This window comes from Treponema bryantii NK4A124, assembly GCF_000421345.1.
GTDB lineage: Bacteria > Spirochaetota > Spirochaetia > Treponematales > Treponemataceae > Treponema_D > Treponema_D bryantii_B.
The window spans coordinates 1-56,625 of sequence record NZ_ATWV01000012.1; the positions used below are offsets into that span (position 1 = coordinate 1).

59 protein-coding genes (1 of these 59 only partly in view) are annotated in these 56,625 nt (G+C 39.3%); 27 read left to right on the forward strand and 32 right to left on the reverse strand.

Annotated elements, in window-relative coordinates:
• Window positions 1-325, forward strand: a 325-nt coding sequence (locus G626_RS0111805; RefSeq protein WP_022932991.1) for an IS3 family transposase, incomplete at its 5' end; no start/stop codon positions are given.
• 140 nt (window positions 326-465) lie between these two features.
• Here G626_RS0111805 and G626_RS0111810 read toward each other — a convergent pair.
• From G626_RS0111810 to G626_RS0111820, 3 genes are all read right to left on the reverse strand, one after another.
• Window positions 466-1,392, reverse strand: a complete 927-nt coding sequence (locus G626_RS0111810; RefSeq protein WP_022932992.1) for an ATP-binding protein — start codon at window positions 1,390-1,392, stop codon at window positions 466-468.
• 144 nt (window positions 1,393-1,536) lie between these two features.
• Complete coding sequence (locus G626_RS0111815; RefSeq protein WP_022932993.1) at window positions 1,537-2,028, reverse strand: type III toxin-antitoxin system ToxN/AbiQ family toxin; 492 nt, start codon at window positions 2,026-2,028, stop codon at window positions 1,537-1,539.
• Window positions 2,029-2,171: 143 nt separating this feature from the next.
• Window positions 2,172-3,197, reverse strand: a complete 1,026-nt coding sequence (locus tag G626_RS0111820; RefSeq protein ID WP_022932994.1) for a helix-turn-helix transcriptional regulator — start codon at window positions 3,195-3,197, stop codon at window positions 2,172-2,174.
• Between the two features lie 106 nt (window positions 3,198-3,303).
• Here G626_RS0111820 and G626_RS0111825 point away from each other — a divergent pair, with 106 nt between their 5' ends.
• From G626_RS0111825 to G626_RS0111850, 6 genes are all read left to right on the forward strand, one after another.
• Complete coding sequence (locus G626_RS0111825; RefSeq protein WP_022932995.1) at window positions 3,304-4,125, forward strand: hypothetical protein; 822 nt, start codon at window positions 3,304-3,306, stop codon at window positions 4,123-4,125.
• A 98-nt stretch (window positions 4,126-4,223) separates the two neighbouring features.
• A complete protein-coding gene (locus G626_RS0111830; protein WP_022932996.1) occupies window positions 4,224-4,634 on the forward strand; it encodes a hypothetical protein in 411 nt (136 codons plus the stop codon).
• 60 nt (window positions 4,635-4,694) lie between these two features.
• The gene (locus G626_RS0111835; protein WP_022932997.1) at window positions 4,695-5,471 is read left to right on the forward strand and encodes a hypothetical protein; all 777 of its coding nucleotides are present in this window, start codon (window positions 4,695-4,697) and stop codon (window positions 5,469-5,471) included.
• Complete coding sequence (locus tag G626_RS0111840; RefSeq protein ID WP_081647543.1) at window positions 5,446-6,081, forward strand: AAA family ATPase; 636 nt, start codon at window positions 5,446-5,448, stop codon at window positions 6,079-6,081. Before G626_RS0111835 ends, G626_RS0111840 begins: the two co-directional genes overlap by 26 nt.
• A 76-nt stretch (window positions 6,082-6,157) precedes the next feature.
• The gene (locus tag G626_RS0111845) at window positions 6,158-6,571 is read left to right on the forward strand and encodes a hypothetical protein (RefSeq protein WP_156003323.1); all 414 of its coding nucleotides are present in this window, start codon (window positions 6,158-6,160) and stop codon (window positions 6,569-6,571) included.
• A gap of 58 nt (window positions 6,572-6,629) precedes the next feature.
• Window positions 6,630-7,151, forward strand: coding sequence for a hypothetical protein (locus G626_RS0111850; RefSeq protein WP_022933000.1), 522 nt, complete (start codon window positions 6,630-6,632; stop codon window positions 7,149-7,151).
• A gap of 149 nt (window positions 7,152-7,300) precedes the next feature.
• Here the strand turns inward: G626_RS0111850 and carB (G626_RS16520) are convergent, their stop codons facing one another.
• The 5 genes from carB (G626_RS16520) to G626_RS0111875 all read right to left on the reverse strand — a co-directional run bounded on the left by carB (G626_RS16520) (window position 7,301) and on the right by G626_RS0111875 (window position 12,465).
• Window positions 7,301-8,890, reverse strand: a complete 1,590-nt coding sequence (gene carB / locus G626_RS16520; RefSeq protein ID WP_022933001.1) for a carbamoyl-phosphate synthase large subunit — start codon at window positions 8,888-8,890, stop codon at window positions 7,301-7,303.
• 166 nt (window positions 8,891-9,056) lie between these two features.
• Window positions 9,057-10,127, reverse strand: coding sequence for a hypothetical protein (locus tag G626_RS0111860; protein ID WP_022933002.1), 1,071 nt, complete (start codon window positions 10,125-10,127; stop codon window positions 9,057-9,059).
• Between the two features lie 29 nt (window positions 10,128-10,156).
• Window positions 10,157-10,561, reverse strand: a complete 405-nt coding sequence (gene vapC, locus G626_RS0111865) for a type II toxin-antitoxin system tRNA(fMet)-specific endonuclease VapC (protein WP_022933003.1) — start codon at window positions 10,559-10,561, stop codon at window positions 10,157-10,159.
• Window positions 10,558-10,779 (reverse strand): hypothetical protein, encoded by a 222-nt coding sequence (locus G626_RS0111870; RefSeq protein ID WP_022933004.1) that lies wholly within the window; start codon window positions 10,777-10,779, stop codon window positions 10,558-10,560. The genes vapC and G626_RS0111870 overlap by 4 nt, the downstream gene beginning before the upstream one ends.
• Before the next feature lie 150 nt (window positions 10,780-10,929).
• Window positions 10,930-12,465, reverse strand: a complete 1,536-nt coding sequence (locus G626_RS0111875; RefSeq protein WP_022933005.1) for a leucine-rich repeat protein — start codon at window positions 12,463-12,465, stop codon at window positions 10,930-10,932.
• Between the two features lie 110 nt (window positions 12,466-12,575).
• On the opposite strand from G626_RS0111875, the gene G626_RS16525 reads away from it, so the two are divergent.
• The gene (locus G626_RS16525) at window positions 12,576-12,899 is read left to right on the forward strand and encodes a helix-turn-helix domain-containing protein (protein WP_022933006.1); all 324 of its coding nucleotides are present in this window, start codon (window positions 12,576-12,578) and stop codon (window positions 12,897-12,899) included.
• 43 nt (window positions 12,900-12,942) lie between these two features.
• Here the strand turns inward: G626_RS16525 and G626_RS0111885 are convergent, their stop codons facing one another.
• The 5 genes from G626_RS0111885 to G626_RS0111905 form a co-directional block, all read right to left on the reverse strand.
• Entirely contained in the window at window positions 12,943-13,503 is a 561-nt protein-coding gene (locus G626_RS0111885) for a hypothetical protein (RefSeq protein WP_022933007.1), read from the reverse strand.
• An 8-nt stretch (window positions 13,504-13,511) separates the two neighbouring features.
• Window positions 13,512-13,796 (reverse strand): hypothetical protein, encoded by a 285-nt coding sequence (locus tag G626_RS0111890; RefSeq protein WP_022933008.1) that lies wholly within the window; start codon window positions 13,794-13,796, stop codon window positions 13,512-13,514.
• Window positions 13,797-13,805: 9 nt separating this feature from the next.
• The gene (locus G626_RS0111895) at window positions 13,806-14,549 is read right to left on the reverse strand and encodes a TIGR04255 family protein (RefSeq protein WP_022933009.1); all 744 of its coding nucleotides are present in this window, start codon (window positions 14,547-14,549) and stop codon (window positions 13,806-13,808) included.
• Between the two features lie 95 nt (window positions 14,550-14,644).
• Entirely contained in the window at window positions 14,645-17,896 is a 3,252-nt protein-coding gene (carB, locus tag G626_RS0111900; RefSeq protein ID WP_022933010.1) for a carbamoyl-phosphate synthase large subunit, read from the reverse strand.
• Between the two features lie 239 nt (window positions 17,897-18,135).
• Window positions 18,136-18,726: a hypothetical protein gene (locus G626_RS0111905; protein ID WP_022933011.1), complete on the reverse strand. Its 591-nt coding sequence runs from the start codon at window positions 18,724-18,726 to the stop codon at window positions 18,136-18,138.
• Window positions 18,727-19,140: 414 nt separating this feature from the next.
• Between G626_RS0111905 and G626_RS17660 the strand changes: the two genes are divergently transcribed.
• Window positions 19,141-20,178 carry a hypothetical protein gene (locus G626_RS17660; protein ID WP_022933012.1) on the forward strand — a complete coding sequence of 346 codons (1,038 nt, stop codon included), beginning with the start codon at window positions 19,141-19,143 and terminating at the stop codon, window positions 20,176-20,178.
• Window positions 20,179-20,181: 3 nt separating this feature from the next.
• On the opposite strand, the gene G626_RS0111915 is transcribed toward G626_RS17660, so the two are convergent.
• Window positions 20,182-20,655, reverse strand: a complete 474-nt coding sequence (locus tag G626_RS0111915; protein ID WP_022933013.1) for a glutathione peroxidase — start codon at window positions 20,653-20,655, stop codon at window positions 20,182-20,184.
• 153 nt (window positions 20,656-20,808) lie between these two features.
• Here G626_RS0111915 and G626_RS0111920 point away from each other — a divergent pair, with 153 nt between their 5' ends.
• The 4 genes from G626_RS0111920 (at window position 20,809) to G626_RS16535 (ending at window position 24,730) form a co-directional block, all read left to right on the forward strand.
• Window positions 20,809-21,270: a MarR family winged helix-turn-helix transcriptional regulator gene (locus tag G626_RS0111920; protein ID WP_022933014.1), complete on the forward strand. Its 462-nt coding sequence runs from the start codon at window positions 20,809-20,811 to the stop codon at window positions 21,268-21,270.
• A gap of 73 nt (window positions 21,271-21,343) precedes the next feature.
• Window positions 21,344-22,756 (forward strand): GGDEF domain-containing protein, encoded by a 1,413-nt coding sequence (locus G626_RS0111925; RefSeq protein WP_022933015.1) that lies wholly within the window; start codon window positions 21,344-21,346, stop codon window positions 22,754-22,756.
• Window positions 22,753-23,148, forward strand: coding sequence for a hypothetical protein (locus G626_RS0111930; protein ID WP_022933016.1), 396 nt, complete (start codon window positions 22,753-22,755; stop codon window positions 23,146-23,148). The genes G626_RS0111925 and G626_RS0111930 overlap by 4 nt, the downstream gene beginning before the upstream one ends.
• A gap of 7 nt (window positions 23,149-23,155) precedes the next feature.
• Entirely contained in the window at window positions 23,156-24,730 is a 1,575-nt protein-coding gene (locus G626_RS16535) for an HAL/PAL/TAL family ammonia-lyase (protein WP_022933017.1), read from the forward strand.
• Here G626_RS16535 and G626_RS0111940 read toward each other — a convergent pair whose 3' ends face one another.
• The 6 genes from G626_RS0111940 to G626_RS0111965 form a co-directional block, all read right to left on the reverse strand.
• Window positions 24,731-26,626 carry an EAL domain-containing protein gene (locus tag G626_RS0111940; RefSeq protein WP_022933018.1) on the reverse strand — a complete coding sequence of 632 codons (1,896 nt, stop codon included), beginning with the start codon at window positions 26,624-26,626 and terminating at the stop codon, window positions 24,731-24,733. It lies immediately after the preceding gene.
• Between the two features lie 91 nt (window positions 26,627-26,717).
• On the reverse strand, window positions 26,718-28,199 hold the full coding sequence (locus tag G626_RS16540; protein WP_051142235.1) for a family 16 glycosylhydrolase: 1,482 nt from the start codon (window positions 28,197-28,199) through the stop codon (window positions 26,718-26,720).
• 48 nt (window positions 28,200-28,247) lie between these two features.
• Window positions 28,248-29,732 carry a glycoside hydrolase family 30 protein gene (locus G626_RS16545; RefSeq protein ID WP_022933019.1) on the reverse strand — a complete coding sequence of 495 codons (1,485 nt, stop codon included), beginning with the start codon at window positions 29,730-29,732 and terminating at the stop codon, window positions 28,248-28,250.
• A gap of 74 nt (window positions 29,733-29,806) precedes the next feature.
• Window positions 29,807-30,601, reverse strand: a complete 795-nt coding sequence (proB, locus tag G626_RS0111955; protein ID WP_022933020.1) for a glutamate 5-kinase — start codon at window positions 30,599-30,601, stop codon at window positions 29,807-29,809.
• Window positions 30,598-31,887, reverse strand: a complete 1,290-nt coding sequence (locus tag G626_RS0111960; RefSeq protein ID WP_022933021.1) for a glutamate-5-semialdehyde dehydrogenase — start codon at window positions 31,885-31,887, stop codon at window positions 30,598-30,600. Before G626_RS0111960 ends, proB begins: the two co-directional genes overlap by 4 nt.
• A 56-nt stretch (window positions 31,888-31,943) precedes the next feature.
• Complete coding sequence (locus G626_RS0111965; protein ID WP_033421848.1) at window positions 31,944-32,465, reverse strand: hypothetical protein; 522 nt, start codon at window positions 32,463-32,465, stop codon at window positions 31,944-31,946.
• Between the two features lie 233 nt (window positions 32,466-32,698).
• Here G626_RS0111965 and G626_RS0111970 point away from each other — a divergent pair, with 233 nt between their 5' ends.
• From G626_RS0111970 to G626_RS0111990, 5 genes are all read left to right on the forward strand, one after another.
• Window positions 32,699-32,908, forward strand: a complete 210-nt coding sequence (locus G626_RS0111970; RefSeq protein ID WP_022933023.1) for a FeoA family protein — start codon at window positions 32,699-32,701, stop codon at window positions 32,906-32,908.
• Window positions 32,909-33,010: 102 nt separating this feature from the next.
• Window positions 33,011-33,229 (forward strand): FeoA family protein, encoded by a 219-nt coding sequence (locus tag G626_RS0111975; protein ID WP_022933024.1) that lies wholly within the window; start codon window positions 33,011-33,013, stop codon window positions 33,227-33,229.
• On the forward strand, window positions 33,229-35,580 hold the full coding sequence (gene feoB, locus G626_RS0111980; RefSeq protein ID WP_022933025.1) for a ferrous iron transporter B: 2,352 nt from the start codon (window positions 33,229-33,231) through the stop codon (window positions 35,578-35,580). The genes G626_RS0111975 and feoB overlap by 1 nt, the downstream gene beginning before the upstream one ends.
• A 102-nt stretch (window positions 35,581-35,682) precedes the next feature.
• Window positions 35,683-35,886: a FeoB-associated Cys-rich membrane protein gene (locus G626_RS17970; RefSeq protein WP_022933026.1), complete on the forward strand. Its 204-nt coding sequence runs from the start codon at window positions 35,683-35,685 to the stop codon at window positions 35,884-35,886.
• Between the two features lie 95 nt (window positions 35,887-35,981).
• On the forward strand, window positions 35,982-36,356 hold the full coding sequence (locus G626_RS0111990; protein ID WP_022933027.1) for a metal-dependent transcriptional regulator: 375 nt from the start codon (window positions 35,982-35,984) through the stop codon (window positions 36,354-36,356).
• Between the two features lie 58 nt (window positions 36,357-36,414).
• Here G626_RS0111990 and G626_RS18135 read toward each other — a convergent pair whose 3' ends face one another.
• Window positions 36,415-37,380: an SGNH/GDSL hydrolase family protein gene (locus G626_RS18135; RefSeq protein ID WP_022933028.1), complete on the reverse strand. Its 966-nt coding sequence runs from the start codon at window positions 37,378-37,380 to the stop codon at window positions 36,415-36,417.
• Between the two features lie 240 nt (window positions 37,381-37,620).
• On the opposite strand from G626_RS18135, the gene G626_RS18230 reads away from it, so the two are divergent.
• Complete coding sequence (locus G626_RS18230; protein WP_022933029.1) at window positions 37,621-38,748, forward strand: hypothetical protein; 1,128 nt, start codon at window positions 37,621-37,623, stop codon at window positions 38,746-38,748.
• A gap of 55 nt (window positions 38,749-38,803) precedes the next feature.
• On the forward strand, window positions 38,804-39,169 hold the full coding sequence (locus G626_RS0112005; RefSeq protein WP_022933030.1) for a hypothetical protein: 366 nt from the start codon (window positions 38,804-38,806) through the stop codon (window positions 39,167-39,169).
• 304 nt (window positions 39,170-39,473) lie between these two features.
• Here G626_RS0112005 and G626_RS0112010 read toward each other — a convergent pair whose 3' ends face one another.
• Both G626_RS0112010 and G626_RS0112015 read right to left on the reverse strand, forming a co-directional pair.
• Window positions 39,474-39,698 (reverse strand): hypothetical protein, encoded by a 225-nt coding sequence (locus G626_RS0112010; protein WP_022933031.1) that lies wholly within the window; start codon window positions 39,696-39,698, stop codon window positions 39,474-39,476.
• Between the two features lie 103 nt (window positions 39,699-39,801).
• On the reverse strand, window positions 39,802-40,428 hold the full coding sequence (locus tag G626_RS0112015; protein ID WP_022933032.1) for an MMPL family transporter: 627 nt from the start codon (window positions 40,426-40,428) through the stop codon (window positions 39,802-39,804).
• Between the two features lie 90 nt (window positions 40,429-40,518).
• Between G626_RS0112015 and G626_RS0112020 the strand changes: the two genes are divergently transcribed.
• From G626_RS0112020 to G626_RS16570, 7 genes are all read left to right on the forward strand, one after another.
• Window positions 40,519-40,722, forward strand: coding sequence for a hypothetical protein (locus G626_RS0112020; RefSeq protein WP_022933033.1), 204 nt, complete (start codon window positions 40,519-40,521; stop codon window positions 40,720-40,722).
• Between the two features lie 47 nt (window positions 40,723-40,769).
• The gene (locus G626_RS0112025) at window positions 40,770-42,899 is read left to right on the forward strand and encodes a heavy metal translocating P-type ATPase (protein ID WP_022933034.1); all 2,130 of its coding nucleotides are present in this window, start codon (window positions 40,770-40,772) and stop codon (window positions 42,897-42,899) included.
• A 22-nt stretch (window positions 42,900-42,921) separates the two neighbouring features.
• Window positions 42,922-43,233 (forward strand): hypothetical protein, encoded by a 312-nt coding sequence (locus tag G626_RS0112030; protein ID WP_022933035.1) that lies wholly within the window; start codon window positions 42,922-42,924, stop codon window positions 43,231-43,233.
• A 17-nt stretch (window positions 43,234-43,250) separates the two neighbouring features.
• Window positions 43,251-43,853 (forward strand): class I SAM-dependent methyltransferase, encoded by a 603-nt coding sequence (locus tag G626_RS0112035; protein ID WP_022933036.1) that lies wholly within the window; start codon window positions 43,251-43,253, stop codon window positions 43,851-43,853.
• A 3-nt stretch (window positions 43,854-43,856) separates the two neighbouring features.
• The gene (locus G626_RS0112040) at window positions 43,857-44,468 is read left to right on the forward strand and encodes an L-2-amino-thiazoline-4-carboxylic acid hydrolase (RefSeq protein WP_022933037.1); all 612 of its coding nucleotides are present in this window, start codon (window positions 43,857-43,859) and stop codon (window positions 44,466-44,468) included.
• A gap of 117 nt (window positions 44,469-44,585) precedes the next feature.
• Window positions 44,586-45,908 (forward strand): xylose isomerase, encoded by a 1,323-nt coding sequence (xylA, locus tag G626_RS0112045; protein ID WP_022933038.1) that lies wholly within the window; start codon window positions 44,586-44,588, stop codon window positions 45,906-45,908.
• 28 nt (window positions 45,909-45,936) lie between these two features.
• Entirely contained in the window at window positions 45,937-46,560 is a 624-nt protein-coding gene (locus G626_RS16570) for an exonuclease domain-containing protein (protein WP_022933039.1), read from the forward strand.
• A gap of 178 nt (window positions 46,561-46,738) precedes the next feature.
• On the opposite strand, the gene G626_RS0112055 is transcribed toward G626_RS16570, so the two are convergent.
• The 9 genes from G626_RS0112055 to G626_RS0112095 all read right to left on the reverse strand — a co-directional run.
• Window positions 46,739-47,371, reverse strand: a complete 633-nt coding sequence (locus G626_RS0112055; protein WP_022933040.1) for a TetR/AcrR family transcriptional regulator — start codon at window positions 47,369-47,371, stop codon at window positions 46,739-46,741.
• Window positions 47,372-47,476: 105 nt separating this feature from the next.
• A complete protein-coding gene (locus G626_RS0112060; RefSeq protein WP_022933041.1) occupies window positions 47,477-49,195 on the reverse strand; it encodes an ABC transporter ATP-binding protein in 1,719 nt (572 codons plus the stop codon).
• The gene (locus tag G626_RS0112065) at window positions 49,188-50,984 is read right to left on the reverse strand and encodes an ABC transporter ATP-binding protein (protein WP_022933042.1); all 1,797 of its coding nucleotides are present in this window, start codon (window positions 50,982-50,984) and stop codon (window positions 49,188-49,190) included. The genes G626_RS0112060 and G626_RS0112065 overlap by 8 nt, the downstream gene beginning before the upstream one ends.
• Before the next feature lie 132 nt (window positions 50,985-51,116).
• A complete protein-coding gene (locus G626_RS16575) occupies window positions 51,117-51,722 on the reverse strand; it encodes an MptD family putative ECF transporter S component (RefSeq protein ID WP_022933043.1) in 606 nt (201 codons plus the stop codon).
• Complete coding sequence (locus G626_RS16580; RefSeq protein WP_022933044.1) at window positions 51,715-53,175, reverse strand: ABC transporter ATP-binding protein; 1,461 nt, start codon at window positions 53,173-53,175, stop codon at window positions 51,715-51,717. The genes G626_RS16575 and G626_RS16580 overlap by 8 nt, the downstream gene beginning before the upstream one ends.
• A complete protein-coding gene (locus G626_RS0112080) occupies window positions 53,160-53,837 on the reverse strand; it encodes an energy-coupling factor transporter transmembrane component T (protein WP_022933045.1) in 678 nt (225 codons plus the stop codon). The genes G626_RS16580 and G626_RS0112080 overlap by 16 nt, the downstream gene beginning before the upstream one ends.
• A gap of 10 nt (window positions 53,838-53,847) precedes the next feature.
• Complete coding sequence (locus G626_RS16585) at window positions 53,848-55,308, reverse strand: ABC transporter ATP-binding protein (RefSeq protein WP_022933046.1); 1,461 nt, start codon at window positions 55,306-55,308, stop codon at window positions 53,848-53,850.
• Complete coding sequence (locus tag G626_RS0112090; RefSeq protein WP_022933047.1) at window positions 55,301-56,359, reverse strand: DMT family transporter; 1,059 nt, start codon at window positions 56,357-56,359, stop codon at window positions 55,301-55,303. Before G626_RS0112090 ends, G626_RS16585 begins: the two co-directional genes overlap by 8 nt.
• Window positions 56,359-56,625: the 3' end of an energy-coupling factor transporter transmembrane component T gene (locus tag G626_RS0112095; RefSeq protein WP_022933048.1), read on the reverse strand. It continues 459 nt past the right edge of the window; 267 of the gene's 726 nt are visible here — the last part of the coding sequence; the start codon falls outside the window, past its right edge; it ends in the stop codon at window positions 56,359-56,361. The genes G626_RS0112090 and G626_RS0112095 overlap by 1 nt, the downstream gene beginning before the upstream one ends.

Here is a 56,625-nt window from a genome sequence, read left to right on the forward strand (position 1 = left end):
AAAGATACCAGACGGTACAAATTTGATTTTACATTCAGATCAAGGATGGCAGTACCAGATGTACAATTACAGGGAACGTTTGAAAAAGAAAGGAATAAGACAAAGTATGTCCAGAAAAGGAAACTGTCTTGATAATTCTGTAATGGAAAATTTCTTTGGACTATTAAAATCAGAACTTTTATATTTGCAGGAGTTTGAATCTGTAGAGCATTTCAAGAAAGAACTAATAGAGTATCTTACTTGGTACAACGAAAAAAGAATTAAGGTTAAATTCAAAGGACTGACCCCTTTACAATTTAGGAATCAGTCCTTAAAATCAGCCTAGTTAAAGTGTCCAATTTCTTGGGTGCACTTCATTAGTAAAGGATGGTCTTTCTTTTTATTATGGTTTCGATATGCCCTAAGGGTTACTCAACCACCAGACATCACGGAAACGGCGTTAGCCGTTTCGAATCCGTGTGCAAACTATTTAATTAACGAGTGATATTCCTGAAGGCTCTTAACTCCACCCTCACCACCATTACCGTTCTTTACAGCTTCAATTCCCTTAACCGCAGCAAGCGCCCCGGCAATAGTCGTAATGTAAGATACCTTATACTTCAAACAAGCCTTGCGTATCGTCTTCCTGTCCTCAGCATAGTTGCGTTTTGCCTTAGGCGTATTGATTACCAAACAAACTTCCTTGTTCATAATCATGTCGACTACGTCTGGGCGGCCGGCTCCGATTTTGTTTACAACGTCGCACTTGATTCCGTTTGCGTTGTAGAAGTCTGCGGTGCCCTGAGTTCCAACCAGTGTGAAGCCTAGGTTCTTCAAAGTTTTTCCAATCTCAAGAACTTGATCTTTCTGGCTTTCCTTGTTGCTGAGGGAAATAAGAACCTTCTTGTTTTCCCAGGCAGCCGGTGCGTGTGGAAGTTCTGAACCGGCAGCTTCCTGTGACTTGTAGAATGCCAGAGGGAAGTTTTCAGCAAGACCAAGAACTTCACCAGTAGAACGCATTTCAGGTCCGAGGATTGGGTCTACTCCAGGGAAGCGTGCCCATGGCAATACTGCTTCTTTTGCTCCGTAGTAAGGAATCTTCTTGTCTTTGAGGCCGAGTGATTCAAGTGATTCACCAAGCATCATGCGGGTAGCAAGGCGAGCCATCTGAGTGTCACAAACCTTTGATACAAGAGGAACTGTGCGCGAAGCACGTGGGTTAGCTTCGATTACATAAACCTTTCCGTTTTCAATTGCGTACTGCATGTTCATCAATCCGCAAACGTGCAGGCTTTCTGCAATCTTCTTTGTATATTCTTTGATTGTTGCAAGGTTATCAGCCGGAATAGATACCGGAGGAATTACACAAGCCGAGTCACCAGAGTGAATACCCGCAAGCTCAACGTGCTCCATAACAGCAGGAATGTAAACGTGATTTTTTTTTAATGAAGGAGGGGAAAGCTTTCCCCTCGCTCCAACCGCCAGTGGCGTTTTCCGCTACCCCTTCTCCTAGGGCTCCGCCCTAAAACCCGCATGGTAAATTGCTGTCGCAATTTGCTATTTACTTTTGTACTCTCTACACTTTTCTTCAAGCAATTTAAAATTATTGCACCGCTGGCTTAGCTTTGATTTTCCGTCATTTATAAGCTTATGGTCATAAACTATTCTTGCATTACTTACAATTTGTTCAGATTTCTGTTTAATGATACGGTATTCGGCTCTTATAAGGTTTTTATAATGCTCATTCTTTATGTCAGAAATAAGAACAGGTTTACAGATATTTAAAGGAGCAGGAAACATATTATTCAAATTGATAACGGCATAGACACCAATCTTTATAAAATCATCAGTTTCGCAAAGCCGTTTGTGTTTGGGTTTAAAAGATGAAAGGGGCGCAAAATATTTGAATCCTTCGATTTCGAGTATAATTCCAATATATTTTCGAGAGAAGTCTTGAGTTACCTTTTTGTTTCTGAAAAGATGCTCTTCAAATGCAGAAAGATATTCAATATAAGCTGAATCGATTTCGTAGATTTCTAAATCTGCCATATAAAAAAAAGCGCCGAAGCAATAAAAACTGCCTCGGCCGTATAAATTTCGCAGTCAAAGGTGCGATATCCTTATGGTTAGAATATAATGCAGAACCAGAGAGAAGTCAAGTGAAGGTTTGAAGTTTGATGTTATTAACATTCTCAATCAAAAATCCCATTAACTCGTTTCATCATAGCTTCTACCGTCAATTTCCAATTATCAACAAACCAATCTGGAGAAATAGGAATAGCATGAGAGCCTTGTGATAGAATCCATTCCATCACTCTGAGAGTTTGAGTTGAAGAAAACTCTACACGAGTTCTCTCTTCTTCTTCAAAATTCGTGACTTTCTGATTATCTGCTAAAATCCTTTCTTTGACGATTTCTCTGGCATCGTTATATAAATCAATTACAAAATCTACAGCTTTATCGCTCATAAAGATTCCGAACTTACCGCCACCACAACGAGATGAAAAATCAAAATTTTCCGGTAAATCAAAGTGTTCTGAAGTAACTTCAAGATTTTTGATTCTGCTTAAAGAAAAAATCCGCTCTGCATTTCGTTCATAAGAATATCCAAAAATGAAGCATGAACCGTCATCAAAAAGAAATTGATAAGGAGCAAGTTTTCTATGAGATGTTTCAGTATTCCAGCGACCGTTATAATCAAACTCAACTACATAGTCATTGCGGATTGCTTCAAGAAATTTTTTCCAGACTATTTCATCAATATTTACTTTGGGAACTGGTGCAACAGCAATTCGTTTTAAAAGTGAACTTTTTCCAACTCCCTGTGTATCTGTTACGAAGTTAATAGCATCAGAAATCGAGTTGTAAATCGGGCTTCCCTCAAAACTTGAAAGAAGCGTCTTGGCGGCAGAAAGATAAAACACATCTTCCGTGGAAATATTATTCAGGGCAAAATCCCATTTTTCATCAAAATAATAATACCCGCCTTTCTCCCTGTCAAACTCGAGTGGCGCATGAAAATATGTTCGGAGCAAATCAATATCACGGTAAATTGTTGCTTCTCCAACCTTACTATAACCTGTCTGCTCGCAGTAAAGTTTCTGCAATTTTGGAACATCCGGGTACATTCCAGCTTTGATTGCGTTGTGAATGATTATGAGTCGTTCAAGCATCTTTTTGTTAAGAGTACGTTCTGGGGGATTTAACTTCTGCTTCATGATTAGATTATACCACGATTTACTATCATTTAGTGATAGTAAAGTTAAAAATTTTTATATTATTGAATTTTATATAGAAAAATGTGTGATATAATGTAAGTGCAATATGGATTATAAATTTGATTTCTCAGTTTATGAGCAAAAGAAAAATGATGAACTAGAAGTTCTTATGAAAAATTGGATTTCACAAGTTTCAACTAAGAATAAAAATACAATTGATAATGGAAATAAGACAAAACGGTCTCCTAAGCGGTGCTTTGCAAAAGATGGATTTTTTCCAGGGTATTTTGATGAAAAGAATCTGCGGATACTCTTTGTAGGACGCGAGCCCAGAAAAATAGGCGGTTATGATTTCAGAGATACAACTAAAGAATGTTTTGATGAAACATGCATAGGTAAGAATAATTGGTGGAGAAGAATCTTTTACATCGTCTATGGAATAAGGAATAAAGGACATTTTTCTTTTGAAGATATCCCAACAGCACAAGAAATATTAAATAAAATGTATGAAAAAAATGATTATGGTTTTGCTTGCATAAATATTTCAAAATACAGTAATGACCATCCTAAAAACTGGCAAGCAAATACAAAATTAGTTTCTCAATTTTTTGAAGATTCTGAATTGGAAAAAACGAATTTTTTCAAAAAGGAATTGGAATTCTTAAATCCAGATGTAATGATAACTGCAAATTTGTGGGATTGGGAAATTGATGAACATTTTATAGATTTATGTCTTCCAAATGAAAATTTCTCAAAAACATCTTCAGTTACACATAATAGAGAAAAAGTTGCAGAATATGGTAAATATAATCTTAACGGACATGAAATAGATTTTATAGACTTATTCCATTTTTCTGCACCAGATAAAAAAGATAAATATCACTATTATAATCCTGTAATGAAAGTTTTATTTCCGAAGATAAAATAATTAAAAAAATCCTCCACTATCGCGAAATGATAGCAGCCTGTGTTATAAGTGAACTAACATTGAAACATTGCTGCTAAAAAGTAGCGATAGGAGGAATTATGAAAAAATTTATTTCTTTTTTGGGTCTGTTGTTTATTGCAACAGCAGTATTTGCTCAGTCTTTTAGTCTCAAGACTGCTGACAAGACTCCATGCACAGTTACACTCAATGGTGATTTTATTGTAATTGAAGAGACTTTACTGGGCGGATACATAACCCGCATTACAATTCCAAAATCAAAATTCACTTCCACTGGTACAAAAGTCACTTCTGAGGAAGGTGGTAAATCCGTAATAAACAATAAGCCGTTTATGGAAAGTGGTGATGTTATTTACATAATTGAAGATCAGAAAAATACTTCTATCGTTGGTTTTCTCTCCGGTAGAGCTTATTATCAGCAGAATCCAGTAATGGGTATTTGGCTTTACAAAAAAGACATTCAAGCTATAGCAAAGAAACTGAAATTGTAGTTTATAACTCAAAGTATTTTGAAATAAAATGCTTTGAGTATTACTGTCTTGGAGGCAAATATGAATAAGAAACTGATTATTGAAAATACGCTGGTCTTTTTGTTTGTTTTGCTATTATTGCCATTTCCGAAGCTCATGGAAGAAATATTGATAGGAAGTATATTTGCAGTTTGCTTTATTTTCTGCTTTTTAAATTCGAGAAAATGTGTCAAACATGTCTGTGAGATTTTTTCGTATAATATTCCATACCTGACGATAGTGATTTTAATTTTGCAAATCCATTCTGTCCGTTTCTCTTTGTTAGCAAACAATATTCAGGAACAGCTTTTTTGTGTTCAACTCTACAAATGGCTTACAGACCGATTGCCTAACAGAGAAGCCTTCCTTATTGGATTCCTTATCTATTTTTGGCTTTTGTTGTACATCTTAATTCTTTTTCTGGAAAATGGAGTAAAAAGAAAAATTGAAGTAAGTAATAAATTCAATCAAGATACGTTAAATGTACAGAAGCAGGATATAGCATACAAAGAATATGCTGGAATTATTTCTGATAAGCAAGCCGTTATTGAAAATGATAATTTGGCTGCAACAGTCGAATTAAACAAAGACATTGCTTTTGAAATCAAAAAAATAAGAAATTATCTAGTTGGTAGTCTTGTTGTATGTTTATGTCATTTCGGAAGCGGAATGGTAAAAGATATGATGTTTGAAAAATTATGCTTTGAAGAATCGTTTTTCAATAACGCAGTAATTGCAGTCGGAAACACCATTCCTTTTGTATGCATTTATCTAATGATGACAAGATTTCTTTATGGAAAGAGCAATGGAAATGAATAAGATTTTTCTGAAATATATGGATATTGAAGGCTATAAGAATTTCTACAACCGGGTACATGTGGATTTTTCACCTCACTTGAATATTGTAGCCGGCCCGCCAAAATTTGGAAAATCAAATCTTCTTAATGCTATAAATTGGACTTTGCTTGATACTGATGGTACGGACAACACTCCTGAAACAATCATTTTTCACGGTAATAAAACAAGAAAACCGTATGATTTTGCAGAAGTCACTCTCTGTTACGGCAAAGAAAATAATGAAGGATCAATCATTATTAAGCATCGGCTTGAGAAAAGTGGGAATAATTTCTGGCAGATAGACACAAAGCAATACTATTCATTTGAAAGTTTTAAGAGTCACCTGCAGGAATTCAAATTTCCAGAGTTGCGCTTGATTAAAGATTTTAATAAATCAAATAGAAATGTTTCAAATCATTTTGAAGGATTGTTAAAACAGGTGGACGAAAAACAATGCATTGTAGAAATATGTAAAGAGATTAATTGGCATAAGATTTCTAACAAGAAGATTCCAAACTGTCTTATCGGAATTTACCCAAGTGAGAATGATGTTATAAAAGTCATAGCACTAATTGATAGAATGGGTGACTAATTTGCAAGACAGGCAGTCGAAGATGAGTAGGCGGAAGAAAAAGAAAAAAGCACAAAACACTTGTATGTATTTGTGCATGAACGCTTATCTTGTTTCGTTTGGTAATATAGATTTTTGCGGCTTTAAAGTACCACAACTAATCAGCGGATATGTAAAAAAGATGCCGATGTTTTCCAATTTATCAATAAGAAACATTGAAAAGCAGTTCAAGAAAGGACTTTTGATTTTTTATTGTAAGAATAGGAAAAGATGCATTATATGGGAACATAAGTTGCAGCTGTTAAAAGCTGAAGATCTGACAGAAGATTTAATCAATCTCGTTGTTGAAATGTATAAACTGCGATTGACTGTTTTAAAAGATTTTGTGGAAGAGTCATTCAGTTTTGAAGATACTGGATATATAGAAGTAATGAGCCATGACTTGGGACTGTCTGAAAATGAAATTGATAATGTGATAAAAAGAATTAACTCAGACCTTAATCTCAAATAATCGACTATCGTTAAATGATAATAAGAGATACTAGAATTAAAAGCATCTGGAGAAAATTATGAATAAAGAAAAATTCTTGAAAAGCCGAACTGAATGGAAAAACTTTCACAGTGCGATTTTGTTTTCAATGTTGAATCCAAATCACGAAACAAGTTCGCCCGATGTTTTGAAAGATTTTTTGGATTTTGTAAAAATGTCTGAAAAGGCCCGTGATTCATTTCTGGCGGATTTTGATTTTCTTGAATTTTCAACCAACATAAAGCAGACAATTTTTTTAATCAAAAATAAAAAATATGGCATTTTAATAGAAAGCAACCTTGATTGTAAAAAAAATGACAAAGAATTAAAGCGATGTTTTGATAAATGTCTTACTGAATGTTATATAAAGCCGCCGATGATTGTAAGCATTAACTGGAGAACTCCAGATGAACGAAAAATTCCTCAAGGCATAAAAGAATTTGTTCACAATATCACCGCAAAAGAATTAGCCAACTTTTTTAACAAATGGTGTGAAAAACAATCGGAAGAATCTTTGACTAAAGGGATTCTGTCTCAGTATGCAAAGAAATTAGCTAATTAAAAAAACGCCAGCCTTGCCACAAAAAGCAAGACTGGCACTATAGATAGCCGAATTGAGAGATTGCCGTGTCGAGCACGGCAATGACACAAAAAACTGTCATTGCCCGGCTTGACAAGCAATGTCATTTTCGCACTTGATGCGGGAATCTCTTACTTTATCAAGCTATGATATTCCTGTAGAGACTTAACTCCACCCTCACCACCGTTACCGTTCTTAACACTCTCAATTCCCTTTACAGCGGCAACGCCACCAGCGAGAGTTGTGATGTAAGGAACCTTGTACTTCAAACAAGCTTTGCGAATTGTTTTGCGGTCTTCGGCGTAGTTGCGTTTTGCTTTTGGTGTGTTGATTACCAGGCAAACTTCCTTGTTCATAATCATATCTACTACGTCTGGGCGGCCGGCGCCAATCTTGTTTACAACGTCGCACTTAATTCCGTTTGCGTTGTAGAAGTCTGCTGTGCCCTGTGTTCCAACCAGTGTAAAGCCGAGGTTCTTCAAAGTCTTTCCGATTTCGAGAACCTGATCCTTCTGGCCTTCCTTGTTGCTGAGGGAAATAAGAACCTTCTTGTTTTCCCAGGCAGCCGGTGCGTGTGGAAGTTCACTTCCGGCAGCTTCCTGTGACTTGTAGAATGCCAGTGGGAAATTTTCAGCAAGACCAAGAACTTCACCAGTAGAACGCATTTCAGGTCCGAGGATTGGGTCAACTCCAGGGAAGCGTGCCCATGGTAATACAGCCTCTTTTGCTCCGTAGTAAGGAATCTTCTTGTCTTTGAGGCCGAGTGATTCAAGTGATTCACCAAGCATCATACGTGTTGCAAGGCGAGCCATCTGAGTGTCACAAACTTTTGATACGAGAGGAACTGTTCGAGATGCACGAGGATTTGCTTCGATTACATAAACCTTTCCGTTTTCAATTGCGTACTGCATGTTCATCAAACCGCAAACGTGCAATGACTCAGCAATCTTCTTTGTATATTCTTTGATTGTAGCAAGGTTATCAGCAGGGATGCTTACAGGAGGAATTACACAAGCCGAGTCACCTGAGTGAATACCTGCAAGCTCAACGTGCTCCATAACAGCAGGGATGTAAACGTGTGTGCTGTCTGCAAGAGCGTCGGCTTCACATTCAAGCGCGTTCTTCAAGAAGCGGTCAATCAAAAGTGGACGGTCAGGAGTTACACCAACAGCTTTTTCAACATATTCCTTCAAAGTTGCTTCATCATAAATTACTTCCATTCCGCGTCCGCCAAGAACGAAAGAAGGACGAATCATAATCGGGTAGCCGATCTTATCTGCACAGGCCTTGGCTTCATTAAAGTCAATTGCCATTCCACTTTCTGGCATTGGGATTTCCAATTTCTCCATCATGTGGCGGAAGAGGTCGCGGTCTTCAGCTATGTCGATTGAGTCAATGCTTGTTCCCAGGATGTTTACACCGTTTTCCTGAAGTTCACGGGCAATGTTAAGTGGAGTCTGTCCACCAAACTGTACGATAACTCCGAATGGCTTTTCTTTTTCGTAAATCTGAAGAACGTCTTCAGTTGTAACTGGCTCAAAGTAAAGTTTATCAGAAGTATCATAGTCTGTAGAAACAGTTTCAGGGTTACAGTTTACGATGATTGTTTCGTAGCCCATTTCTTTAAGCTGCATTGCGGCATGACAACAGCAGTAGTCAAACTCAATACCCTGACCAATTCTGTTAGGACCACCGCCCAAAATCATAATCTTTTGATTCATAAAGATGATGGGGGGGGGAGGCCTTCCCCCTGGGTTCAGCCGCGAGTCGCTCCACAAGTGTCAAAGTAAACTTTGCCACTTGTTCCGCTTTGTCGCGTCTTCACCACACCCCTTTCTCCTAGGGCTCCGCCCTAAGACCCGCATGGTAAATTGCTGTCGCAATTTGCTATAAATATTCAAAAAAATTTAACTCATTAGAAAGATCATATTCTCTATCTATTATTGTCTTATAAAAATGATGCTGTAATTTTTTTCGATCATCTGATGGTATCTTTCTCCAAAAATCTTCAGAAATATAAAAGTTATCACAGTTTCTGATAATACAATCTGTTATAAAACATTCAAGTTCATAATCTTTTGATTCAAACCTCCGAAGAAAAGCCTTTAATTCATTTGTTTGTTCTTTCAGAACTGAATAAAAAATTTTTGTATGACCATCATTTGGAATTATAGTCATAGCACAGTATAACGGCATTTCTTTTGTTATATCCTTTTTATATATAATATCTTCTGTTGCTCCTTGTACTGCAAAAAAACTTTCTGCAAATAAAGATAATTGTTTTTGAATTTCTATATATCTATAATCAAATAATTGTTCATACTTTTTATGTTGTAATAATTCGTCGCATTTAACCTTCAAACATTCTAACCAATGTAATTCACAATATCCTTGATATGCTTCCAGTATTGCAAAGAATTGGGCATAATCATTTAATTCTTCGTGATTATTTATTTGTGATAAAAACTTTTTTATTGTATTAGAAGATTCCTTTGCTTTTACATACTCTCTGCAAATAGCTCTATAGGTTAATAAAAACATTTGTTCATTATCTGTAGATAACAATGGCCGTAAATTATTTTCTATTGGATAGAAAATCTCAGAATCATGTTTATTACAAAATCCAAGAAATGTACTTGCTTCAGATGTCGGTATGGGTTTTACAATTTTTTTAAATTCCATTTTACTAATATCAAATCCAAAATGCAGAATTTCTTTATTCGGATTAGAAATTGTATTTAATAAAGCGTGTTGAATAGAATGTGAAGCTATCGCTTCTTCTATGCATTTGGGGTAAATACATTTAGAGTGTTTTGAAGGTTTTATTGACGTAAAGAAAGCTCCTGTAAGCTTGTTACGAATTTCCTTTGGCTGCAGGTATTTTTCAGGTATATTATTTAAAACATCTGGATTAGTTTTAATTGTTTGAACAACTCTATTTAATTCTTCAATATTCATATTTCTCCTTTGAAATTCTGAAAAAGGCTTTACTCCACCACCCAGTCTTCTATCTTCAATCCTTTAACTCTAGAAAATTCGTCAATATTATGTGTCACAAGAATTGCATTTTCACTTAATGCTGTAGCGGCTATTAGTAAGTCATTTGCACCTATTGTTTGTCCGGTCTTTTCTAAATCCCCTCTGATTTCTGCATACTCATAAGTCATTTTATCTGAAAAATCGACAACATCAAAAGGCCTAAGAAATTTCTCGACTTTATTTGTTGTTTGTTCACGTGTTTGACTTTTAAATGCCCCCAATAACAATTCACCTTTTACTATAGCTGAAATCTTTATATTCTTGGGAGAAATGGAAAGAAATTTTTCCCTTACCGATGAGAATTTTCCATTCATAAAGTAAATACATGTATTTGAATCTACAAAATAAATCATAAAGACTCCCTTGTTTCAAGAGTTGGCTGAACAGGACGTTCAAAAGAAGTATCTGAAACGGATCCAAATAATTCCGCCCAGTCTTCTGGATAACGAGGTTCTATTCTATTCATTAATTGTGAAACAACCCATTTTGAAAGAGACATTTTTTCAGCATGAGCCTCTCTTTCTATTTTTTGAAACTGCTCTTGTGTTACATATAGAGATAACTGTGGCATACTTGCACCTCCTGTTTATATATAATAATAGAATATAAATATTTTTAATACAAGTATATTTGCAAGTATATTTAATTATAATATAGGTAATATAAAAAAGACTGCTTTCTCAAAAAGCAGTCTTTGAAATCTTTTAATTAAATAATTTTTCTAAAATGCATTTTCAGGTAGTCCCATTTTCAATAAAGTTCGTTTTACTTTCAGTCCAACTGGGCAATTACCAAATGCTTTTACGGCAGACCAAGGATCCGTTACCAATCTTGTATAAGACTGTAATGCCGCTCCTAAACCAAGAAGATCTTCATCTGGATCAATTTGTAATTTTGCCTTTTTATATAAATCTTCAAGTGTATCTACATCTGCAATTGGAATTCCCGCAAACGAAATGTCCGATAATGATGTGCAGTCATTAAATGCATATGCACCAAATTTTCTCATCGTAGAAGGAATACTTAATTTTTTGAGATTATGACATTCTGCAAAACATTTTGGAGCAATATAAGTACAGCCTTCTTCAAAAATAACTTCTTCTAATAAATCTGATTTCAAGAAAGCATTATCTTCCTGTGTAATGCAATATTCCAAACTAAACTTGTTGTAAGGGGTATGATACTGGAATCCCCAGTCCTTATAAACAGAAATCTTTTTAATCTTATTATCAGAAAATGCGTCAAAGCAAATCGTAAGTTCCTTTCTAGGAAGATTTAATTCATGTATTTCATTATATCTAAATGCGTTTACGCCAATTCTAGAAAGTTTTGAATCTTTTCCGAAGTTTAATTTTTCAATTCCTAATCCAACACAGGCATTATCAGATATAGTTGTTACAGATTTAGGTATCGTAACATTCTTGAATTTTGCATTATTTAGTGACTGCAATGAATATATTGTTCCCACAGGAATTCCTTCTATCTTTTCTGGAACAACAAGAGTGTCAACTGATTCTCCTAGATAACAAATAATTGCCAAATCTCCGCTCTTATCCATATAGTAGGCATATAAATCAGTTTTATATACATCACTATATCCAAGATATTCATTTATCTTATCAGCACTTAATTTTAAATCATCAATTTTTTTCTGATAAGCTCTTCTTTCTTCCTCTGCCTTACGTTCAGCAGCAAGTCTCTCTTCTTCAGCTTTTCGTTCAGCTGCTAATCTTTCTTGTTCTGCTTTTTCTTCAGCTTCAATTCTCTCTTTTTCAGTAGTTAATTGTATAACTCGTTTATTTAATTCCAAAGTTTCATCCTTCTGAAAATCAGAAAGTATTAGATTAAGATTTTTTCCATCACTTATTGCCTTGTAATTTAAAAATTTTCCATCTTTGGAAACAACAAGAATACTGTCATAATTAGCCAATGGTCCATACTTTTGAGTTTTTTTATTTAGAGTGGCATTAGAGAAAGTTTCTCCTTCCAAAACTAAAAACTTTATCAAAGCATTGTTGTACACAATTTCATGAGCGAGTGATTCTAATTGAAATTTATCAGACTTATTTTTAAAAATTATATATACCTCGTTAGTGTAATCAAAGTTTAAATCTCCTTTGCAAATCCGTTTCCCCTTTGAATCGAAATTCGAAATTTCTAATCCGAAATCCGTTTCCGTTATTTGCAAAGGTATTTCCTTTGCAAAACAAGACAAAACCATCATTAATGAGATAATGATACTTAAATTTTTTTTCATAAATTCCTCCTGTGCTATACGCTATTAGCGATATATGTATAACTCTAATAAAGTTTTGTCAAATAGTCAATCTATTGGTGTAATAAACTATACACTAATGGAGTAGTATCATGGAAGAAATAGAAGTACGAAAAGTTTTTGCAGAAAATCTAAAAAAATTAAGAAAACAAAAAGGCTTGTCTCAACTTAAACTCTCAAATGAATTACAAATGGCATTTACATTTATCAATGATATTGAAAATTGCAAGAAATGGGTTTCCCCTGAGACAATTGCACGATTTGCAACATTCTTTGATGTTCCTATTTCTACATTTTTTCAACTTGATTTAGAAGAAAAAAATAGTAAAAATGAAAAAATTGATTTTTTTGTAAAAACGATTGCTGAAGAAATATCAAAAACGATTGAAGATGTAGGAGAAAGATTTAAATCATAAAAAAATACAACGAATTTTTAATTAAAAGAAAAATAATAATAAACTATTTTCCGTACTTTTTTATTTCTTCACTAGATATATTTGATGGAAGTCCAACACGCATAAAGTATCTTGCAAAACTTTGAGCTAAATGTTCCTTATAAGGTGATAATAACCTGTATCTTGCTTTATCCTTTACTATAGCTTTTAAATAATTTTTTGGAACTGAAAAAATATGATGAAAACTTACACAATAAAAATCTTCCTCAGAATTATTATCCAATTGTAATTTGTTTAACAAATGATATGAAGGCTGATTGCCCTGTCTTAATTGTTCCCTAGCATTTGAACTATTAAAAAAAGGATTTTGTGCAATCAAGTCTTTTAGTGTACATATAGGACATAAAATAACAAAATCTATCTTTTCATTTTCTAAATCGCATGACTGAGAAAGAATAATACAATTTGTTTCAATATAATCCATTTGAATTGAAGTATCATTATCATCCAGCAGTGCTAAATAATGCGTCTCCTGAGGTAATAATATTTTACAATTCTCAATAATATCACCTTGTTCAAGAGAAAGCTCATTATTTATAATTTGATACCAATTAGAAATTTCCATTTAAGCAATTAAAACCATGCGAGAGTTCGCTTTCTTGCTCCATTTAATATTACATTTTTTTTACCTTGAATTGGTAAAGAAATTACATTTTCTGAATTCAGATTATTTTGATTGAGCAAAGATGCATCCACAATAATTATATTATTATAAGTCTGTGGATTATTTATAATAGAAACATAGTTATTTGGCTTAGCATAATTATTCCTATTATTTTCTATATGCTGCAAAGTGCCGGTAGAAAATGCAACAGAAAGAGCCAGTGTTCCAATCGTTAAAAATTTTTCATTATTCATAAAGAACTCCTAATATATTGGTTTAAGAGATTCCATGAACTGTTTGTTTAATAAATCAAAAAATGCCTTTTTCTCATTTTTATGCAACAACTCCAGATAGTTACTATAATTTTTAGAGAATTCTTCCTTTGATAAAGTTTTTTGATAAACAGAATCAATATCTATCATCGAAGCAGATTTTGGTTGTTCTCCATTTATACTGACCTGAACATTATTATTTAATTGGTAAATTAACGACATTCCATCTTCTAGTTGCTTTTCAATATGAGATGTATTTACATCCATTTTTGAAATTATTGTATCCCCCAGATTTATTTTCATTAAGGTCGCATCAAACAGAGATTCGGAGATAACATTTATATATCTTATTCCTATTCGCTGTACAGAAGTAATTGCATCTGTGTTTAAAATTGAATCCATGGCAGACTGCACAAATTCCTTAAATGCAGTCCATCCTTTATAATCTTTTGTATTTGAAAAAATTATTGATTTTGGACTTATTCCTATACTTAAATTATTATTTTCAAGTCTATAAAGAGGTTGAAACATAATATTTGGATCAGATTTTCTTATTTCTAAAGGAATCTGTAAAATTGGCTGTGGCTTTGGAACAAAAGATGCGTAATCTTTCTGTATACTATTATATATAACTCCAAAGATGGCTTCATCTAATAAAGATGAATTAAATCGAATTTCTAATACAGTTTCAATAAGAGGACATTTTTCTAATTTTTTTGGGAAAACATCTGCCATTAATTTCCTTCTCTAATTATACAACAATTATAAATTAAAGATGTAACAATATCTAGTATAATATCGGATATTGCCACATCTAAAATAAACATGAATTATTTAATTAAGCTGTGGTACTCCTGCAGAGACTTAACTCCACCCTCACCACCGTTACCGTTCTTAACTGACTCAATACCCTTAACAGCAGCAAGTGCACCGGCGAGTGTTGTGATGTAAGAAACCTTGTATTTCAAACATGCCTTGCGGATTGTCTTGCGGTCTTCGGCGTAGTTGCGCTTGGCTTTTGGAGTGTTGATTACCAGGCATACGTCCTTGTTCATAATCATGTCGACTACGTCAGGGCGGCCGGCACCGATTTTGTTTACAACGTCGCACTTGATTCCGTTGGCATTGTAGAAGTCGGCAGTGCCTTGAGTTCCAACCAGAGTAAAGCCGAGGTCTTTCAAAGTCTTACCGATAAAGAGAACCTGATCCTTCTGGCCTTCCTTGTTGCTGAGGGAGATAAGTACCTTCTTGTTTTCCCAGGCAGCAGGTGCGTGTGGGAGTTCTGAACCGGCGGCTTCCTCGGCTTTGTAGAAAGCGAGTGGGAAGGTTTCGGCAAGACCAAGTACTTCACCTGTTGAACGCATTTCCGGTCCAAGGATTGGGTCTACGCCAGGGAAGCGGCTCCATGGAAGAACGGCTTCCTTTGCACCGTAGTAAGGAATCTTCTTGTCTTTCAAACCGAGAGATTCAAGAGATTCTCCCAACATCATGCGGGTTGCCAATCTTGCCATCTGTGTATCACAAACCTTTGATACAAGAGGAACTGTACGGCTGGCACGAGGGTTAGCTTCAATTACATAAACCTTTCCGTCTTCGATTGCGTACTGCATGTTCATCAAACCGCAGACATGGAGGTTTTCTGCAATCTTCTTTGTATATTCTTTGATTGTGTCCAGGTTGTTCTGTGGAATAGAAACTGGAGGAATTACACAGGCAGAGTCACCTGAGTGAATACCAGCAAGCTCAACGTGCTCCATTACGGCAGGAATGTAAACGTGAGTTGAGTCAGCCAAAGCATCAGCTTCGCACTCAAGCGCATTCTTAAGGAAGCGGTCGATCAAAAGCGGGCGGTCTGGAGTTACACCAACAGCCTTTTCAACATATTCCTTCAAAGTTGCTTCATCATAAATTACTTCCATTCCGCGTCCGCCCAAAACGAAACTTGGACGAATCATAATCGGGTAACCAATCTTATCAGCACAAGCCTTAGCTTCATTAAAGTCAATTGCCATTCCGCTTTCCGGCATCGGGATTTCCAGTTTTTCCATCATGTGGCGGAAGAGGTCGCGGTCTTCGGCGATGTCGATAGAGTCGATGCTTGTACCCAGGATGTTTACGCCATTTTCCTGAAGTTCGCGTGCAATGTTAAGTGGAGTCTGTCCACCAAACTGTACGATAACTCCAAATGGCTTTTCCTTTTCATAAATCTGAAGAACGTCTTCTGTAGTAACTGGTTCAAAGTAGAGCTTGTCAGAAGTATCATAGTCAGTAGAAACAGTCTCAGGGTTGCAGTTTACGATGATTGTCTCATAGCCGAGTTCCTTGAGCTGCATAGCCGCATGACAGCAGCAGTAGTCAAACTCAATACCCTGACCAATTCTGTTTGGACCACCACCCAAAATCATAATCTTCTTCTTGTTGTCTGTTGCAACAGAAGTGTCTTTTTCTGCATTGTAAGTTGAGTAATAGTAGCAGGCGTTTTCAACACCGCTTACAGGAACGCGGAGCCATGCTTCTTTAATACCAAGCTCGTTGCGGCGTTTGCGGATATCTTTTTCTGCAACCTTAAGGATTTTTGAAAGGTACTTGTCGCTGAAACCGTCTTTCTTAGCCTGAATCAAAAGCTTATCTTCCGGAACGCGTCCAGGGTTCTTAAGCATTTCCTCTTCCAAATCAACAAGCTCTTTCATCTGCTGGAGGAAGAACTCTTTAACGTATGTGATTTCAGAAAGCTTAGAAAGTGGAACACCCTTACGGATTGCTTCGTAAAGCTGGAAGTAGCGCTCGCTCGAAGCAGTCTTAAGCATTTCGCAAAGTTCATCAGCGCTCTTCTTATTAAAGTCTTTTGCAAAACCAAGACCGCTGCGGCCGTTTTCCAAACCACGGATAGCCTTCTGGAAAGTTTCTTTAAAGTTTTTACCAATGGCCATAACTTCACCAACGGCCTTCATAGAAGTTCCAAGTTCATCTTTTGTTCCGCGGAACTTTTCAAAAGCCCAGCGGGCAAACTTAAGAACAACGTAGTCTCCATCAGGAGCGCCGCCCAAAGTGTATTTTTCAAGAGTGCCGTCACGCCAGTAAGGAATCTCGTCGAGTGTGAGTCCAGAAGCCAGTTTTGCAGAAACAAGAGCGATTGGGAAACCAGTTGCCTTAGAAGCCAAAGCAGAAGAACGAGATGTACGTGGGTTAATCTCAATGATAACAACGCGGCCAGTCTTAGGATTGTGAGCAAACTGAACGTTAGTACCACCGATAACACCGATGTTCTCAACAATCTTAAATGCCATTTCCTGGAGCTTCTTTTCCAGGTCCTTATCAATTGTCATGAAAGGAGCGGCACAGAAAGAGTCACCAGTATGAACGCCAACTGCATCAATATTTTCAATAGTACAGATTGCAACCATCTGATTCTTAGAGTCGCGTACAACTTCAACTTCAAGCTCTTCCCAACCAAGAATAGACTCTTCAATCAAACACTGGTGAGTCATAGAAAGATCCAGACCATTAGCAACAATAGTGCGCAGCTCTTCAACATTGTAGCAGAAACCGCCACCCTGACCGCCCATAGTGTAAGCCGGTCTAACAACCAGAGGGAAGCCAATTTCTTCAGCAATCTTTTCAGCACCTTCAACAGTGTGACAGATTCCCGAGCGAGGAGTGTCGATTCCAAGCGACTTCATAGTCTCCTTGAAAATCTCACGGTCCTCACCGCGCTCAATAGCATCAAGGTTTACACCAATAACTTTTACACCGTATTTATCAAGAACGCCGGCCTTGTTCAATTCCATAGCCATGTTCAAACCAGTCTGACCACCAAGGTTTGGCAAAAGTGCATCAGGACGTTCCTTTTCAATAATCTGAGAAAGACGTTCAACGTTCAGCGGCTCAATGTAAGTAGCGTCCGCCATAACCGGGTCAGTCATAATAGTAGCCGGGTTAGAGTTTACAAGTACAATCTTGTAGCCAAGTTCGCGCAAAGCCTTACAAGCCTGAGTTCCCGAATAGTCAAACTCACAAGCCTGACCAATAACAATCGGGCCCGAACCAATAATCAAAACCTTTTTGATGTCTTCTCGTTTCATATATTTACTCCTATAAAATGCAATGTAAATCTGTTTTGAGCGAAAAAAAAAGGCGGAATTCAAAAGAATTCCGCCTTAGAAATCACCAAATAAAAATAGTATGAACTGTGTTTTTCATCTTGAGAATCACAATATCTAAACAACATTCAGTTTTCATACTGAGACTAGAATATATCAGAAAACCGAGATTTATTCTAGTACCTGCGTTATTTTCTATTGTTTTCCTACCAGATTAATTTTTATTCTTCAATCTCGTCTGAATCAGCTTCTGCTTCTACATCAGCTGGAGCTTCTGATTCAGTAACCTCAGGAGCTTCCGGTTCAACATTAACTGGACGAGGCTTAATAGAATATCCGCTGTCTGCCTTAACCTTAACAGCAAGAGCAGAAACTACAGTAGTTACAGTAGTGCGGTTGTGTTCAGAAGAAATTGTAGTTTCAGACTTAAAGCAGGCAAGAGCATCAGCTTCGTTGAACTTTGCATCCTGAATCAATTCATATTCAGCAAGAGCCGCAGAACGTTCAAAAACATTCATCTTGATATTTACAGGCTTTCCAACAAAACCGTAGGTTGCAGTGTCGTTACCAAACTTAACTGAAATATTCTGTGGATCATAAGCAAATTCATTTTTAATCAGCTTAGAATATTCTTCATTGGACATAGTAATAGAGTTAGAAGCAGAAACTTCGCCCATAACAATGTAGCGGCCAGAAGACAAATCACCAGAATTGATTAGAGGGAATTCACAAAGGCTTCCAAAAGAATTAGAAGCACAGGAAACAAAAAGTAAACTTAAAAGTCCTGCAATAATAGGAAGAATTTTTTTCATAGCAATCTCCAAAATTTTTGTTAAAGTTATAATAGTGTTTAAAAAGTTATTAAGCAAGCATGGTTAAAAAATGCAGAAGTAAGTGTTGGTGTAAAAATACAAAAAGGATAAAAAAATACCCGAAGCCATGAAGGTTCGGGTATAAAAATAAAAACTGAAACATAAAGGAGGTTTCTAAAAACTTTTATAAATAACTCTCTCTCCGATTTCCGCAACTTTATTTAATACCAGCGCTTTGCTGGGAGAAATCTTCCGAAATCTTATTTACATCAATATTCTACAAAACAGACCGTACAGAATCAGCACACAAAAATAAAAAATTAAGCACAAAATCAGCACAAATTTCATAAAAAATGCACTTTTTTTAGTAACCTTGGTTATTTTTTATGATAAAATAAAAAAAGGCAGGTAAAAATGATTTTTAAAAATTTAGTTGAAAAGTACAAAAGCCGTTATACCATTCCCTATCTGGACTTAGCAGATGCCGGTGAATCAAACAGACTTATAGTTCACATTGCGAGCATTGCACTTTTAGCATTTTCTGTTTTCTGTCTTGTCTTTTTTGCAATTACTCTTTATCCGGATTATGGAAATTATATTCCAAGATTTACTTATTACACTGTTTTTTTGATTTTCAGCATCTATGCTTTTTTTGCAAGCAGACAGGGAAAAGACGTTGACCGAAAAAAGGCCTACATAAAAAAGACAATTCCTTTTTATGTACTTTGCACAGTAATACTTGCAGATGCAGTTTTTACTGTTAAAGTGGGCGCGGTCTTTAATGGATTTATAATCTTTTGTATTACAGCATTTATTGCTTTGTGTACCTGTTCTTTTTCTCCAATCATTTTTCTTTGTGGAATTGTAATTACGGTTGCCTGCATGACTCCAGATCTGCTTAAGAGCTTTGGAATATCCGGATACATAAATATAATGATTACTGTGGTGCTTATGTTCTGCCTTTCCCTTTACAAACGCAGTTCAGAAAAACGCCAGATATCATTTCTTAAAAAACAGAGACAAACCCTTGTTGTAAAAACCTTTGGAAATTTTACACTGATGTATGAGAATAAGGTTGTTAAATTTACACGTACAAAATCTGAAGAACTGATTGGATATCTCATCTACAAAAACGGAAGCTCTGTAAAAACAAAGGAACTGGTTTCTGTTCTTTATGGGGACAATGCCGATTCAGTAAAATCTGCAGCTAATTTCAGAAATCTGGTTGTAGATGTTAAGCATACTCTGGAAGAGCTGGAAATACAAAACTTTTTTATTGCAGAATATAACAACTTCCGAATTAATCCGGAAGTTGTCAAATGCGATTATTATGATTTTCTTGCGGGGGAACCTTCTGCCATTAAAAGATATGCCGGTGAATTTATGAGTCAGTACAGCTGGGCCGAAGAAGCAGCAGGATTTCTGGAACAGAAGGCGCTTAAGAAAAATTAAAAATTAAAGAGCCTTTGCAATGAAAGAGTCGAGCTTTGCAGGAGTGTCAGTAGGAGCAAAGCGGGCAAGCACAGTACCGTCGCGGCCAATCAGGAATTTTGTAAAGTTCCATTTGATTTTTGAAGTACAGAAGCCGCGTTTCTTGCTCTTAAGATAAGTATAGAGAGGATCTTCATTTTTGCCGTTTACATCAATTTTAGCAAACTGAGGGAAGGTAATACCAAAGCGGCCTGTACAGAAGGTATGAATCTCTTCATCATTTCCAGGAGCCTGATTTGCAAACTGATTACAAGGGAAATCCAGAATCTCAAAACCCTTATCTTTGTATTTGTTATACAATTCCTGCAAGCCGGTATACTGAGGAGTAAAACCACAGCCGGTAGCAGTATTTACAATCAAAAGAACCTTGCCTTCGTAATCTTTAAGGCTGATTTCTTTTCCATCACGAGCTTTTACTGAAAAATCATAAATAGACATAAAATACCTCACAAATAATTGAAAATTAGATTGTGTACAACCTTTCTTGTAAGTCTAATATAACATGATAATAAAATGTTGTCAACTAAATTGTGCACAATTTATAACAAATTTAGGCTTGAAATTATCAATTTAATTGTGTACAATTAAAGCATGGCTACTAACGAAAATCAGGAATTTAATCCACTGGCGCTTGATAATCAAATTTGTTTCGCGCTTTATGTTTGTTCAAAAGAAATCATCAGAAAATACAATCCGCTGCTGGAGCCGCTTGGGCTTACCTATACAGCCTATATTACTCTGCTCTGTCTCTGGGAAAAAGACAACGTTACTGTAAAAGATCTGGGTGCCCGACTTTTTCTGGATTCTGGAACTTTAACTCCGCTTCTTAAAAAAATGGAAGGTCAGGGGCTTTTAACTCGAACTCGCGGTGGCAAGGATGAACGTACTGTTTACATAAAGCTTACTGATAATGGAAGAGCAATGAAAGAAAAATGTTCCGGCATTCCACAGCAGATGATGTGCCAGAATATTATTGATATGAAGAACGCCGCACCTCTTTTGCAGACCCTCCATCAGATTATGCATAATATGGACGAAAGCCTCAAAAGCTAAAATTTGAAAAATCCGCCCTTGTATGTTAGAATTATAGTGAATTTTCTTTTAGAAAGGGGAAAAAGGGCAAGGAATGGATTTTCAAAAATTTGTTGATGGTTTTCTTCCAATGACATGCATAATGTCCGTAGAAAATCTTGGAAATGGCAAATGGGGCGAGATTCGAATTGTATGTGGAAATAAAGCCTACATCGATTCAATCGAAAATAATCCAGATGCCCCAAAAATGCTTACAGACAAATTTATTCCCAATAGCCTTTATCAGAATTATTTCCCTAAAGATCCAAACTTTGAATTTTTCTGCTACAGCAGTGCCGTTCTAAAGCAGCCGCAGCATTCCTATGTACATCCGGAACGTTTTGATTTCTGGTTCAACCTTTTTTCTCTGCCTCTTAATGCAGATGATGGAAAGCTATGCTACTGTACATATACTCAGGAACTAACCCACGAAGCAGACTCTTCTAAAATGTCAAATATTTCTCATGATACTGCTACAGAAGTTTTGAACACCTGTATTAAGCTGCGTGGTGCAACAGATTTTAAGGCAACCTTAAAGGAAGTAATTAAAGATATCCGCATTATTTGTGGCGCTGATTATTGTGGACTTCTTGGAATGAATGACCTTACAGAGCAATGCAGCCTGCTTGGTGAAGACATTGATGAGAAATACCGCAGAACAAAATATAAGGAAGACTGGTTTACTCCGGATTTTTATAATATTGCAAAAACCTGGGAAGGAGTTCTTAACGGCAGTAACTGCATAATCTATCGTAATCCGGATGAAATGAATTTCATTAAGGAAAAAGACAAAGCCTGGTATGATTCCCTGAAAGAAGCCAATGTAGAAAGTCTTGTTCTTTTCCCTCTTAAGTCCGGCTACGAGCTTTTGGGCTATATCTGGGCTAACAATTTTGATACTGAAAAGACCATGCACATTAAAGAAACTCTGGAGCTTACAACCTTCTTCCTGGCCTCAGAAATTTCCAGCTATCAAATGTTTGATAAATTCAGAATTCTAAGTACTGTAGATTTGCTTACCGGCGTACTTAATCGAAACGAAATGAACAACCGCGTTATGCAGCTTGGTATTGATGATCGTCCCGGCAGAAAGAATATTGGTATTATCTTTGCAGATTTAAATGGCCTTAAGCGCATGAATGATGATAACGGCCACTCGGCTGGCGATAAACTGATTAAGGATGCAGCTGCTATTCTAAAAGAAGTTTTTCCTCAGGATGAAATTTACCGTGCCGGTGGTGATGAGTTTATGGTGCTGCTGCGGGATACTTCTCTTGAACAGCTTAAGCAGTATGAAAAGACCATTAAGGAAAAGGCAGACAAAACAGACAATGTCAGCTTTGCAGTAGGTATCAGTATTGAAGAAGACAGCCAGAAAATTTACAACGCGATGAAGGCCGCCGACGTAAATATGTATGAAGATAAAAAGAAATTCTACGGCGGACATCCGGAGTTTAAGCGGCATTGATAAAAAGAAAATCAGATATATCTTCAGTCCTCATGCTGCTGGCCCTTATCTGTCTTATGGCAGGCGGCTGGCATGTTGCCCGCAAAAAGGCGCGGCTACGAGAGGCTTCTTCGCTTCCATATTATAAGATTGAAATGTCTCAGATTGCAGACGGCCAGTATGAAGGCAGGACAAACACAAGCTTTCTCCATCTGCACTTAATGGTAACTGTAGAAAATCACCAGCTGAAAAATATTGAAGTTTTAGAAAACGACGGACTGGACGGGGAAACAGCAAAGCCGATAATTCAGGAAATGATAAAACAAAATAAGATTGTCGTGCCTGCAATAAAAGGGGCTGAGCTTGGAAGCCTTGTTTATATCAGTTGTGTGAGCACTGCCCTTTCATTATAATTAACTCATGAAGACAGTTTGTGGAAACGATTTAACAATCGAAGATGTATGCGACGTTGCTTTGCGCGGCGAAGAAGTTGGATTGCCTGAAGATAAGGCATTTTGGGAAACCCTGGAAAAAAGCCGCAAGTTTCTTGAAGATTATATTGCAACCGGTGTACCAACTTATGGTGTAACAACTGATTTTGGTGACAGCTGTCACAATCAGATTTCTGTTGAAAAAGCCGGTGAACTTCAGAGAGTAATCTGTACATATCACGGAATCGGACTTGGTCCAAAGTTTGACCATGAAACAGCACGTGCCGTTGTTCTTGCCCGCTTGAACGGAAACGTAAAGGGAGGCCATTCGGCAATCCGTCCTCAGCTTGCCCGCATGATGGTCACTCTCCTTAACAAAGATATCATTCCTGTAATTCCACAGCTTGGTTCTGTTGGTGCTTCCGGCGACCTTACACCTCTCAGCTATCTTGGCGCAGTTATCATGGGCCAGCGTGAGGTTTACTACAAGGGTAAGGTTGTTCCAACAATGGAAGCCTTTAAGGCAGAAGGAATAGAGCCTCTTCCAATCGAAGCAAAGGAAGGCCTTGCAATTATGAACGGTACGTCAGTTATGACAGCCGTTGCATCTCTTGCCTGGAAAAAGGCAGAACGCCTTGCAAAAATCTCAGACTTCCTTACAGCAGTAACTTCAGAAATCACACGCGGAAAAGACACTCCTTTTGTTGCTAAAGTTAGTGAGATTAAAAACCACCGCGGCCAGTGCGAAAGCGCCGCTTACGTTTATGACATTATAAAAGATTCAAAGCGTGTATGGCGCTACGAAGACTTCCTTAAAAATCAGATTGAAAAGATGGAAGGAAAGGGATTTGTTGCTCAGACAAATAAAATTCAGGACCGCTATTCAATCCGCTGCGCTCCTCAGATTACAGGTGTTTACCGCGACACACTCCGCTTTGCCCGTGACCTCATTACCGAAGAGTTAAACTCAGCTAACGATAATCCTCTTGTAGATATTGAAGCAGGCCGCCTTTACAATACAGGTAACTTCTACGGCGGACACATCTGTGCAGCCTGCGACTACATGAGAACTGCTCTTGCAAACATTGCAGACCTCTCAGACAAACAGGCAGAAGTAATCATCGACGGAAAGTTCAACGGGCTTACAGAAAACCTTATTCCATTTACACCTGCTGATCATCCTCGTGCCGGCCTCCGCCTTGGCTTTAAGGCTGCCCAGATTACAATCTCTGCAATCCGTGGTGAAGTTGCAACTTACTGCTTCCCTGTTTCTTTGACATCCGCTCCAACAGAAGCCCTCAATCAGGACAAGGTTTCTATGGGTACAATTTCTGCACGCAAGTGGGCAGAACAGATTGAGCTTGTATTCCTTCAGTTTGCAACACATCTTCTTGCGGCAATGCAGGCAGTTGATCTTGCGGGATATGAAGATTTTGCTCCATTCACAAAGAAGGTTCACGACGAGGTTCGTAAGATGAGCGCCTTTGTTGAAGACGACCGCGAGCTGGACAAGGAAGCAACTGCTGTCGCAGAATGGCTCAAGACAACAGAGCTTTTTGCTTAATTAATTCTTGCCGTATTTTCCTGCAAATTCGTTTGCAGGAATAGGTTGAGAGAAAACAAAGCCCTGGAGGTAGTCGCAGCCGATGTCTCTCATGGTATCGGCTAGCTCCAGGCTTTCAATTCCTTCTGCTGTAACAGTAAAGCCCATCTGTTTGATTGTCTGAACCAGCGTTGGAAGAATCTTATCTTTTTCCTTAAAATAATCCCATACAAATTCCATATCGAGCTTCACGTTGATAAAAGGACATTTTTTCATTCTTGCGATATTTGAATAACCGCGTCCATAATCATCAAGGGCAAAACAGAAGCCGGCAGCCTTCATAGCTTCCATCTGTTTTTTAAGAAGCTCATAATCAATCATGGACTCTTCTGTAATTTCAAGGTGAATCTTTTCTGCGGGAATGTCATATTTCTTGAGAATCGCCGTAAAATTATCGCAAAGGTCGCGGCGCAGGAATTGAATAGGCGAAAGGTTTACATTAATCCAGGAAAGCCCCATAGCTTCAATATCATTATCATGCAGAAACTGGCAGGTCTTTTCAAACATCTGCTTGCCAAGTATATTAATGCGGCCGTTCTTTTCTGCTATAGGAATAAACTGTGAAGGCGGAATGATTTCCCCGTTTGAATCCCGGATTCTTGCAAGAGCTTCTGCACCTGTAAGTTTTTGACTTCTGGCATCAACAACCGGCTGAAGATATAATTCAATAGAATTGTGTTCGATTGCAAGTTCAACAGCTCTCTTAGTATGCTTGTTCTGTTCAATCTGTTCTACCTGCTCAATTGTAACATTCAGCTCTGCCTGATTTTTAGATTGAATATCAGTTAGTGAAGTAAGCATGGTAGTAAAAAGTAAATCACGGTCGCAGGAAATTGTTTCCGGATTTAACTGGGCAAAGCTGATTTCCAAAAATAAATCTATATCTTCGCCTGTATTCCAGGCAGAATCAAAACGGTTACGAATTTTATTTTTGATTTCCTCTGCCTGTGAATAATCTTTTCCTACAAGAACAAATCTTCCGTCGCGCAAATAAAAAATCATAAGCTTTGGAAAAGTCTGCTTTAAGAAAGAACCAATCAGAGAAAGCCCCTTATCGGTCTGGTTGTTAGAATAAATGTCGCGCAGCTCGCCGTAATTATGAATTGTAAAGCCTAGAATTAAAGGGTATTTTCCGGCCTTCATTTCCATAAATAAATGCATCAGGGCCTTACGGTTAAAGGCGCCGCTCTTTTCTTCAATAAATAAGGCTGGATTTTCAAAGGCCAGATAAATTACGATTATTGAAACCAGAGTAAAGAAGTTCATTATTAAATAACGGGGATAAACAATTCTCAGTGTATAGCCTGTAAGAAGAACAAGATTATATCCAAGGCAGAAAATAAATTCTCCGGTAGAAATGTTTTTGCGGTAGCGAATTACATAGATAATTGAAAGAATAACATAATAATAAGCACAGACGTAAATCAGACAATAAAGCGGTCCCTGAGAGTATTTTCCGGATTCTGAAATTCTAAAAATAGTTTCAAAAAAGAAATTAAGAAGAACAAAGATATGAGCAGCAAGAGTCGGAATAAGGAAGATAAGAATTTCTTTTTTAGAAGTTCTCATATCTTTCTTAACAATAATGGTTGTAAACATTAAGAAGCAGAAAGTTCTTTGGAGAAATAAAATAAAGAAAACAATATTCTGAAGTCTTAAAATACATGGATCAAGGTAGTTAAAGTGTTCCAGACAATAAGAACTTACAACATCAACAAAAAGGGTAAGCAGATCAATTACAATAATATAGATAAAGGCTCTGTTGATTTTGATGGGTAGGCGGGGCTGAGTAAAATAGAAAATAAGGAAGGTGCCTATGATGACACATTCCGGAAGGATGAGATTATAATTCCACAAAATAAAACCCCCTCATAAGGTTATTTCTTTAATTATGAGGGGGTATTAACAAATATGCAAATAACAATTTGTTATGAGTTTTTAAGATTAATTACAACTCTTCCTGAGTAACGCTTACATTTCCAATCCAGACATCATTTGTGTCCAGGCCAAGATTAAATTCCAGGCGGGCTGTAGGGTCTGTATCATTTTCCATTGTAAAGAAGTATGAAAAATGCTGACTATCGGTCGTTAGTTCAGGATAGTATTCCGGTGAATAAACTGCCCAGCTGTTGTCTGCGTCGCCGCCAAGTTTTACTGCAATTTTGCGTGCTGCACTAGCTTTAGCGTCAAACTGGATTTTGTAAGAGTAACCCTTTGCAACCGGCAGGTGCTGAATCAGCTGAACAGAATAATTCTGATTTCCCGGGTTTGTGATTTTTACACGGCGGCCTTCGCCTTCTGCAGAAGATACTGCTTTTCCGCCAAAATCAGAAAGTGCAAGAAAATACCATACTCGCTCTTTTACATCCATATTCTCGTTAGAAGACATACCTGCATTTTTACCTTCGCAGACAGCCTTTGAAAGCTTAGAGTCAAAAATAAAGTTACGTCCATCAGCAGTTTCAAAAGATTTGAACTTAGTTTCATCGCGCTCCGGGGTAGGGCGCTTTACTTCTGTTGCATAAGCTTCATCCTTGTCGTAAACGCGAACCCAGTCTACCAGCATCTGAGCAGGAAGGTCTGAATCTTCCGGTGCAACTACGCCGTCGTAATTACCACCAAGGGCAAAGTTCAAAAGAATGTAGAAAGGTTTATCATAAGGAGCAGGGTAGGCATATGGTTCAGATTCGCCGGCTCCCAAAGACCACCACTGTGAGGTTTCGTAATATTTGTTACCGTCAACTAACCAGCGGAGAAGACCAGGTTCCCATTCAAGAGAGTAAACGTGGTAGTCTGCAATAGTTTCTCCGCTAGGGAACTTATACATTCCGCCTGTATATTTGTTTCCTGGCCAGGCCTGACCAAAGTGCACAGTTCCGTAAACACGGTTTGGCAGACGGCCCTTTGCTTCGAGAATATCAATTTCTCCGGAAGAAGCCCATACACCATAATCAGTTGTTGCAGGAAGCAGCCAGAAAGCAGGCCAGATTCCGTTTCCGGTTGGCATTTTGATTCTTGCTTCAATGCGGCCGTAGGTTTTTGTAAAGAGCTCTGTACCGTCATCTTTTACTGTTCGCAGTCGGGCAGAGGTGTAAGACATGCCTTCGTAATTTTCTTTGCGGGCTTCGAGAACAAGGTTGCCGTCTTTTACACTGGCATTTTCCTTGCGGTAATACTGGAGCTCATTATTACCCCAGCCAACAAGACCATACTGGCTTCCGGTTCCAATCTGAAAGTCCCATTTTGTGGTGTCAATTTCTTTTCCGTTGAACTCATCGTTCCATACAAGGTGCCAGCCGGCAGGCGCCTGGACTTTGGCAGTCTTTCCACCATTTTTATTACAGCTGGTCAAACTAACAATCGTTAGTAATACAAGACCTGTTGTGGCACCTGCTGCAAAAGCCTTACTTAATTGTGAATATTTTTTCATCTGCATCTCCTTATTTTAGCTTCCCGGTTCAAGCCCGGGAATGACATGTTATTTTAATATCCAGGTTTGAATTGCACGTGGCGGGCACTTAAGGTAAAGAGGAGCTGCCGGATTGCCGGACTCTGCCTTTGCGCCATCCTTTGAGTTTGCCGCAGTGCGGGCTTTTTCCCAGTCGCGCAGGTCTGCAGTCTGCACGCCACCGGCTGCTTCAATTTTGAACTCAAAGGCCAGGTCTGCTTCTGTACGGTTTGTAACAATCAGAACAATGCTTCCATCCGGATTCTTAAAGGCTACAGTTTCTGCTTCGTCAGTAAGGTGACCGCTAACAGTGGCCGGTGTCATCCATGAGAAAAAGTCGGAAGAAACCCGCACCGCTCCAGGCTTTATAAAACGACTGAAATGTCCTATATAATAGTAAGAACTCTGAAAGTGGAGTTCGCCTTTTTCTTCATCAGCTAAGATAGGAGCATCGCAGTAGTTACCAACATGGTTAGGACCACCCTTCATATCAAGAACAATGTTCCAGTCAATCCATTTAGTACAGCCGCTTCTAAGGTCGTTAATAATGTTATGGGCATAACGCTCACCTGTAAACCAGGCACCATTACGAGGGCCGCCTTCAATACAGCCTTCTGTAAAAATCAGGTCAATGTCTGGGTAGCGCTTTGCAATTTCTTTAATGTTGTCGTACTGGTCACCCGAGTACCAGTGGAAGGCAAGACCCGCAACATATTTAGAAGCACCTGGAACCTTAAGAGATTCTTCCAGACGTTCAAGAGCCAGGTCACGGTTATGATCCCAGATGTAAATTTTTACATCGCCAAGACCTGCCTTTTCGAGTGCCGGTCCAAGATATTGTGCGGCAAATTCACCCTCTTCCTTAGCAGAGTATTCGCAGGAATCCCAGGACTGCACAGCAGCCGGTTCATTCTGTATTGTGACAAAGCTGATTTTAATATCACGCTCTGCCATCTTTTTAATAAAAGTCACAAAATACTGGGCCCACAATTCTCTATAGCAGTCGAGGAGGTGGCCGCCATGGTTCATATCACCGTTGTCTTTCATCCATAATGGAGGAGACCATGGGCTCATCAAGAATTGAACGTCACTACCTTCGTTCTTAGCAATTCTTTGAACATCCATAGTCAATGGAGAAATATATTTGTCGGTGCGGTCCATAGAAAAAGACTTGAGCCTTTCATCTTTTTCTGGAACGCAGGCCCAGTTATCAAGAGAAAAATCACAGGAATTCATATGGATGCGGGCAAAATGGTAAGCATTACCTGTTTTAGGATTATAGTAGGCTTCAATAGCCTGCTTACGTACCTGAGATGGGAGACGAGAAAGCACATAGCCTGAAGATTCAGTTAAAGCTCCTCCAAAGCCGTAAAACTTCTGAAAGCTTTCTTCCGGCTTAAGGTTGAGAGTGGTTGGAATCCAGCCTCCGGCTTCGTAGATTCTATCTTCCGGAGAAAGTTCCCAAATGCGTTCTGCAGTATCCTTTGCAGTTTCGTATAGTTTTTCAATTTTCATGCCTTGAGTATAAACTCGGATAAGGCATTGTGAAAGTTTGATAATTTTCTAAATGGTGTAAAATTTTCGGCTGTTTATGAAAGGAAAAGAGTTCCAGTAGCAGCGTCGTCGTATAGCGAGGCGAGAGCATTTTCTTTACCGCCGTTTGCCAGAAGCATATCAATTCCGTATTCAGTAACCTTTTCTGCGGCCTGAATCTTTGTTTCCATACCGCCTGTACCAAAGGCATTTGTTTCGCCAATTTTTATGGATTTTCGCAGCTCCGGAATAGATTCTACACTTTCAATCAGCTTTGCATCCGGATTTGTTTTAGGATTATCAGAATAAACGCCGTCTATATCGCTGAAGAGAATAAGCAGGTCTGCAGACCAGAGAATTGCTGTGAGGGCGCTCAGGTTATCGTTATCGCCGATTTTAATTTCGTCGTAGCTTACACTGTCGTTTTCGTTGATGATGGGTACAACACCTTCGTCTACCAGAGTGAAAAGTGTGTTGCGGATGTTGAGACTGCGGTGTTCGTTTTCAAAATCATCTTTTGTAAGCAGCAGCTGGCCAATGTGAAGCTCCTGTTTCTGGAAAGCCTTACGCCACTGGTGCATAAGCTCAACCTGGCCAATCGAACAAAGGGCCTGACGGTAGTGAACATCCTTTTTGCGGGCCCATTCCTTAGTAGTAGAAACACCTGCAACCTGAGCACCGGAAGAAACCAGAATAATCTGTTTTCCCTGCTTTATGAGGTTTGCGCACTGCTCGGCAAAAGAAAGCATAAAGTCCAGATTGATTGTACCGTCTGCTTTTGCCAGAGTGTTGCTGCCGATTTTAATTACTATTTTACGTGCCTTTTTTAGGCTTTCGTTTATTTTACTCATCTTATCTGTCCTTCGCCGTCTATTAAGTATTTTGTTGTTGTAAGCACTTTAATTCCCATTGGGCCGCGGGCGTGCAGCTTCTGGGTTGAGATTCCGAGTTCGGCACCAAAGCCAAACTCGCCGCCGTCTGTAAAGCGGGTGCTGGCATTTACGTAAACACAAGAGGCATCAATCATAGACTGGAAGAGTCTGGTGTTAGCCCGGCTTTCAGAAATTATGCTTTCGCTGTGCTTTGTGTTGTGAGAGTTGATATAGCTGATTGCTTCTTCAATTGAATCTACAACCTTGATGCAGCATTCGTAATCAAGATATTCGTTGCCAAAGTCGGCATCGGTAGCGGGAAGAAGGGTGGTTTCGATACGTCCGCTTTGCGGACACTCAACCACCGCATTTTTCAGAATCTCGAATGCTTGCTCGTCGGCATGCAGCTTTACACGGCCTGCAAACTTTGCTTCCAGCTTTGGAAGGAAGGCTTCGGCTACGGCTTTGTGCACTACAATACACTCAATCGCATTACAAACGCTTGGGCGTTGAATCTTTGCGTTTTCGGCAATTGTGCAGGCCATATCAAGATTTGCTTCGCTGTCTACATAAAGATGACAAACTCCGCTTCCGGTTTCAATAACCGGCACTTTTGCATTTCTTACAACATTTTCAATCAGCTTTTTACCGCCGCGTGGCAGACATACATCAATCATACCAACAGCATTCAAAATCTGGTCTACATCGCTGTGGTCGTGGTCGCGGACCTCTACAAGTTCAATAGCTTCAGGCACGCCACCTTCCACAGCAGCCAGAGCCTCGCGGATTACGCGGACAATTTCCACATTAGATTTATAAGAAGATGAAGAACCTCGCAGCAAAATTGCGTTTCCGCTTTTGTAAGCAAGACTAAAAGCGTCTACAGTTACGTTAGGGCGGTTTTCATAAATAATTGCAACAACTCCAAGAGGTACACGAACCTGGCGGATTGTCATTCCATTAGGAGTTTTCCAGCCGGCAACTTCTTCGCCAACGGGGTCTGTCTGGCCAATTACAAGGCGGAGGCTTTCGATAATTCCGTCAATTCTTTTGTCATTAAGCAAAAGGCGGTCAATAATAGACTCGCTCATTCCGTTTGCGCGTGCCGCATCAATATCAGCTTTGTTAGCAGAAATAATGGAAGCACGGTTTTTGTCCAGAGCTTCTGCAACGGCTGCAAGGGCGCGGTTTTTTTCGCTGGCATTCTGCAAGGCAAGCTTCTGGCTGGCAGATCGCAGGGAATCGGTTGTTTTTTTCAGGTCCATAGTTTTCTCCAAAAAAAAAGACCGGAACTTTTCGCTCCGGTCTGCTTAGTCAATTTTTAGTAGTTTGCAAGGAAATACATTCCCAGCAGCATAGCTAACCGGCATTTTTCTTCTGACCATTCAGTTTTGGGAGGAAGGTTTGAAATGTACCACCAGAAAATTCCGAATTCAGGATCAATGCGGAGAGTATATTCTGCAAAGTCAGGAGTGTCCGGTTTCTGTCCGAACATCAAAAATACTGCCTGATTAATCAACTGCAAAAAGAGAACGTAATTATCTTTCCATGATTTGTTACTCAGGAAAACGTCAAGCTGGTAAAGAAGCTGATCCTTCAAAGCAATGTCAGATTTTTCAACCCAAGTCTTCTGAATCAGCAGGGTTAAGTTGTTCTTGAAACTTGAAACCAGTTTTTCAACGGCTTCTTCCTTCATTTTAGAAAAACCCTTTCCAAAACCAAACGCAGCAGCAATTGCATCAGCAGACGATTCGTAACCCTTTTCTTTATTAAGGAAAACAGAAAGCGAATCTATTGTTTTTTTGTCTAAAAATTCAGTAATCAAGTCAGCCTGTTTAGTCATACTGTAAATATTAAAGATTATTGCAGGCTTGGTCAATAAGACTCTTCTATCCCTGGTATACTAGTATTTACTGCTTTCCTACTGTAAATTTGTATAAGGTAATATGTAATTTTTTTCGGGGCCTTATTGACAAGTTAGGTAGTGCTAACTATAATGAATAAAATGTTAGCACTACCTAACTTTATTTTTTAACTTAAATGTTAGATAAAACTAACTTTTAGGGGGCTAAAAAAATGCCATTAACAATGGTAAATCAGGATGAGCATTTTCTGATTAAAAAAATCACAGGTAAAGAAGAAGTTCGTCGTTTTTTGGAAAATCTTGGCTTTGTCGCAGGAGCTGAGGTGTCTGTTGTTTCTAAAATCTGCGGAAATGTAATCGTTCAAATCAAAGAGAGCCGTGTTGCAATCAGCAAGGAAATGGCTCAGAAAATTATAGTGTAAGTTTTTCGTCATTGCGAGCGCAGCGAAGCAATCCAGCTCGGAAAATGGATTGCCACGTCGCTGCGCTCCTCGCAATGACGGTGGAGTATAGGAGATAAAGTCATGACATTACGTGAAACAAAAACTGGCCAGACAGTTAAAGTTGTAAAACTGAATGGCGAGGGTGCGGTAAAACGCCGCATTATGGACATGGGAATTACTAAAGGCGTAGAAATCTACGTTCGCAAGGTTGCACCTCTTGGAGATCCTGTGGAAGTCACAGTTCGAGGCTACGAGCTTTCTGTTCGCAAGGCCGATGCAGAAATGGTGGAGGTAGAATAATGATTAAAATAGCACTTGCCGGAAACCCAAATGCCGGTAAAACAACTTTGTTTAATGCCCTTACAGGCTCGAATCAGTTTGTAGGAAACTGGCCTGGAGTAACTGTAGAAAAAAAGGAAGGAAAACTTAAGGGACACAACGGTGACGTTGTAATTATGGACTTGCCTGGTATTTACTCTCTTTCTCCATATACTTTGGAAGAAGTTGTTAGCCGTGACTATCTCGTAAAAGAACGTCCTGATGCAATTTTGAATATTGTTGATGGAACTAACCTTGAAAGAAACCTTTATCTTACAACTCAGCTTGCAGAGCTTGGTATTCCAATGGTAGTTGCAGTTAACATGATGGATGTTGTTAAAAAGAACGGCGACAAAATTCATATTGATGCAATGCAGGAAGAGCTTGGTTGCCCGGTTGTGGAGATTTCTGCTCTTAAAGGAACAGGATGTATTGAAGCCGCAGAAATTGCAGTAAACAAAGCTAAAGATAAAAAGCCTATGATGTACAAACACCGCTTTGAAGGCTGTGTTGAACATGCACTTGCTCATATCGAAGAAGCTGTTGTACATGATCTTCCAGAAGAGCAGCATCGCTGGTATTCAGTAAAGCTTTTTGAACGTGATGAAAAAGTAATCAAGGCTCTTGGAGTTAGCGAAGACAAACTTAATCATATTGAAACAGATATTAAAGCTTGTGAAGCAGAACTTGATGATGATTCTGAATCTATCATTACAGCAGAACGCTACAAGTATATCGAATCAATCATTCAGAAATGTGTTACAAAAAAGAACCGCACAAAGCTCAGTACATCAGACAAAATTGACCGCGTAGTTACAAACCGCTGGCTGGCACTTCCGATTTTTGCTCTTGTTATGTGGCTTGTTTACTATGTTTCTATGGTAACTGTTGGTGCCGCTGCTACAGACTGGGCAAACGACGGGCTCTTTGGTGACGGATATCATCTCTTTGGAATTGGTACAGGGGCCTATGAAGAAGCTGCCGAAGAGTTTGGTGATTCAGCTGCAATTCTTGAAGCTGCAGAAGCTGGCGAAGTTACTTATGTTGTAGTTGATGATGAAACAATGGAAGTTTCTGAACCAATCGAAATTACAGAAGATGCAATAGCAGAAGCTAATGCAATGGTTGAAAAGTATGGCGAAGAAGGTCCTGATCCTGCTGATTACGGTGTATGGGTACCAGGTATTCCAGCTCTCATTGAAAGCGGCCTTGATGCTATCGGCTGTGCAGACTGGCTCAAAGGTTTGATTCTTGACGGTATTGTTGCCGGTGTTGGTGCAGTTCTTGGCTTTGTTCCACAGATGTTAGTTCTCTTTATCTTCCTTGCCTTCCTTGAAGCTTGTGGTTACATGGCACGTATTGCCTTTATTCTTGACCGTATTTTCCGCCGCTTCGGACTTTCCGGAAAATCATTTATTCCGGTTCTTATTGGAACAGGTTGTGGTGTTCCTGGTATTATGGCTTGTCGTACAATCGAAAATGAACGCGACCGCCGTATGACAATCATGACAACAACCTTCATTCCTTGTGGTGCTAAGGTTCCATTTATTGCCCTTGTTGCCGGAGCTATCTTTGGTGGTTCTGCAGCAATTGCAACATCCGCTTACTTTATCGGAATTGCAGCAATCATTTGTTCTGGTATTATTCTTAAAAAGACAAAGCCTTTCATGGGTGAAGTTGCTCCATTTGTAATGGAACTTCCTGCATACCACTGGCCTACATTTGGAAACGTTATGCGTTCAATGTGGGAACGCGGCTGGTCATTCATCAAGAAGGCAGGAACAATCATTTTGCTTTCAACAATCATAATCTGGTTCCTTTCATTCTTTGGCTGGACAGATGGCGGATTTGGAATGCTTGAAGAAGATCAGATGGATGCAAGTATTCTTGCAAAGCTTGGAAGCTGCATTGCATGGATCTTTGCTCCTCTTGGATGGGGTAACTGGCAGGCCGCTGTTGCTTCTGTAACAGGTCTTGTTGCAAAGGAAAATATTGTTGGTACAATGGGTATTCTCTATGGTGGAGAAGAAACCTGGGCAAATCTTGCTGCAGCATTTACCCATCCGGCAGGACTTTCATTCCTTATTTTCAACCTCTTGTGTGCTCCTTGTTTTGCTGCAATCGGTGCTATAAAGCGTGAGATGAACAACAGAAAGTGGACCTGGGCTGCAATCGGCTGGCAGTGTGGACTTGCTTATGCAGTTTCATTTGTAGTTTACCAGCTTGGTTCTATGTTCAGTGGAGCCGGAAATATCTTCGGATTCATCCTGGCAATTCTTGTGATTGCCTGCTTCGGATGGGCTTTATTCCGCAAGGCAAAAGTTGTAAAATAAGCAATCAAATGTCATTCCCGGGCTTGACCCGGGAATCAAGAAATCATCGTTATGTATGGATTGTCCGGTCAAGCCGGACAATGACATATCTGGAGTAACTTTATGGGAACACTTATAGTCAGCATTATTCTTCTCGCAATTGTTGTACTTGTAATCCATTCTCTCATAAAATCTAAACGCTCCGGCCGCCACCCCTCCTGTGGCGGCAACTGCGGTACTTGTGGACATGTCTGCAAGGCAGCCTATCCTCATTCAACTTCTTTTCTAAATAATCATACAAAAAAAGCAAAGAAAGATTGTAAGTAAGCAGATAAAAGCATTTAACAGTAAATTATCAGTTAGGATAAAATAACTGTTGTCGATTATAAACTCTTTTAGTATACTATATCTAAGAGGTTAATATGGTAATTAAAGAATCTGCAGAAATGTATCTTGAGACAATTTTGGTTCTTTCAAAGCAGGGAGCTGTGCGCTCTATCGACATTGCAAAAGAAATGAACTTTTCGCGTCCATCAGTAAGTGTTGCCTTACATAATCTTGAAAAAGAGGAATATATTTCAATTGAGTCAGACCAGACCATAAAGCTGCTTCCAAAGGGCGCAGAAATTGCCAAAACAATTTACGAACGTCATACTGTTCTTACAGAGTTCTTTGAGCAGATTGGTGTAAAATCTTCTATTGCTTCAGAAGATGCCTGCAAAATCGAACACGATATCAGTCCGGAATCATTCAAAGCTATTAAGAAGCTTGTTAAAAATAATAAGGCTGAAAAATAAAACAAAAGATATTTTAAAATAAAAAAGGGACTTCCAGTAAGAGGAAGTCCCGGAGGTATTAGCCAACCAGTATTTCGGTTGTATTGCTCTTGATATTGTGGAAAGCCCAGCTGTAAAGAATCTCAGCTACATCGTTCAAAGGCTTACGGATCTTAAGACCCATGTTGTAAGCAAAAGCTGATGATGTTTTATTAGCTTCTGGATTCCAGAGTTTTGCATTTTCAAGATTTACAAAGCTTGTTTTTTCTGCGTTTGCAATTGCCTTAATGTGGGCATTCATAAGATTAACTGATTTATCGTTTGAAGGGTTTTCAACAGAAACCAGCGCTATACGGCAGTTTTTGTTGAGAGCCTTAATACTTTCAACAAGTGCCAGATAATTTCTGTCGAAGGTTGAAGAATCAGATTTGAAAGTCTGAAGATCAGATTCGCCAAGGTGGATAAGAACTGCTTCAGGCTCAAGAGCAGCAATGTTTTTCTGGAAGTATTCGTTTGCATTTCCAACACTAAGCTTTGCTGTACTCTTGTTGTAGATGTCGAAGTTGAAGTTGAATTCTTTAGCAAGATTGCTTACAGGAATTTCTGTGTCTATGCTGCCACCCATAAGGATAACTGCATTTTTCTTTTCATTAGCTGCTGCAGGCTTATGAATCAATTCATCCAAAGAATATGTGTAGTTCATCATAGTATCCTCCTTTTCTACAACATTCTTAATATCGTTAGCTGTAATTTTGAGGCTTTTCTTAGCCTCAACCTTTTTATCCAGCGCTTTGTTTCTGATGTAAACAAAAACATTTGTCATTACTATTGCAAGGTTCAAAAAGTAAACAACAAGTACATAATTGTACTGACCATTGATGATTTTTGCAGAAATACCGGCAAGGTAGCCTGTAATAATCAAAATGATAAAAGGAAGACTGGTTCCTTTTGCTGTGCGTGCCTTGTATGCTTTAATTACATTCAAAGGCCATGAAAAACCAAAACAAACCAGCATAGCTGCTTCAAAAAGATGTGCAAGATTCATAACTAAACTCCTGTGTAAGCCCGCAAGTTGCCGGCTTTCTTTTACTTTATGACTTCATTATAGGCGGGAAAAAAAATAAAACAATTTTTTGAAAGTTAAAAAATCATTCTTCTTTTTGAAATTTTTTTTACTTACTAAAGGGGGTAAAAGAATTTAATGTATAGAAGTTAACTTCTTGACAGGTCAAACGGGGGGGGGGTAATATAGAAGAAACATATCAAAAAAGGGATGGAGTACAAAATGAAAAAAACAAAATTAATCTTGAACATTTTATTATGTATTACAGCAATTAGTTTTATTGCCTGTTCAAGTCCTTCAGGCTCAGATAATTCTGGTAATACAGACACTACCGGAACAAGTGGTGTTGACACAGGTACAAGTGGCACTGACACAGGAACCAGTGGCACTGACACAGGTACAAGTGGTACTGACACAGGAACCAGTGGTACTGGCACAGGAACCAGTGGTACTGGCACAGGAACTAGTGGTACTAGCGGAACTGGAACTGGTGGTACAGAAGGTACTGGCGGCTCAGGCGATACTGGTTCAGGAACTGGCGGTGGAAATGAAAATCCGCCTGTAACTTACATCGGAACAAAAGCACCGACAGAGGCAAAGGCTGTAGGAGACATTGTATTTACAGATGGTTCTGCAATGCCGTATTCTGAATATGCTGCGCTTTCTGAAGATGATGTAAAAACAGCAAAGAAAAACGCAGCCATAGCTTTGATTTTCTACAAGGGAACTGGATTGAACAGTGATGTAAATGGTGTTGCTGATAATACAACAAGTCGTACTTTAGGAGTTGGGTTAAAACACAACAAAACTTATCTAGCCTGGTGTATACCTTCTGCAAATGCATATTATAAACAAATTACTACAATTCTGTGTCCTCTTGAAGGAGAGGATAGTGCTTTAACATTTACAGGTGATAAAAATGGAAGCGATAATCTTGAACAGATAGAAGCTTTTGATGGAATTAGTGATACAGGAACAGGTGGTTCTACAACATCTGCTGAACAGGCTGCTTTGAATTATCCAGCTTTTTATTTTGGAAAGAACTATAAAGATCATTTTAGCAGAGTAGCAGGCACAGTTTACCAAAACGGCTGGTACTTACCAAGTATAGCAGAACTTTTCCAGATTTATGCCTGCAGAGAAGATTCAGTAAATGGATTTAATATTGATGAAGCAAGCGAATCTTTAGGTGGAGATAAGTTTGGGACTTGGAAGTACATGTCATCGTCTCAAAACAATTATGACCAGTGTAGTAAATATGCCTTGTTCTTCGGCTATGGGGGCTGGGGTAGACCCAGCAAGGGCAACACCGATAGTGAGTTTTGTTGTTGTATCCGGGAATTCAACTAATGTAATAATATAATTCAACTGCCGGCAAATTGCCGGCAGTGAACAAGGAATAAATATGTATACATTTGGAAAGGATGATATATTTATTGAAGAACAAGTAACAGGAAAAGATTTAGCAAAAATCTTACAAATTTTAGACAGTCATTTTACAGGTAAAAGTTATAATCAGCCGGTTTTGCTTAATAAAATATATTTTTGTATAAATGCTGGTTCTGTGCAGCCGCTTTCTGAATTTTTCCATATAAAATATGATGAACAGAATAAAAATGGAATGTTAGAAGTTGTTTTTTATAATTCAGAAAAAGTAAATTATGATTCTGTTATTTTATGGAAAAATTTTTCATCAGAATTGCTAAGCAAGGCTCAAAATGGTCTTCGTTATAAAACCCAATATTGTTCTTATTTTAATAATCCCGAATAATATGGATCTTGCCCGTGTTCTTTAGTAATTTCATCCAATTTTCTTCAGCTCTCCAACTCTTTGAAGTAAGTCAAAAAAATCTTTCTGATTACTTAGAACGCGGGGCAGGTAAGTCTGCAGGAAATCAAGATCCAGTCGGGCGAGCTTTTCTGTAAAGCTTTCGTAGCGGCTGCCTTTTGCGCAGGTAAGCAGAAGCTGGAATTGTTTTTTGTGCTTGTAGGCAAAGTCCAGATATTTTATGTAGTAGTCTTCCGGCTTTTCGGGGAGACGGCCTTTTTCTGCGTTTTCCCAGTAAATTATTTTGTCATTCTCGAGGCTTGCCGTTAGTGATTTTTGTCATCTGAAGCTTTCCAAGGTCCTTTTCAAGTTTATCAAGGGCAATCATGTTTTCAGGATCTTTAAAAGCATCCTCCTCATCAAACTCAATCATAACGTCATAGCTGTAAATATTTCCCAGCTTTGTTTCAAGAATTTTTTCGATTCGCTGAACAGATGGAACCTTGTTACCCATGAACTTCAGGTAGTCCATGTTTACTTCCATTTTCAGGAGGCCAGGAATACACAAGGCTATAACAACAACAGAAATAATTGTTACAAGCTTGCTTCGTTTTACAATCTTTTTTCCAATTCCTTCAAATACAAGGTCTGCCTTTGTTGCACCCTTTGTTTCTGCAAGTACAGGGGCCTTTTCTTTTTCCTGTCTGTCTGAAGAGCATCTTAAATGCGTTTATATAGTGAAGGGCATATCCGATAGAAAGCGCCATTCCCAGAAGAACCGGGAGCGACATCATATCTCCATCTGCCGGAATATTTATAAGGCTTGTAAAACCAAATACAGTTCCAATTCCAAGGAGAGTTTCAATAAATGGTACGATTACTCCGGAAACAGAGCGTGCAAAAATGATAAGACAAATGAGCATAACCAAAAAGCCAAGACCGATTCTGGAAACAAAATCCTTTGTAAGAATATCCTCTTTTTCGGCGGTAGTGTAGGCACTTCCAATTGGCATGAGGGTCCAGCGGTCACTTTTGAACTCATCGCTCATAATAACCTTTTCTGCGGCATGGCCTACGGCAGAAACATCTTCGCTTTCGTTTTTGAAAGGATTAAGCTTTAAGGAAATCCAGCATTCCCTTGCGTTGTCGGAAACGAGATTGTTGACGATGGATTCGCGGCTCATAATAAAGGCTTTCTTTTCAGCCAGTTCGCGGGCATCGCTTGGAATACCATCGTTGAAAGGACTTTTTACTTCATTCAAAATGTTAGTTGCAAATAACTTAGTTTAGTGATATTGTTAGTTAATGCTAATAAAAGTTAGTATAAACTAATAAAACTATAGGAGCCTGATATGACAGACGGAAGTAAGAAATTTCTTTGGGGAGTGGTTGCAGGTCTTGCAGCTGCTGCATTGATTAAGACAGATACCTTCAGAAAAGGCTGTGCCAAGGTTGTTGCAGGCGGACTTCAGCTCAAAGATGATGCTAAAGAATACTTTGAAACAATTAAAGAAGATGCCGAGGATGTAAAGGCCGAGCAGGACGCAAAGGCCTAGTTGTCATTGTCGGGCTTGACCCGACAATCTTTTCAAAGAAGTGTAATATGGATTTCATTATAAGGCACTCAATTCCAGGGCGGATCCGAATCCGCTATGATAAATCAAAAATTTCTAAGCGACAGGCTGCCCTTGCCCACAGTCTGCTTTCTGTTCAGGAAGGAATGACAGATGTTTCTGTGAACTATACAACTGCTTCCTTCCTCATTTATTACGACACAAAACAATTAACCGAAAAACATATCCGTGCCTATTTTATGGCACTTTCTGATAAGTATCTGAAAAATCAGGAAATGCTTGATGCCGTTGAAGAGCCTCAGGAAGAAGAAAGTCTTCTTTTTGATCTTGCCTGCATGACAGCCTGGCATTACTTTAAACAGATTTTGCCGCTACCGGTTAGACTTGCATTACGAGTCTGGTCGCTTGGCCCTCGCATTTTGAAGGGAGTTAAGCAGGTAGCGACAGGTAATATCTTTAAGTCTGAAGTGCTGGATGCTGCGGCAATTTCCATGGCACTTATTACCGGAGATACAAAAACTGCTTCAAATATCAATTTCCTGCTGAACATCGGAGACACAATAGAAGAGTTTACAAAAAAGAAATCTTATTCAGATCTTGCCAATCGCCTGCTTTCCCAGAATGATCAGGTGCAGCTGGTTACTAAAAATGAAAAAGGTGAAACTGTAGAAAAAACAGTTCCGCTTTCTTTTGTGAAAAAAGGTGATTTGGTCGCCGTTCGCACCGGCAGTATAATTCCTGTGGATGGTGAGGTTGTTCGCGGGGAAGGGCTTGTAAATCAGGCTTCTATTACAGGAGAGCCTCTTGCTGTAGAAAAACGTGAGGGCACTTCTGTTTTTGCCGGCACTGTGGTTCAGGAAGGGGAACTTTTTATTGAAGTTCGTGCTACCGGAAGTCAGACAAAGGTTCAGAACATTCTGACAATGATAGATAATTCGCAGTCACTCAAGGTTTCCTCTCAGGTGCGTTCGGAGCATCTGGCTGATTCACTTGTAAAATATAACTTTCTGCTTTCTCTTGCAGTTTTCCTTGCAACCGGCAATATGACAAAGGTGATGGCAACCCTTATGGTAGACTATTCCTGTGCCATGAAGCTTGCTTCTCCGATTGCAGTTTTGAGCGCAATGAAGGAAGCAGCAGAAAACGGAATAATCGTAAAGGGCGGAAAGTTCCTGGAAGAAGCCTCTCTGGCAGATACAGTTGTTTTTGATAAGACTGGAACTCTGACGGCAGCAACTCCTCAGCTGGCCCGCATAATGGCTTTTGGGGGACGTACAGAAGAGGAAGTACTTGCGCTTGCAGCTTGTCTTGAAGAACACTTTGCTCATCCGATTGCGACGGCAGTTGTGCATGCGGCGGCTGAGCGTGGACTCCTTCATCCGGAAGAGCATGCAAAGGTTGAATACATTGTTGCTCACGGAATTGCTACAAAATTACATGATAAGAAACTAACTATCGGTAGTCGTCACTTTATTTTTGATGATGAAAAAGTAAAAGAGCCGGCTGGGCTTGAAAATATCCAGAAAGAAGCAATTGCAAACGGCGAATCACTTTTGTATCTTGCAGAAGAAAAAGAATTGATTGGTATTTTTGCAATAAATGATCCGGTTAGAAAAAATGCCCCGGCAATTATCAAAAAACTTCATCAAAGTGGAGTGCGAAATTGTGTAATGATTACCGGCGATGACGAAGGAGCCGCCTGCAATGCCGCAAAAATCACAAAGATAGATCACTACATTTCGCGTGCTTTGCCGGAAGATAAATTCAAATACATAGAAGAACAAAAATGTCTCGGTCACAAGGTAATCATGATTGGTGATGGTATAAATGATGCTCCGGCCTTAGCCGCTGCCGACACAGGAATTGCCATGGGAGACTGTGCAGATATTACCGGCGAAACGGCAGATATAATCCTTTCCAGTGAGGACGGTCTTGAGGGCTTGTATAAAACCCGACTCCTTGGCACAAGGCTCATCGAAAAAATTGACACAAATAATCGTGGCATAGTTGCGGTAAACACAAGCTTTATGCTGCTGGGCCTATTTGGAATCATATCACCTTCTGTGGCCGCAATTCTGCATAACGCTTCAACCGTTGCCTTCAGCGTAAATGCCATGAAGCCGGTGCTGGATAACCGGTCATTGAGCTTGTCGAAATGACCTTACGGAGATGAACTGAGTTATGACTTATAATTATTTCCCCGGTCGCCTTCGCTTTCGAGATCCCATTCTTCGAGACACAGAAATAAGAAATGCTGCCCTCGAAGTTGTGCAGCTTATTTGTCCACAGGCGGAAATCACTTATAAGGAAAGTACGGCGAGTATATTGGCCCTCTATCCCGCAAACAAAGTAAATCCCGACTCACTTCAGCCGCTTCTGCCTCTTCTTCTAAAAATAGAACCCAAAATCCGCTTTTATAGGCCAAATAAAAAAAGTATTATTCTAGAAGGAATTGCGGAAATAAAATCACAAGTTGAAAAAATACAAAGTTAATAACAAGGAAGATAACAATGAATAAAACAATTTGGGATAGATTTGCACCTGTTTATTCTCTGGCAATGAAGTCGCAGAAAAATATTTATGATTATATGTATAAGCATATTGCAGATGCTGTGATGGGTAAAAAGGTTCTTGAGCTTGCAACCGGGCCGGGACTTATCGCAAAGCATGTAGCCTGGTCCGCAGAAAGAATTACTGCAACAGACTTTTCTCCGGAGATGATAGAGCAGGCAAAGAAAGGGAATGTTCCTTCTAACGTCGTTTTTGAAATTGCCGATGCCAGCGACCTGCATTATGAAGATAAGTTTTTTGACGTTGTGATTATAGCGAATGCCCTTCACGTAGTTCCGAATCCGGAAAAGGTTTTATCTGAAATTGACCGTGTGCTGGTAGACGGCGGACTTCTTATTTGCCCGACCTTTATTCACCGTTCAGCAGAGAAAAAAGAAAATCTCTGGGCAAAGATCTTAAAACTTGTTGGAATACATTTTGCCCACCAGTGGACTGCCGAAGAATTCAAAACTTTCATCGAAAGCAAGGGCTGGAAAATCACCGCAAGTGAAATTGTTCCTGGACGAATAGATTTATTTTATGCAGAATGTGTGAGGAAATAAAAAATGACAAAAGCAGAAAAAATACTGGAAAGTAAGACCTTCCTGAAAAATGAAATCGAAAAAGAGATTCCTGGTAACAAGACTGCAAGAGTCTGGCAAAAGTCTAAGGAAAAACTTGATGCCATTTTCACAAGTTATGGAGAGCTTCCCAAAGGTGTTGCACCCCACACAGACAGTTTTATTTTTCCTTCCGCTGCAATTTACCTTTCGCTTAAGGAAGAAGCGCCAGATAAAGCCTTTGAAATCATGAAAAATTCAATGAAAGAAAAATCTATGAAAACTGGGGAAAGCCTTGCTAAAATGACAAGAATTCCCGGTTTTAAAAAGTTCTTTTTGAAAATGTGGGATTCCTTAAGTCGGAAAATGTTTGGTGAAACAGCTGGTTTTAAGAATATATTTTATGATTGCCCGAAAGGTGAGTTCCGCATGGATATCACTCAGTGCCCATATAACAAATATCTTACAGAGCTTGGCTGTCCGGAGCTTACACAACTTTTCTGCAATAATGATATTTACACATACGGAAAGTTACCTGGCTTAAAATTCACAAGAACAAAAACTCTCGGAACCGGTGGTGACTGCTGCGATTTCAAGATGGAAATTATTAAGAAATAAAATTGTAGATAATTACTTCAAGCATAATGAGCTATTCCTTATTTTAGAAAGTTAGTGTATACTAACAAATAGAATGTTAGGGAAAACTAACAAAATAAAAAAAATAGGAGGCTCAAAATGAGCGAGTTTTTTAAGAACATCCCTCAAATTAAATTTGAAGGAAAAGATAGCAAAAATCCATGGGCATTCAAGTATTACAATCCTGAATTAACAATCATGGGCAAAAAGATGAGCGAACATCTTCCTTTTGCAATGGCCTGGTGGCATAACCTTGGCGCAAATGGTGTTGATATGTTCGGTTCTGGAACTGCCGATAAGTCTTTCGGCCAGACTCCGGGAACTATGGAGCACGCAAAGGCAAAGGTAGATGCAGGTATCGAGTTTATGAAAAAGCTCGGAATCAAATACTACTGCTGGCACGATGTTGACCTGGTTCCGGAAGATCCGAACGACATCAATGTAACTAACAAACGACTGGACGAGATTTCAGACTACATCCTGGAAAAGACAAAGGGTACCGACATTAAGTGTCTCTGGGGTACAGCAAACATGTTCGGTAATCCTCGCTTTATGAACGGTGCAGGCTCAACAAACTCTGCTGACGTTTACTGCTTTGCTGCTGCTCAGGTAAAAAAAGCGCTTGAGATTACTGTAAAGCTTGGTGGCCGCGGTTATGTATTCTGGGGTGGCCGCGAAGGCTACGAAACTCTTCTCAATACAGACGTAAAGCTTGAACAGGAAAATATTGCAAACCTTATGCACATGGCTGTTGATTATGGCCGCTCAATCGGCTTCAAGGGGGACTTCTACATCGAGCCTAAGCCAAAGGAGCCTATGAGCCATCAGTATGATTTTGATGCTGCAACTGCAATCGGCTTCCTCCGTCAGTATGGTCTTGATAAAGATTTTAAAATGAATATCGAAGCAAACCACGCAAGCCTAGCAAATCATACTTTCCAGCACGAGCTTTGTATCAGCCGCATTAACGGAATGCTTGGTTCTGTAGATGCAAACCAGGGAAATCCAATTCTTGGCTGGGATACAGATAATTTCCCTTGGAATGTTTATGATGCAACTTTGGCTATGTACGAAGTTCTCAAGGCCGGTGGTCTTACAGGCGGTTTCAACTTCGACTCAAAAAACCGCCGTCCTTCAAATACTTTCGAAGATATGTTCCACGCTTACATCATGGGAATGGATACTTTTGCTCTTGGTCTTATTAAGGCTGCAGAAATTATTGAGGACGGAAGAATTGACGGCTTTATCAAAGAAAAGTATTCAAGCTTTGAAAGCGGAATTGGTAAGAAGATTCGCGACAAGCAGACAACTCTAGAAGAGCTTGCTGCCCGTGCCGCAGAAATGAAAAAGCCATCAGATCCAGGTTCAGGCCGCGAGGAATACCTCGAAGGAGTTGTAAACAACATCCTCTTTCGCGGATAAATATCTGGATTAAAACAGGGGGACAAATATGTCTGATAGTTTTCAACTTTCTTTGTTTGATGATGAACCGGAGCAGGAAAAAAGCCTGGACTATATTGCCATAGATTTTGAAACTGCCAATCAATATGGGAGTAGCGCAATTTCCGTTGGTCTGGTTCGTTATGTAAACGGTAAAGAAACTGATAATATCTATGAACGTATTTGTCCTCCTACCGATTATTTTGTTCAGGAATGGATAGATAAAGTTCATCATCTTACTTATGCTGATGTAAAAGACAGTCCGAAGTTTCCTGAAGTCTGGGATGGAAAAATTATCCCATTTATTGAAAAGACACCGGGCCTTCCTCTGGTAGCTCATAATGCAAAATTTGATATGAGTGTAATCTGGGATGCCTGCAATTATTATCACCATAAGCTGCCTGGCTACAATTATTTTTGTTCACTGCAGCTTTCTAAAAAAGTCTGGCCCGAGTTTGAAAAGCACGCTTTAACTTTTCTTGGGCAGAAATTCGGAATAGAATACCTTGCTCACGATGCACTGGAAGATTCAAGAACCTGCGGCCTTATTGTAAATCTGGCTGCACAGAAAACAGCCTGCCGCACAGTTGAAGAGCTCCTTAAAAAGTGCGGATTAAAGCTCGATAAAATATAAAAGAAAAGAGCCGTTCACTAAGCGGGCTGAACGGCTCTTTAAGTAGATTAACAACAAACTTTATTAAATTTATAAGAGCAAAAAGTGTAAAAAAAACATGACATATTTGTTAGTGGCAACTAACAAATATAGAATACGATATTATTAACTATAAGTCAAGTAGGTTGGTAAAAATTTATCACATTTTTGAAATTCCCGCAGAATAGAATTGTGTAAGCTTGATTATATAATCCTTAGCATCTTCAAAAGTCATTTCTTTGATAAAAGGAATGAAAAGATTCTGGTAAAAAGAATAAGTTATGCTTTCGAAAAAGAGTTTGCGGGAAGAGTCGCTGATGCACCAGTTTTTAAGCAAATCAGTTGAAAAATCTTTCTGATTACTTAGAACGCGGGGCAGGTAAGTCTGCAGGAAATCAAGATCCAGCTGGGCAAGCTTTTCTGTAAAGCTTTCAAAGCGACTGCCTTTTGCGCAGGTAAGCAGAAGCTGGAATTGTTTTTTGTGCTTATAGGCAAAGTCCAGATATTTTATGTAGTAGTCTTCCGGCTTTTCGGGGAGACTGCCTTTTTCTGCGTTTTCCCAGTAAATTATTTTGTCATTTTTGAAGAGCTCCATAAAATCTGAGTAGGCGGGATTGATTATCGCTTCGAAGAGAGCTTCCTTATTTTCGAAGCGGGTGTAAATGGCACGCGGAGAAGTCTGGGCTTTTTGGGCGATTGTGCGGACGGAAGAGTTTTCGAAGCCGTTTTTTAGGAACTCTCGGCTCGCGGTTTCTATCAGTTTTTTTGTAACTCCAATAATTCTTTGTGGCATTTTTTCTCCTATTAGAGGAGGGGGAAGTCTCCCCCTCGCTTCAAACGCCTTCGGCGTTTTCCGCTACCCTCTCTACGGGGGCTTCGCCCCCGTAACGCCCCCAGCTTATTCATTCTGCAATGTATACAACTTCTTATAAACTTCGCAGTTTTTCATCAGTTCATTATGAGTGCCGTTACCGACAACTCTTCCCTGGTCCAGCACAATGATTCTGTCACAGTTTACTATTGAGCGCAAGCGGTGCGCAATCATCAAAACCGTACGACCGTTAGTTAGTTTTTCAATTGCATTCTGAATCTTTGTTTCTGTTTCAGGGTCAATTGAAGCAGTGCTTTCGTCTAATAATACAATAGGCGCATCTTTAAGCAAGGCTCTTGCAATTGAAAGCCTCTGACGTTCACCACCACTCAAGGTGTGTCCGTTTTCTCCAAGCACTGTATCAATTCCGTCCGGCAACTTTTCGATAAATGGCATACACTGAGCCATTTCTGCGGCTTTCAAAACTTCCTCGCGGCTGGCATTTTTATTTCCAATCAAAATGTTATTGTAAATTGTATCATTAAAAAGAGTAACATCCTGGAATACAATTGAAAATAACTTAAAAAGATTTTCCGGTGCGACATTTTTTATATTCTGACCGCCTGCTAAAATATCGCCGGAATCGTTATCCCAGAAGCGGGCTGCAAGACGGCAGATTGTAGATTTACCACTTCCCGAAGCACCAACGAGGGCTGTGTACTCTCCCTGCTTTGCAGTAAAAGAAACATTCTGAAGAACCGGCTTATCATTTTTATTATAAGCAAAGCTTACATTCTTAAACTCAATATCATAATTCTTTGCTTCAATATCAGCCGAACCAGACTGCTCCGGATAGTCTCTGATATTTTTAATTCTTCTGGAAGCCACCTTAGAAGCAATTACCGCTCCAAGATGCTCGCAGGTATAAGAAAGGGGCTCGTATACCCAGACAGAAAAGAGCATGAACACAATATAAACGGCAGCCGTAATTTCTCCTCTGACAAGCAGGCGGGCACCTACAATCGCAACTACTCCAATTCCCATTCTGAGAACGTTATAAGCAGTTGAAACGCTCAAGCCCGAAAGAAACTCGAAGAGGACAAGATGTGGAACAAGACGCTTCATCTTTTTTTCAAGCCCCTTCTGATATTTTGCTATGTTTCCCGAGGCCTTAAGAACCTTAATGTTTTCCAGATATTCCTGAATGCCGTCTGTAATTGCAAGCTTCATGTTACGGTTTTTCTGGTGAGTTTTACCGGAAATAGGATCACAAAGAGACATTGCAAGAGCAGCCAGAGGAAGCACGGAAAACAAAGCAAGCGTCATCTTTACATTCACAAAAAAGAGGACAGCTACAGTTACCCCAATTCCAATAAAACCGCCGATAAATTCTGTCAGCTGATTTGCAAGAATACCTTCAATAATTCCGATATCATCCATAATTGTAGAAGTGAGGTCGCTCAAATCATGCTTGGAAAGAAAGCTTTCCGGCAGGCGGCGAAGCTTGTCGGCCACTCCCATTCTTAAAGTGAGGTTTTCTTTTGAAGCAGAAAGATATTTTTCCTTGTACATTTTTCTATAGGCAAAATACAGGGCAAGAACAAGAAGCGTTCCAATTCCAAAAATTACAAGATAAGAAAAATCAATTTTATTTCCGCTGGTACCGGCCGCAAACATTTTGCTGATTGTCTGATAAATCAAAATCAAAGGCAGCATCGCCACAATCTGAAAAATTGCAAGCCAGACAGAAGATTTATAAATTGCACGGCGGCCATTTTTTGTAAGAGTTTTTAATATACTAAGCATGAACTTCCTCCTTTTTCTCTTTTCCGATTTTCCAGCTGACTGCTTTTGAATATTCGCTGACCATGTTTTTATATTTTCCTTTCAGTTTCATAAGGCTGTCATGATTTCCTTCTTCAATAATCCGGCCGTTTTCAATAACGCAGATTTTGTCTGCATTGCGGACGGTAGACATTCGGTGGGCAATCATAATTACCGTTTTGTTTTTCAAAAGCTCTTCAAAGGATTTTCTAATCAGATATTCATTTTCTGCATCTGCAAAGGCTGTTGCTTCATCAAGAATGATTACAGGAGAATCCTTAAGGATGGCACGGGCAATCGCAATTCGCTGAATTTCACCGCCCGAAAGATAAACTCCCTTTGAGCCGAACATGGTATCAATTCCATCCGGGAGCTTTTCAAGAATGTCATCGCACTGGGCCAGGTGCAGGGCACGTAAAATTTCGTCGCGGCTGGCATCCGGCTTATACAGGGCAACATTTTCTGCAATAGTCATTTTCAAAAGACTGTTTTCCTGAAAGACAATGCTGATATAATCATTCAAATCTTTTTCGCTGATATCCTTAATGTTTACTCCACCCAGAAGCACTTCCCCCTGAGTGACATCGCGCAGGCGGGCCGCCAGAGAAGCAATAGTACTTTTTCCGCCGCCGGACATTCCCACTAGAGCTGTAGTTTTTCCTTCAGGAATCTCAAGGTTAATTCCATCAAGTGCCAGAGGAAGATTTTCTGCATAGCGGAAGCTTACATCCTTAAAATTAAAAGTGAAGTTTGCAGGCTTTGCATTTCCCCTGTATTCCATTGGCTTTTCATCTAAAATCTTTTTAAGACTTTCCATGGCTTCATCAACAATAATCGATTCAGAAGAGTTTCCCATAATGCGTTTTAGAATCGTAACTTCCATTGGAATAATCGAAGCAAAGAAAACAAAGGAGCAGATAAGGTTCATTGTATTTCCGCCCTTATTGAAAAGGAAGACGGCGGTAGGAACCAGGGCATAAAAAACACTGTTGATTGCAGTGTTGTAAAGACTGTCAGCCGTCATCATGGAAATTGCAAATTTGTAAACATAATCACAAAAGCCGTTGACCGCATTTTTGTAGCGGGAAAAAGAATCCGCTGTCTGCCCGAATGTTTTCATAACTGGAATGCCGCGAACATATTCAACAGCCGCGTTGGACATATCCTTTGAAGCCTGCTGATATTTATGAACGAACTCACCGCCGTTTCCCATCATAATTGCCATCAAAAGTACAAAGCCGATGATTACCGGAATAAGACAGGCCACTGAAAGCAGAACGCTGTAACGGAACATAAAAACAACAAAAGCAATCGGAAGAACAATTGACATTGTGGTGTTTGGAATCTGATGAGCCATCATAGTTTCGGTTGCGTCTGTATTTTTTTCGATAAGCTTACGAAGACTTCCGCTAGGGTTAGAATCATGAAAGCCGCCCGGCAAAGCTCCAATATGATTTATCATCTTCCGCTTAAGACGCATTACCGTGTTAAAGGCTGTGATGTGAGAAAAAAGCAGGGAAATGCCGTAAAGACCATAAGCTGCACAAACTGCAAAAACGATGCCCTTGCCATATTCAGCAAGCAGGCCGGCATTTACGGCTTTTATATTGCCCGCATTCAGAATCAGTTCCTGTGCAATCTTGTAAACGTAGGTGTAAGCATAAATATTTTCCACAGCAGAAAAGGCTGCAAAAATAATGCTGAATACCATTGTGATTTTGAAGGGCCCCATTGAACGAATCAAAAAGGGCAGGTTGGATTTTTGTTTCATTTTTTACTCCTGAAAAAGGTGGTTTCGATACGGCCTCTGGCCTACTCAACCACCGTATGTTTGAAACAGTGTTTCAATATATCTCTTGAAAAGCCTGATACTTTCGTACCAGGCAAAATTCAAGGAGGTATATTATGTATTTGGTTCTACTTTTTTATTTTCTTTTAGGTGTTTTCTTAAAATCAGCCAGCCGAGGAATACTCCGGCAAAGGCCAGTGCAAAAACGATGAGGGTAGAAACTATTCCCATAAAGCCGGAAGTAAAGCGAATCATCTGATCCATAGCCTCTGGTGTCTGGCCGCGGCCAATCCATTCAGCTTTATAGCTTTCGAGGAAGAACCAGCTTGGAACCATTGTTCCCCAGGCTTGTCCTACATGGAAAATTCCTGAAGCAAGAGCTACCTTCCAAACAGCAGGTTTCTCTTCGCGGGAAGCAATGAAGTCTGCAATAATTGCTCCTACCATTGAAGTAATGAACCATGGCAGATATCCGGCTCCCATGATTGAGAAAATCAACATGCAGATTGCCTGCATGATTGTAAACTGGAAAAATTTACCAACCTTGCGGGTTACAAAAAACATTACAGCTCCGGTTAGAAATCCGCAGATTCCAGGACTGATTGCATGTCCGAATTGCCCGAGCACCATGGTGACACAGCTGGCAAGCATGTAGAAAACCATATACAATGCCGTCAGCAAGGCGGTCATTACTACATCTTTGATTTTGAGTTTACGCATAGTTACGCTCCTTTTTTATAATACTGTCAGCACCTGCCGACTTTTTTTGCATAAAGTCAAAGATTTCATTCAGCTCCCCGAGAGTCTGGGAAGATAAAATAAAATCCTTTTCTATTTTTCCGTCATTCAGAAAGACAATTCTGTCTGCAACATGGCGGATAAATTCATAGTCATGAGAAATTACAAGAATTCCAGCATTTTGACGAAGACTTATAACTTCTTTTGAAACCTTCTGCATGGAAGCAACATCAAGGCCGCTTGTAGGTTCATCAAAAATAACCAGCTGGCGGTCACAGAGCATTGCCATACCAATCTGAAGTCGCTGTTTTTGCCCGCCACTTAGTTCGAATGGATGAGCGTCTTTGTATTCTGCAAGCCCAAGATATTCCAGGGTTTCATTTATTTTTGCAGAATCTTTCCTAACTAACGATAGTTCGTTTTCTGCGGAGGTTCCAAAAAGCTGATAATCTGGATCCTGCATAATGAAAAAAGGAAGGTCTTTTGTCTTTACAGAGCCTGAATCTGGCTTAATACTTTTACACAAAAGCTTTGCAAGTGTTGTCTTACCAGCTCCATTGTTTCCTACAAGAACTGTTACTTCACCTTTTTTTAACTGAAGATTTACATTCTTTAAAATATTTTTCCACTCTGCATTTTCTATGCTTGCGCAAACTGATTTTTCTGAATCAGGGAGTTTTTCAACAAAAGGAAGGTCCAGTGAAAAAATATTAAAACTGCGGGTATCATAACCGCTTTTTTTGAAGGCCTCTTCGCTGTCATAAATATTAAGCTTTTCTTTATCCATAAAGAAAACACGGTCAATAATTCCGTTCAGATAGTAAAAACGGTGGTCTGCAACTATTACAGAAATTCCTCGATCTTTCAGCCAGCTGATAATCTGACCAAGCTTCATAGCATTTCCATAATCAAGATTTGCAGAAGGTTCATCAAAAAGAACAACCTGCTGATCCATTGTGAGGGCAGAGGCAAGGGCTACCATCTGGCGTTCGCCGCTGGAAAGCAGGAAGATGTTTTTGTCCATCAGCTTTTCAAGACCAAAGGTTTTTACAAGGTCGCTGAGCTTTTGCTGCATCTGCTCTTTTGAATAGCCGTAATTTTCCATAGGGAAAACAAGCTCGCTTGTAGTATTGTCTGTGAAAAACTGAGAGCGGGGATTCTGGAATACAGAACCAATCTCGCGGTTAAGCTCATGCATTTTAAGCGTGCTGTAATTTTTATCATTGATAGAAAGCTGACCGTTCAATTCACCTTCTGTAATTGCAGGAATCAATCCATTCAAACATCTGAGAAGGGTGGATTTTCCGCAGCCGCTGTTTCCGGTAAGCAGAATCACTTCGCCTTTGTTGATTTCAAAATTGATATCATGAATTCCTTCGCTGGAATCTTTATATTCAAAAGAAAGCTTGTCGGTTTTCATTATTTTTTGTACCATACAAAACCTCCGATGAGTCCTGCTATAAAGAGGACAAGAATCAAAGCATCAGTAAATCTGAATTTCTGTTCAAAGTAGGAAGTGCGTTTTATAGGCGCATCAATTCCCTTAACGAGGCCGGCAGCCGTAACTTCTTCTGAAAGAGCGGCACATCTGAAAAGCTGTGGAACTACAAAATACTGAAAGCTTTTTACAGGACGACGCAGGGTAAAAGGAATGCCGCGCAGTCTCATAGATTCCCGGATATATTTGAACTCGCGGGCAAAGGTTGGAATATATTTCAGAGTGATTGTAACTGCTACAACCAGTGTTCGCGGGATACGCATAGTCTCGAGTGAGGAAAGTAGTTCCGCAGACGAATATTTTTTCATCAGTGCAAATACCAGACCAAAGCATGGTACCGACTGCTGCAGTACTACAAGAAAAAGTGCAAAGGATTCTATCGGATGAAAAATACTGCTAAGCATTATGATTCCTTCCATCCCTGCATACACAAGGGCAGTTATCAGAAAGATTTTATAACAGCCCATTGCAAGCAGAAGAACCGTTGCAAAAATTACAAGATAGATTTTTAAGAAGCTGCCATTCAAAAAGATATACATTGAAGGAGCGAGAATATTTATAACGATAAGGACAATCGGATTTAGTTTTAGCTTGGGCATTTATCTCTCCTTATGCCTGATTTACAGGATTTATCTGATTAAAGTCGCGTAGACAGATTTCACAGTCGCAGCATTCTTTGATGAGTTCACGGTCGTGAGTAACTACGATTACAGTTTTTCCCTGGTCTTTGAGGCTGCGGAGGATTTGTCCGATTTGCAGCATGTGGGTGTAGTCCAATCCGCTGGTTGGTTCATCAAAAAGCATGATGTCGCGGCCGCTTGCTATGGCAGAGGCTACCGCTACTCGCTGTTTCTGTCCGCCAGAAAGGGACTGCGGATGGCGGTCTGTGAATTGTTCAAGATCTAGCGAGGCGAGAATGCGTCGTGCTTCTTCTTCGTTTTCTTCCGGCTGGCTGATAAGAACTTCGTCTAAAACGCTTTCTGTAAATAACTGATGATTAACGTCCTGCATTACAAAGTAAATCAGTTTCTGGCGCTGACTGGCTTTGTAAGTTTTGCCATTATAGATGAGAGTTCCTTTTGAACGATGGCCAAGACCGCAGAGGCAGTTGAGCAGGGTAGTTTTACCATCGCCGTTGTTTCCGGTTATGGCTGTGATTTTGCCCCGAGGAATTTCAAGATAAGGAATATTGAGGGCAAGATAACCATTTCTATATTTATATTTAAAATTTTTAAGTGTGAGACTGTTGTTATCATTTTGAATAGAAAATCTTTTTTTAGTTTGAGTATGTCTTGCACTTCTCAGTCCCAGCGCGTGTAATTCCTCTTCACTGATTTTATCCATCTGGGCACGGCTGAGTTCCTGAACAATCTGCCCGTCTTTTAAAACTACCGTTCTATCTGCTAAGTCCCAGAGATAAGAAATTCGGTGCTCTGCAACGATTATGGTTTTACCTTCGCTCTTCCACTTTTTCAGAAGACCGGCAAGCTCATCAATTGTGCGTAAATCAAGATTGGCGCTAGGTTCATCAAGAAGGATTATTTTATTTCCTGTAACTGCAACAGAGGCGCAGGCGATTTTCTGTTTCTGGCCGCCGCTTAAATCAAAAAGGCTGCGGTTCATCAAAGGTTCAAGATGAAGTTCTGAAACGGTTTTATCAATTCGCTGCAAAATCTCACTTTCTTCCATTCCCTGATTTTCGCAGGCAAAGGCAAGCTCGCTTGTTGTATCAACATTAAAAAACTGAGAACGAGGATTCTGGAAAACGGTGCTGACGCTTTTTGCTGTGTCATAAAGTTCTGCGTGACTGACATCAAAGCTGTCTACGGTAACCGAACCTTCAAGATTGCCTTCGAAAAAGTTTGGAATAAGGCCGTTTATAAGACGGAGAATTGTAGTTTTGCCGCAGCCAGAGCCACCTGTGAGAAGAATAAATTCTCCTTCTGTTACAGATAGATTCACGCCACGCAGGCTGCCATTAGAAATCTTTTCGCCAATTCCACCGGCACTACCTCTTTCAAGTCCTTCTCCTGAGTTATATTCAAATGTTACATTTTTTAATTCAACCATGTTTTGATTCCTTTTCTAAATCTTTTTTACTATGAAAATGCCAGTGATTTTTATTCCAGATTAAATGTGTATGTTCATGGCTATGGATTATTCTATGAGTATGAGTTGTGCCGTCATGTGTATGAGTAAAAACATGTTCGTGCTGATGGCAGTGAGCATGAGATAAAGTATCAAAAATCAAAAAAACAATTCCAGCAATCATAATTGTCAGAGCAATAAAATACTGAGCAGATAATTTTTCACCAAGCAAAATGAAAGATAATAAAGCACCCACAAAAGGATTTACTGCATAAAAGGCGCTCGTCTTCGCTGCCCCAAGAAACTTTTGCGCACGGACATAGGTAAAAATACTAAGACCATAGGCTACGAATCCAAGCAGGAGAACTAAAGGAATGTATCGGCTATCAAAAATCATGTTTGTATTTGCGGAATTAAAATCACCAAGAAGAGCGGCAACAATAAGTGCTCCGCTTCCACTGGCAAGCCCCTTTACCGTAACAATCTGATAAGTGCTTTTTTCTGAGAGCCGTCTTGTGCAGTTATTTTCAAGTCCCCAACAAAGAGTTGCTCCAAGAACGAAAAGTGAACCGGTAGAAAAATTAAATAATCCTTGTTGTAGAGAAGATATATTTTCAAAAGAAAGAATTATGCTTGCAAGTGTAATTAAAATAATCGAAATCCAAAGTCTGAAACTTACTCTTTCTTTAAAGATGGCCAGAGCAATAATCGTAGTTGCAACAATTTCAAAATTGCCAAGTAGAGAGGCACTCGAAGAAGATCCTGTTTTTACTCCTTGCATCAGTAAAATTGGTGCAGCAATATCAAGGATTATCATGGCGATTGTATATGGCAGGTCAGATTTTGAAAGACTTTTTGATTTGTCCTTGTTTTTTATTTGAAAGAGATAAATAATTCCAATGCCAATTCCTGCTCCCAGATACAAAAAGCCAGCCATAGAAGCAGCTGGAATTTTTGTAAGCAGAAGTTTTGAACAGGGAATATTGATTGCATAAAAAACTGCTGCTAAAAAAGCATACATAAATTGAATCATTATAAAATTCCTATGGCGCGTAAAATAACAAAAGCAAGTCCGCCAGCAAGACAGGTAAAAGTTATATAATCGCACCAGCCAAAACCGAGTTTGCAGATGTTTGTTCGCTTGTCAGGGCCGCCTAGTCCTCGGGTAAGCGAAGCTGCGCTCAGCTCCTGCCCAATTTTTACAGAACAAGTCATCATTGGGATCAGACGGTATTCAATCATTTGCAGGGCCTTTTTGCCGCCGAACTTGATGTCGCGCATAGCCATTGCCTTGTTTAT

What these genes read in the sequence shown, in the direction of transcription:
- G626_RS0112065 (WP_022933042.1), bottom strand. Translation starts at nt 50,984, where the DNA reads ATGAAACAAAAATCCAACCTGCCCTTTTTGATTCGTTCAATGGGGCCC.
- G626_RS0111905 (WP_022933011.1), bottom strand. Translation starts at nt 18,726, where the DNA reads ATGAAAAAAATTCTTCCTATTATTGCAGGACTTTTAAGTTTACTTTTT.
- G626_RS0112005 (WP_022933030.1), top strand. Translation starts at nt 38,804, where the DNA reads ATGTATACATTTGGAAAGGATGATATATTTATTGAAGAACAAGTAACA.
- G626_RS0112090 (WP_022933047.1), bottom strand. Translation starts at nt 56,359, where the DNA reads ATGATTCAATTTATGTATGCTTTTTTAGCAGCAGTTTTTTATGCAATC.
- G626_RS0112055 (WP_022933040.1), bottom strand. Translation starts at nt 47,371, where the DNA reads ATGCCACAAAGAATTATTGGAGTTACAAAAAAACTGATAGAAACCGCG.
- proB (WP_022933020.1), bottom strand. Translation starts at nt 30,601, where the DNA reads ATGAGTAAAATAAACGAAAGCCTAAAAAAGGCACGTAAAATAGTAATT.
- G626_RS17970 (WP_022933026.1), top strand. Translation starts at nt 35,683, where the DNA reads ATGGGAACACTTATAGTCAGCATTATTCTTCTCGCAATTGTTGTACTT.
- G626_RS0111870 (WP_022933004.1), bottom strand. Translation starts at nt 10,779, where the DNA reads ATGCCACAGTTATCTCTATATGTAACACAAGAGCAGTTTCAAAAAATA.
- G626_RS0111890 (WP_022933008.1), bottom strand. Translation starts at nt 13,796, where the DNA reads ATGAATAATGAAAAATTTTTAACGATTGGAACACTGGCTCTTTCTGTT.
- G626_RS0111840 (WP_081647543.1), top strand. Translation starts at nt 5,446, where the DNA reads ATGGAAAGAGCAATGGAAATGAATAAGATTTTTCTGAAATATATGGAT.
- G626_RS0111895 (WP_022933009.1), bottom strand. Translation starts at nt 14,549, where the DNA reads ATGGCAGATGTTTTCCCAAAAAAATTAGAAAAATGTCCTCTTATTGAA.
- G626_RS0112030 (WP_022933035.1), top strand. Translation starts at nt 42,922, where the DNA reads ATGACTTATAATTATTTCCCCGGTCGCCTTCGCTTTCGAGATCCCATT.
- G626_RS17660 (WP_022933012.1), top strand. Translation starts at nt 19,141, where the DNA reads ATGATTTTTAAAAATTTAGTTGAAAAGTACAAAAGCCGTTATACCATT.
- G626_RS0111820 (WP_022932994.1), bottom strand. Translation starts at nt 3,197, where the DNA reads ATGAAGCAGAAGTTAAATCCCCCAGAACGTACTCTTAACAAAAAGATG.
- carB (WP_022933010.1), bottom strand. Translation starts at nt 17,896, where the DNA reads ATGAAACGAGAAGACATCAAAAAGGTTTTGATTATTGGTTCGGGCCCG.
- G626_RS0111845 (WP_156003323.1), top strand. Translation starts at nt 6,158, where the DNA reads ATGAACGCTTATCTTGTTTCGTTTGGTAATATAGATTTTTGCGGCTTT.
- G626_RS16570 (WP_022933039.1), top strand. Translation starts at nt 45,937, where the DNA reads ATGTCTGATAGTTTTCAACTTTCTTTGTTTGATGATGAACCGGAGCAG.
- G626_RS0111960 (WP_022933021.1), bottom strand. Translation starts at nt 31,887, where the DNA reads ATGGACCTGAAAAAAACAACCGATTCCCTGCGATCTGCCAGCCAGAAG.
- G626_RS0111825 (WP_022932995.1), top strand. Translation starts at nt 3,304, where the DNA reads ATGGATTATAAATTTGATTTCTCAGTTTATGAGCAAAAGAAAAATGAT.
- G626_RS16535 (WP_022933017.1), top strand. Translation starts at nt 23,156, where the DNA reads ATGAAGACAGTTTGTGGAAACGATTTAACAATCGAAGATGTATGCGAC.
- G626_RS0111810 (WP_022932992.1), bottom strand. Translation starts at nt 1,392, where the DNA reads ATGGAGCACGTTGAGCTTGCGGGTATTCACTCTGGTGACTCGGCTTGT.
- G626_RS0111915 (WP_022933013.1), bottom strand. Translation starts at nt 20,655, where the DNA reads ATGTCTATTTATGATTTTTCAGTAAAAGCTCGTGATGGAAAAGAAATC.
- G626_RS0112035 (WP_022933036.1), top strand. Translation starts at nt 43,251, where the DNA reads ATGAATAAAACAATTTGGGATAGATTTGCACCTGTTTATTCTCTGGCA.
- G626_RS0111850 (WP_022933000.1), top strand. Translation starts at nt 6,630, where the DNA reads ATGAATAAAGAAAAATTCTTGAAAAGCCGAACTGAATGGAAAAACTTT.
- G626_RS0111860 (WP_022933002.1), bottom strand. Translation starts at nt 10,127, where the DNA reads ATGAATATTGAAGAATTAAATAGAGTTGTTCAAACAATTAAAACTAAT.
- G626_RS0111815 (WP_022932993.1), bottom strand. Translation starts at nt 2,028, where the DNA reads ATGGCAGATTTAGAAATCTACGAAATCGATTCAGCTTATATTGAATAT.
- xylA (WP_022933038.1), top strand. Translation starts at nt 44,586, where the DNA reads ATGAGCGAGTTTTTTAAGAACATCCCTCAAATTAAATTTGAAGGAAAA.
- G626_RS0112040 (WP_022933037.1), top strand. Translation starts at nt 43,857, where the DNA reads ATGACAAAAGCAGAAAAAATACTGGAAAGTAAGACCTTCCTGAAAAAT.
- G626_RS0112080 (WP_022933045.1), bottom strand. Translation starts at nt 53,837, where the DNA reads ATGCCCAAGCTAAAACTAAATCCGATTGTCCTTATCGTTATAAATATT.
- G626_RS0111975 (WP_022933024.1), top strand. Translation starts at nt 33,011, where the DNA reads ATGACATTACGTGAAACAAAAACTGGCCAGACAGTTAAAGTTGTAAAA.
- G626_RS0112020 (WP_022933033.1), top strand. Translation starts at nt 40,519, where the DNA reads ATGACAGACGGAAGTAAGAAATTTCTTTGGGGAGTGGTTGCAGGTCTT.
- G626_RS16575 (WP_022933043.1), bottom strand. Translation starts at nt 51,722, where the DNA reads ATGCGTAAACTCAAAATCAAAGATGTAGTAATGACCGCCTTGCTGACG.
- carB (WP_022933001.1), bottom strand. Translation starts at nt 8,890, where the DNA reads ATGAATCAAAAGATTATGATTTTGGGCGGTGGTCCTAACAGAATTGGT.
- G626_RS0111990 (WP_022933027.1), top strand. Translation starts at nt 35,982, where the DNA reads ATGGTAATTAAAGAATCTGCAGAAATGTATCTTGAGACAATTTTGGTT.
- G626_RS0111830 (WP_022932996.1), top strand. Translation starts at nt 4,224, where the DNA reads ATGAAAAAATTTATTTCTTTTTTGGGTCTGTTGTTTATTGCAACAGCA.
- G626_RS0111925 (WP_022933015.1), top strand. Translation starts at nt 21,344, where the DNA reads ATGGATTTTCAAAAATTTGTTGATGGTTTTCTTCCAATGACATGCATA.
- G626_RS0112025 (WP_022933034.1), top strand. Translation starts at nt 40,770, where the DNA reads ATGGATTTCATTATAAGGCACTCAATTCCAGGGCGGATCCGAATCCGC.
- G626_RS0112060 (WP_022933041.1), bottom strand. Translation starts at nt 49,195, where the DNA reads ATGCTTAGTATATTAAAAACTCTTACAAAAAATGGCCGCCGTGCAATT.
- G626_RS0112010 (WP_022933031.1), bottom strand. Translation starts at nt 39,698, where the DNA reads ATGGACTACCTGAAGTTCATGGGTAACAAGGTTCCATCTGTTCAGCGA.
- G626_RS16580 (WP_022933044.1), bottom strand. Translation starts at nt 53,175, where the DNA reads ATGGTACAAAAAATAATGAAAACCGACAAGCTTTCTTTTGAATATAAA.
- G626_RS18135 (WP_022933028.1), bottom strand. Translation starts at nt 37,380, where the DNA reads ATGAATCTTGCACATCTTTTTGAAGCAGCTATGCTGGTTTGTTTTGGT.
- feoB (WP_022933025.1), top strand. Translation starts at nt 33,229, where the DNA reads ATGATTAAAATAGCACTTGCCGGAAACCCAAATGCCGGTAAAACAACT.
- vapC (WP_022933003.1), bottom strand. Translation starts at nt 10,561, where the DNA reads ATGATTTATTTTGTAGATTCAAATACATGTATTTACTTTATGAATGGA.
- G626_RS0111970 (WP_022933023.1), top strand. Translation starts at nt 32,699, where the DNA reads ATGCCATTAACAATGGTAAATCAGGATGAGCATTTTCTGATTAAAAAA.
- G626_RS0111835 (WP_022932997.1), top strand. Translation starts at nt 4,695, where the DNA reads ATGAATAAGAAACTGATTATTGAAAATACGCTGGTCTTTTTGTTTGTT.
- G626_RS16540 (WP_051142235.1), bottom strand. Translation starts at nt 28,199, where the DNA reads ATGAAAAAATATTCACAATTAAGTAAGGCTTTTGCAGCAGGTGCCACA.
- G626_RS0111885 (WP_022933007.1), bottom strand. Translation starts at nt 13,503, where the DNA reads ATGGAAATTTCTAATTGGTATCAAATTATAAATAATGAGCTTTCTCTT.
- G626_RS0111965 (WP_033421848.1), bottom strand. Translation starts at nt 32,465, where the DNA reads ATGACTAAACAGGCTGACTTGATTACTGAATTTTTAGACAAAAAAACA.
- G626_RS16585 (WP_022933046.1), bottom strand. Translation starts at nt 55,308, where the DNA reads ATGGTTGAATTAAAAAATGTAACATTTGAATATAACTCAGGAGAAGGA.
- G626_RS0111875 (WP_022933005.1), bottom strand. Translation starts at nt 12,465, where the DNA reads ATGAAAAAAAATTTAAGTATCATTATCTCATTAATGATGGTTTTGTCT.
- G626_RS0111920 (WP_022933014.1), top strand. Translation starts at nt 20,809, where the DNA reads ATGGCTACTAACGAAAATCAGGAATTTAATCCACTGGCGCTTGATAAT.
- G626_RS18230 (WP_022933029.1), top strand. Translation starts at nt 37,621, where the DNA reads ATGAAAAAAACAAAATTAATCTTGAACATTTTATTATGTATTACAGCA.
- G626_RS16525 (WP_022933006.1), top strand. Translation starts at nt 12,576, where the DNA reads ATGGAAGAAATAGAAGTACGAAAAGTTTTTGCAGAAAATCTAAAAAAA.
- G626_RS16545 (WP_022933019.1), bottom strand. Translation starts at nt 29,732, where the DNA reads ATGAAAATTGAAAAACTATACGAAACTGCAAAGGATACTGCAGAACGC.